Genomic DNA, 57671 nt, shown 5'->3' on the forward strand with positions numbered 1-57671 from the left:
TTTGCTTTAGTGCGGTTGGCGTTACCCGCTTCTATTGTAGCAAAAGGAGGTTCTTTTTTTACCGTTTCAACGCTCGTGCTCTTCTCGTCCACAAGCATAGCTTGTGGTTTTCTAGTTAATGACAAACAGCCCCCACCTGTGCCGCAGCACAAGTGGGGGCTGTATCTATATTACATTAAACTCAATCCAACGCTTCCGCCATAACCCAGTTAATATTCCCTCTGGCGTCCTCTTCCAGTGTGCAGCGCCAGAGGCTATCAGTGCGGACCCGGGCAAAATCGATAGCAGTGCACTTCCGGGGTGCGTAGTGCGCTTTGGCGTTGCGCCAGCAGGCAAGGCGAATCTTCTCGCCGGTGTCCTCATCGGTGAAGTAACAGAACAGGCACATTCGCTTGCCCAGGTGCGGTAATCCAAGCGCAGATGGAAGGCCCCGGCTTTCTCGGGGCGGCTGTACTGCTCCAGATTGGCTTCCATGCGCTCTTCGTAGTTGGTCAGAATTCCGTAGTAGTTCATAGTCTTTTGTCCTTTCTTTTTGGGTTATCGTTCTTCCCGGTAAGCGGCGTGCTGCTGCTCCTGGGCGTTCAACAATTCAATTCTTTCCCGCATCCGGTCTGCCCGGGGCGGGATTTTTTGTGCGGCACGCAGCTCTTTGCGTACCGCACAGATTTTTTCGGTGAGCTGGTCTTTCTCGGCATGTAGGGCGGTGCATTCCGCCGGATCGTGACAGCGGCGCAGCCGGTTGCGACAATGGGTGCGCCGGGCCTCCAGAGTTTGCAGCTCCTCGGTTTTCTGGGTGATGAATTGCTCCACTTCCTCCCGGGTTTGCAGCGAATATCGCTCCAACAGATGCAGCTGGGCTTCGATCTGCTCCCAGTGGCGCAGGTCCTCCCGCATGGCCGGATGGGGCGGGCGATGGTTGGGGATCTTCTCTGGCAATCTGCCCAGCAGGTAGCAATAGTACAGATAGGTGCGGTAGATGCCCAGCGTTTTAAGCAGGGCTTTTTTGAACTCCTCCTGTTTCCACCGGTCGTGGGGATGAACCGGAGGATAGCATCTGCGGTACCGTTCCTGCCGCGTAGAGAGGGAAGAATACACGGTATTTTCGCAGACGCGATCAAAGAGGGCCTCTTCCGTGTACCGTTCGCCCAGAGTTTTGAAGCGGACGGCATGTGCGTCACCGGGCATTTTAATGGTGGCGTACTTGCGGTTCGGGCTGAAATTCACCTCATAGCCCATTTTCCTCAAGCGGGTGGGCAGCTCTTGGAAATGGTCGCATTCAAGGACTGCCCGATCAATGTCCTGCCTCATCACGTTGTAACGTGTGGGTTCGCCCGCCTTTTCCGCCTGAAAAAGATTCCGGGGTGTGCGGTGGCGGGAGGGGTCTTCCACCACCGAAAGCCCATGCTCCCGGCAGAGTGTATCCGACGCCTTTTGCAGCGCCCGATAGGTTTTCCGGCAATCGTTATATCGTTTGCCGTCCACAAAGGAGACGGAGTTCAGCACGAAATGATTGTGGCAGCAATCGGTATTCAGGTGAGTGGCAACCAACACCTGAAACCGGTCGCCCCAGAGCCTGCGGGCCAGCTCCACCCCGATGGCATGGCATTTTTCAGGGGTGACTTCTCCGGGCGGAAAGCTCTGGTAGGCATGGAATGCGACGATGCCTGCTGTGTCCCCAAACTGCCGTTTGGTCAGCTCCATCTGCTGGCGGGCAATCTCGGGCAGGCAGTTCACTCCGCTCACAAACAGCTGGCGATCCTGTGTTGTTTTGGAATGGTTGGCTGCGTACTGGAGCACCTCGACCAGATCGTCCTTTGCCGGAGCCAAGCCCGTCAGGTCCGGCATTCGGGTTTTCTCTTCGTTTTCGGCGTATCGGATGAGGGAATCCAGACGGCCCCTCACCGGCCAGATTTTGGTCACGGCCACGGGTCAGCTCTCCCTTCTGGGCAGGGTAGTGGACTGGATGGCCAGCAGAGTATTCAGCAGTTCTGCCTGCACCTGCGGGGTATTCTCCCGCTGGTAAAGCTCGGTGAGCCGGGTGAGAATCTGCTGGTATTCCAGCGGCGGAGTGGGCTGGGGTACTCGTCCGCTCAACCGCATCCGCACATAGCGGGACAGGGACAATCCGCAGGCTTTGGCGGCTTGCTCAAACCGCTGTTTTTCTTCCTGGGTCACGCGGATATCCAGCTGGATGGTTCGGTTCAGCATGTGTTTTCTCCTTTCTAAGGCGGCACCGCATAATTCCAGGTGGTGGAGCGCGCCGGAAAATTTTTGCGGAATGAACCAAAAAGCACAGGCAAGCCTTGGTGGCTTGGCGAGCATTTTTGGAAAATTCCACGGAAAATTTTAGCGCGATACGCCGCCTGAGCCAGTCGGCGTGAATTGTGCGGTGGTGCCTTCAATAACAAAGGACCGGGCAGTCTGGCCCGATCCTTTTGTGTTGTTGCGTTGTTGGGTTGATCGGGGGTTACAGGGGGATTTCCCCCTGTGCAGAGCAAGGCTCTGCGGCGGCGTATGGCTTCTAAAAAGCTATACAAAGCCAGTGCTCGTTCCCCCTGTGGACAGGCGTTTTTCTGTCCGGTCATTCCAGAGCTTCCGGATAGAGAAACTCCGGCAGAATCGCCTGCTCTGCAGCGTCCCGGATCAGGTTCATCCAGCGCACCCACTCCATGGGATTTGCGCGCTTGAGGGCTTCGTCCACCTGCTGCTGGCGGGCCATCCGGGCCACACATTCCTGCACGGCCTGCCGGGCTTCTTCGTCCACCTGGGACAGGTGACGGTTGAGCCGGTCCTCCAGCAGCAGCCGGTCCAGCAGATCGGGGCGGTGGTTCTCCAGAAACTGACGGCGCATCTCGCCGTAGCGGCCAATGGGGCGGACCGTATCGGTGGACAGCAGATTGAGCAACAGATAGCCGTTGACGTTTGTGTATTGCATGGTAAGACCTCCGTTATCGCTCTGGTTGATTTTTGTTGTAGCCGCGTTTATGCTGCCAGTTACGCAGCAGAAGCATGATGGTATTGTGCATCTGTTCCGGCGTGTAGTTGGGCGGGAAGAACTTCTTCACGTCCTCCTGATTCAGAAAGAACTTCTGCCGCTGATTGGGCTTTTCCTCGGTGAGCAGATGGTGCAGGTATTCTCTCGTCAGGGTTCCGGCCTGACTCATCTGCTTGAGGGTGCGGGACTGGGTGAGGGAGGGCGTAGCCTGGCAGGCATCCATTTCATCTTTCAAAAGCTGCTGATCTTCCTCGGTGAGATAGGAGATCTCCACCGCCGGATTGAAGGCAATTCGGCCTTCGTCCACCATCTGAAGAATAGAGGGAATGAGACAGGTCAGACGGATGTAACGCTGGACAGTTCGACCACTTTCGTTGCTTGTTTGACCAACAATGTCTGAGGCTTCCAACTTCCCGACAAGTTGTCGGGAAGTTGCCTTTCCCTGATGCTTGATCGCCTCCATCTTCATTTTGTACGCAAAGGCTTTTTCGCTGGGCAGGATATGTTCCCGCTGGATGTTGCTGTCCACCAGAAGGATGACCGCTTCATCGTCGGTCATCGGGCGCACCAGCACCGGCAGTCGGGTAATGCCCAGCGCCTCGCAGGCAGCTTTGCGGCGATGGCCGCTCACGATCTCATAGCTTCCGTTCGGCAGCGGGCGGGCCAGCAGGGGAGAGAGCACCCCATATTCCTGAATGCTTTCCTTCAGCTGGTCCATTTCTTCGCCGGTGGCTACCCGGAACGGCTGGTTCTGAAAAGGCACCAGCACCCCGGCATCCAGCATGGTCACTACCTGAGAATCGGAGGTATTTTGTGCGGTTTCGTTCATCTGTAACACGCTCCTTTCTCTGCAAAAATGATGGGTTGCAAAGGGGGAAATGGACCCGAAAATGTACACCGCAAAGTGGGTACATTTTTGAAAATACGGGCCGTGGCCCCTAAGCCTTGTGAAAAATGGGCAGAAAAAATCCCCCTACGCTGTTTGTCAGCGGCAGGGGGATTGGCGTATTACAGGTATACTTCTAGGTCGATGTCATGCCATCGACTGGGCTTTACCACGCAATTTCGCGCTTTCTGGAACACATGGGCGTCCTCAAAGTGCAGCGTCAGCTGCATGAGCCCGATCGGATTACTTCCGGGGGTTCTTGATGGCTGCCTGAGCGGCGGCCAGACGGGCGATGGGTACACGGAAGGGAGAGCAGGACACATAGTCCAGGCCAACCTTGTGGCAGAACTCTACGCTCGTGGGATCGCCGCCGTGCTCGCCGCAGATGCCCAGACCCAGTTCGGGACGGGTCTTGCGGCCCAGGGTTACAGCCATCTCAACCAGCTTGCCTACGCCGTTCTGATCCAGGTGAGCGAACGGATCGTTCTCGTAGATCTTGTTGTCGTAGTAGTAGTTCAGGAACTTGCCAGCGTCGTCACGGCTGAAGCCGAAGGTCATCTGGGTCAGGTCGTTGGTGCCGAAGCTGAAGAACTCGGCTTCCTTGGCGATCTCGTCCGCGGTCAGAGCGGCACGAGGAATCTCGATCATGGTGCCCACTTCATACTTCATGTCCACACCGGCGGCCTTGATCAGCTTATCGGCGGTAGCAACCACAACGTCCTTAACGAACTTCAGCTCCTTGACCTCGCCTACCAGGGGGATCATGATGTGAGGAACGATCTTCAGACCGGTCTCACGGCTCACGTTGATGGCAGCGTTGATCACAGCGGTGGTCTGCATCTCGGCGATCTCGGGGTAAGCAACAGCCAGACGGCAGCCACGATGACCCATCATGGGGTTGAACTCATGCAGGCTGTCGATCACGTTGTGCAGGTGCTCAACGGTGATGCCCAGATCGGAAGCCAGCTCCACGATATCCTCTTCCTTGGTGGGCAGGAACTCGTGCAGGGGCGGGTCCAGATAACGGATGGTCATGGGACGCTCGCCCAGAACCTTGTACATGGCCTCGAAGTCACCCTGCTGATAGGGCATGATCTTGGCCAGAGCCTTCTTGCGGTCCACCACGTTCTCGGCAACGATCATCTCACGAACGGCCTTGATGCGGTCGGCTTCGAAGAACATATGCTCGGTACGGCACAAGCCGATGCCTTCGGCGCCGAACTCCACGGCCTGCTTGGCATCGCGGGGGTTATCGGCGTTGGTGAAGACCTTCAGCTGACGGGCAGCGTCAGCCCAGCTCATGAAGCGGCCGAAGTCGCCGCTGATGGAAGCGTCAACGGTGGGCAGAGCCTTGCCGTAGATGTTACCGGTAGAGCCGTTCAGGCTGATCCAGTCGCCGCGCTTGTAGGTCACGCCGCCCAGGGTGAACTGCTGCTTGTCGTATTCCACAACGATCTCGCCGCAGCCGGATACGCAGCAGGTGCCCATGCCGCGGGCCACAACGGCAGCGTGGCTGGTCATACCGCCGCGCACGGTCAGGATGCCCTGTGCAACGGCCATGCCCTCGATGTCCTCGGGGCTGGTCTCCAGGCGAACCAGGATAACCTTCTTCATCTCGCCGCTCTCAACGGCGTTCTTGGCGTCCTCAGCGGTGAATACCACCTGGCCGCAGGCAGCACCGGGAGAAGCAGCCAGGCCCTTGCCGACTACTTCGGCATTCTTCAGGGCTTCGGGGTCGAACTGGGGATGCAGCAGGCTGTCCAGCTGCTTGGGATCAACGCGCAGAACGGCCTCGTTCTCGTCGATCATGCCCTCGTCCACCAGGTCAACGGCGATCTTCAGAGCGGCAGCAGCGGTGCGCTTGCCGTTACGGGTCTGCAGCATGTAGAGCTTGCCATCCTCGATGGTGAACTCCATGTCCTGCATATCCTTGTAGTGGTTCTCCAGACGGGTAGCGATGTCCACGAACTGAGCATAAACCTCGGGCATCTGCTCCTGCAGGTGCGCGATGGGAGAAGGCGTACGGATACCGGCCACAACGTCCTCGCCCTGAGCATTGATCAGATACTCACCAAACAGAGCCTTTTCGCCGGTGGCGGGGTTACGGGTGAAGGCCACGCCGGTGCCGCTGTTGGGGCCGGTGTTGCCGAATACCATGGCCTGCACGTTAACGGCGGTGCCCCACTCGTAGGGGATCTCGTTCATGCGGCGGTATACGTTGGCGCGGGGGTTATCCCAGCTGCGGAACACGGCCTTGACTGCCTCGATCAGCTGAACGCGGGGATCGGTGGGGAAGTCGGTGCCCATGTGGCTCTTGTACAGGCTCTTGAACTTGAACACCAGAGCCTTCATATCGTTTTCGTCCAGCTCGGTGTCCAGCTTGACGCCCTTCTCGGCCTTCAGCTGGTCGATGATCTCCTCGAACTCAGACTTGGGCAGCTCCATAACAACGTCGCTGAACATCTGAACGAAACGGCGGTAGCTGTCGTAAGCGAAGCGGGGGTTGCCGGTCTTGGCGGCCAGGCCCTCGACCACTTCGTCATTCAGGCCCAGGTTCAGGATGGTATCCATCATGCCGGGCATGGAAGCGCGGGCACCGGAACGGACGGAAACCAGCAGGGGGTTGGCAACGTTGCCGAACTTCTTGCCGGTGATGTCTTCCATCTTGCCGATGTATTCGTAGATGTCGGCCATGATCTCATGATTGATCTGGCGGCCATCTTTGTAGTACTGGGTGCAGGCTTCGGTGGAAATGGTGAAGCCCTGGGGAACAGGCATACCAGCGTTGGTCATTTCGGCCAGGTTGGCGCCTTTGCCGCCGAGGATGTCACGCATATCGCGGTTACCCTCGCTGAACAGATAAAGGTATTTTTTCTTGTTCAAAATCTTCAACCTCCAATGGTAGCACCGGGCGGGGCAGAGCCTCGGGCGATGCCGATATTCCGTTTGTGATGAACACATTATAACAGATTCGAGAAAAAAATACCAGAACTTTTTTCAGAATTTGGAAACTTTTTGTGTCAAATCACTGTAAAATCTGACAAAATGCGGTGAAAAGCGGGTTTGCGGGCATAGTAAGATTCATTCCTGCACTTGAAAATTTTTAAAAAATTGGTATGCTTATAATTGGTGTAATTTTTAGATTTTCCGGCCTCGTCCGTTTACTTGGAGCGTGTTCTATTTTAGGCCGGACCTGCGAGGTCGAACTATGTTTTTCAAAAAGCAGACCGCCGGGGCCGACTGGCTGGTGGCGGGCCTGGGCAATCCGGGCAAAAAATATGAGGGCACCCGCCACAATGTGGGCTTTGACGCCATTGACCATCTGGCCAAAGAGTGGGGCGTGAGTGTGACCAAGGCCAAATTCGAGGGCCTGTACGGGCAGGCGGCGCTGGGCGAGGGCAAGGTGCTGCTGCTCAAGCCCCAGACCTTTATGAATCTTTCCGGCCACAGCGTGCAGGCGGCGGCGGAGTTTTTCAAAATTCCGCCGGAGCATGTGATCATCCTGTGCGACGACGTGACCCAGAAGCCGGGCAAGATCCGCATCCGGCCCAGCGGTTCGGCGGGCGGCCACAACGGCCTGAAGGACATCATCGCCTGCCTGGGCACCGACGGTTTTGCCCGGGTGCGGCTGGGCGTGGGCGAAAAGCCCAGCCCGGACTACGACCTGGCCAACTGGGTGCTGGGCAAACTGGGTGGCGAGGACCGCAAGGCCTTCGAGAGCCGGTTGAACGACGTGGAAGCCGCGGTGCGGCTGATTCTGGCGGGCAAGCTGAGCGAGGCGCAGAATCGATTCAATTGAGCCAGCGGGCCCGGATTTCCGGGCCCGTTTTGTTTTCTCGATACGATAGAGATAAGGAGGGAACGGCATGAAAGCGGTTTGCAGAATGATCGCTGCCGGGCTGCTGCTGGCCTTGCTGGCCGGGTGCGGCGCCGGTCAGAGCAGCTACGAATGGGCGGTGGAACCCCAGCTGCAGGCGGACAAGATCGAACCCCTTGCCGTAAGCGGGGGAGGGATGCTGGAGGGCAGCCTGCCGGAGGGCGAAGCTCTGCTTGCCCTCTGTGCTGCCCAGAAAGGCGGGCTGTGGGGCCTTGTGGACGGACACACCGGCGAATGGGTGGTGGAGCCCCGGTTTTCCCAGCGTCCCACCCTGTGCCCCGACGGGCATCTGCTGGCCGCCGGGCCGGACGGCACACTGCTCTCCGATCCGGAGCTGGACCGCCAGCTGGAGGCGTATGATCCGAATCTTCAGACCGAGCCGGGCCACGGGGGCCTGGGTGTGGAATACGTGTGGGATGAAGAGACCGGTCAGGTACGCCGCCACAGCTGGAACGAAAGCGGGGCAGAGAGCCCCATCCTGGAACCGGATACAACCGGCGAACTGCTCCCGGTGCGGCAGGGTATCTGGGAATACAACCAGCTGGAAGGCGCGCAGGTAATGAAGGCGCAACCCAAAAGTTTTTATGCCGTAGCCACGGCAGACGGAAAACTGCTCTCGGACTTTGTTTACGAGCAGGCCCGGCCCGGCAGCGGCGGACTGATCGCGGTGGAGAAAAAGGGCAAATGGGGCTATCTGAACGGCCAGGGCAAGCTGGCGATCCCCTGCAAATACGACGGCGTCTGGGGTCAGAGCGCCGACCGGGACGTGCAGGGCAACGACAGCGCGGTCTGGCAGCGAATCTGGCCCGCACCCTGCCTTGAAGCAGGCGTGGTGGTGCGCAAGGGCGGGGAATATGCCCTGCTGAGCAGCGAGGGCAAAAAGCTCATTGGCTTCGGAACCTATCAGGCGCTGGCCCCGGCCCCAGACGGCCTGGTCTGGGCCAAACAGAACGGCCTTTGGGGGCTGCTGCGGCCGGTTTCCGGCTCCTGACCCTCTCTTTTTTAAAAACATTTGCGCACACGGCCCGCAAGCCGGTATAATAATCGCTGGTAAGAATTCCACAGTAAGGGAGGAACATGGTTGAAAACCAGACTTTTGTGCGCGGTGATGCTGTTGGCGCTGGCCATCGGACTGGCAACGCCTGCCGCCGCCCAGTGGGACCCGCCCCAGGGCGCGGCGGACAAGGCCCAGGCGGTGTATCTGTATCAGCTGGACACCGAGACCCTGGTCTACGCGAAAAACGAGGAGGAGCAGCGGGCTCCCGCCAGCCTGACCAAGCTGATGACCGCGCTGCTTCTGGTGGAGAGCGGTCAGCCCCTGGACACGGCCTTCACCATTCCCCAGGACCTGCAGCCGGAGTTCAACGAGATCCTGGCGAACTACGGCACCCGGGCGGGCCTTCTCTGCGGCGAGACGGTCACGCTGGAGGACCTGCTCTACGGCTGCCTTCTGCCCAGCGGAAACGACGCGGCCAGCGCCATCGCCTGGTATCTGGGAAATGGGGACGAGGCCGCGTTCCTGGAACAGATGAACCAGCGGGCCGCTGAGCTGGGCTGCACCGGCACCCATTTCAGCTGTCCCCACGGGCTGGACGGCATCGAACAGGGCACTTACAGCACGGCGCAGGACATGTTCCGAATCGCCCGCGCCTGCATGGAGAACGAGACGCTGATGGAGGTCATGTGCTCCACGGATTACTGGATGCCCCTGACCGAGCTGCACACCCAGGCCGACGCCGGTGCGCCGGAAGGTAAAAGCTACCAGATCCGCAGCACCGTGGTGATGCAAAACCCGGACTCTCCCTTGTACCGGGACTACATCCGGGGCATGAAAACCGGCTTTACCGACGAGGCGGGCCGGTGCTTTGTGTCCGGCGCACAGCAGGGCGGGGCCAGCTGGCTGCTGGTGGTGATGGGCGCGCAGGACGGCCTGGCGGAGGACGGCGTGAACTACGCCTTCCACACCACGGCCAACCTGTATGACTGGGCGCTGGAATCCCTGGCTCCCACCGCCGCCGTGAACACCGAGACCCCGGCCGCCCAGCTTCCGCTGCGCTGGTGCGCGGAAAGCGACACCGTGGGTCTGTACGCCAAGGACCCGCTGGTGGTGCTGGCCGAGACCGGCTCCAGCAGTTTGGAAACCCGCGTCGAGACCACTGTGGATTCCCTGGACGCGCCGGTGCAGGCCGGGCAGGTGCTGGGCCGGCTGACTGCTCTGGTGAACGGCGAGACGGTGGGTTCCACCGAGCTGGTGACGCTTGGCAATTACGAGCGCAGCTTCTGGCTGTATGCGGGAGATATCCTTCGCCCCTGGCTGCCGCTTCTGGCGGTGCTGGGCTGTGTTCTGCTGATCGGACTGGCTCTGCTGGTCCGTATGCTTTCCCGCCGGGCCGCAGTACGCCGCAGGCGTAAGGCGATCCGGGTAGCGCCGCCCCGGAACAGCCAGCCGCAAAACAAATAAGTTCTTCCTTTTATAAGAAAAAACAAAACCGCCCGGATTCGATGAATCCGGGCGGTTTGCCGTTTATTTCAAAAAGTCTTTCAGGTATTCCGCGGCGCTGCGGCTCATCTCCCGGGAGAAATCGCTGCCGTATTTACGCTGCTCAAAGGCCTTGACCCACTGATCGAAGTCAAAGGTCTCGTTGCCGCCCCGGGCGGCCCGGTTCTCCAGCGCCTGCCGGTGCTGCTCGCCGGTAAACGTCGGATACTGATTTTCCGCCACAATATAGTTGCGGGCAAAGCGGACGGGCTTTTTGCGCTGCTGCTGTTGGCGGGTGGGCCAACCGATCACCAGCATAGCCGCCGGAACCACCTGGGCAGGCAGGGCCAGCTCCTGGCGCACCTGCTCGCAGTTCTCCAGAATATCACCGATGTAGCAGCTGCCCAGTCCTAAGCTCTGGGCGGCCACCACCACGTTCTGCGCGGCGATGCAGGCATCCGCCACTGCCAAGAACAGATCGCCCGCACCGGCGGGACGAGGCTGGCAGCCTGCTTCCTGATAGACCCGGGGCCAGCGGGCGCAATCCGCCAGGAAGACCAGCACCACCGGGGCAGTGGCGATGAAGGGCTGATGGTCGCACAGGTCAGCCAGCCGAGCCTTGCGCTCCGGGTCGGTGATGTCCAGGATGGTGTACAGCTGCTGGCAGCCTGCGGTGGGCGCCTGGAACGCCGCCTCCAGCAGCTGGTCCTTCATTGCAGGGGTGACGGGCTGATCCAGAAAGACCCGCACGCTCTTGCGGTCCTGAATGCCTTGTTGAGTGGGATTCATGGGGATGCCTCCTTTTTGCGGCGGGCCGGTGCGGCCCTGCTTTTTTCTGATTATAGCACGTTCCTACACAAAAAACACGCCTCACTCAGCCCGATGCAGCCCCATCCGAAAATCCCCCTTGACTTTCTTTGTCTAACCGAATAGACTAAAGTTAGAGAGTCTACAGCATTAGACAAAAGGAGGATTTTCCCATGAACACACCCAAGATTCACGAAAGTGAATATCGCTTCTGCCTGATTTTGTGGGAGCACGAGCCGGTCACCACCGTCGAGCTGGTGAAGTTGTGCCAGCAACAGCTGGAATGGAAGCGCACCACCACCTACACCGTAATCAAGCGGCTGTCGGAACGGGGAATACTGCAAAATGAAAATGGCGTAATCACCTCCCTGGTTTCCAAAGAGGAGGCGCAGGCCTCCGAGATCGACGAGCTGGTGGAAAAGCGCTTCGGCGGCTCGCTGCCCTCCTTTCTTGCCGCATTCACCCGGCACCAGAAGCTTTCCGAAAAGGAGCTGGACGAGGTGCAGCAGATGATCGATCACATCAGAAAGGGAACCACACCATGAACGAGCTGTTTTTGAAGGTTCTGAACACCAGCATCTCGGCAAGCTGGCTGGTTCTGGCCGTGCTGATTCTGCGATTTTTGCTGCGAAGGGTACCCAAATGGATTTCCGTCCTGCTTTGGGGCCTTGTGGCGGTGCGCCTGCTGCTTCCGTTCTCCATCCAAAGCGTGCTGAGCCTGATTCCAAGCGCCGAAACGCTTCCCGGCGAGATTTTGTCCGGCCCCAGCTTTGACATTCACACCGGGATCACGCCGGTGGACCAGCAGGTGAACGGGTATCTGGCAGATCGATATTTTGAGGGCGTCACGGTACCGGCAAGCAGTGGTGCCGAACGGATGACGCTGCTTGCTTTTGTCTGGGCCGCCGGGACCGCCGCCATGCTGCTTTATGCGGCCGTCAGCTGCTGGCGGCTGCGGCGAACCCTGTGCACTGCCATCCCCCTGCGGGACAATCTTTATCAGAGCGAGGGCATCGCATCTCCCTTCGTTCTGGGCATTGTGCGCCCGAAGATCTATCTGCCGTTCCATCTGGCACAAGAGGCCCTGCCTTACGTGACCGCCCACGAGCAGGCCCACATCCAGCGGAAGGACCACTGGTGGAAGCCGCTGGGCTTTCTTTTGCTGGCGGTGCATTGGTTCAACCCGCTGCTTTGGCTTGCCTATACGCTGCTGTGCCGGGACATCGAGCTGGCCTGCGATGAGCGGGTGATCCGTGGACTGTCCCACGCCGGGCGCGCGGCCTATACTCAGGCACTGGTTGCCTGCAGCACCGGCCGCCGGACCTCCATCGCCTGGCCGCTGACCTTCGGCGAGGTGGGCGTGAAGGAGCGGGTGCGCTCGGTGATGTATTACAAAAAGCCGGGCTTCTGGCTGGTCGCGGCCTCTCTCGCCGCCTGCGCTGCCGCCGCGGTCTGTTTTCTGACCGACCCCGTGGACAGCAGCACCGGCCCCGATGCCGCGACCTCCGCCCAGACCATGGCCTCCGGCGCAGAAGTCCCGCAACCGGAAGCCCCGCCCGCGCTGACCCGGCAGAACGCCGAAGAAACCATCGCCCAAATTCTGGCCACCCTGACCATCCACAGCGACCACACCGTTTCCTTCTCTCTGCCCCAGATTCTCCCGGTCGCGGAGGACGGAAAAACCGAACTGGCCATCTCGCTGAACGCCACCTTTTCCGACGCTCCCGGCAGTTTTTCTGTACAGGAGCTGCTGGACAGCGAATCCGGCTGGCAGGGCGGCGAACAGCCCCGGCTTTCGCTGGATACCGGCAAAGGGGAGCTGACCGATGTTTTCCTGGGCGTTTTCTATCTGACGGAAGTGGACACCAACGCCTACGACATCTACGCAAAGGGAAGCGTGGAGCTCCATGCGCCTTTCCCCTGCGATACTCCCGCCGGCTATACCGCGCCTTCGGTACAGCTCAGCCAGACAGCGGAAACCACCCTGCTGCATTACACCCTGCCCGACGGCAGCACCCCGGTTTTGTCGGTACAGCTCCCGCAGTCTGTCACGATTGCGGAAGGAGAGGAGCAGCTTCTGATCACCCGGAACGGAGAAACCGTGGGCACCGTTACCCTCTATCCCTTCGGCACCGCCGATGCGCAAAGTCTGCAGGAAATCGACCCGGCACAAGACGCGCTGCCCATGTCCGTCTTCTCCACCGTGGCGCTCTCCAACCATGTCGGATATGAAGGCTATCGGGTGTGCAGCCACAATGCCACCGGGGCCGTGGCCACAGCAGAATTTGTCTGGCAGGGCCTTTCCTCCGGCGGCTCGGCTGCGTCCGCCGCCTGGCAGACTCAGGACTGCATCCTGGTTTACGACTGGAGCGTCATGCCCTATTTCGTGGAGCTGCAGCTGGACCCGGGGCTTCTCTCCCAGACGGAACTGACTGCGCTTGCCCGAACCATCACCCTTGCATAAACTACGCAAAACAGGAGCGGCATGGCCATAGCCATGCCGCTCCTGTTCTATATATCGTCTTACTCGTAGCGCAGGGCCTCGATGGGGTCCAGCTTGGCGGCCTTGTTGGCCGGGTAATAGCCGAAGAACACGCCGATGGCCATGGAGAAGCCCACCGCCACCAGCACGGTGCCCAGGTCCACCCGGGCGGGCGCGCCGATGAGGGAGGCCCCCAGGCTGCCCAGACCGAAGCCCACCAGAATGCCCAGTGCGCCGCCCACCAGACAGATGACCACCGACTCCACGATGAACTGGGTACGGATGGCCCCGTTGGTGGCGCCCAGTGCCTTGCGCACGCCGATCTCCCGGGTGCGCTCGGTGATGCTCACCAGCATGATGTTCATCACACCGATGCCGCCCACCAGCAGGCTGATGCCCGCGATCACCCCGATGGCCAGAGAGATGGTATCCAGCACGCTGGTGATGGAGCTCATCTCATTCTGCAGGTTGTACACGGTAACCAGAAACTGCTCGTTGTTTTTGTAGTAGCCTTCCTCGAAGAACCGCTCACTGCGCTGCTGGAAGGCATCCGCATCCACTCCGGCGGCGGGCACCACCTCACACCAGAAATAGCTGCCGCCGGCGATGCCGTTCATCTCGTGCAGAGTGGTGAGGGGCAGGTACAGGTCGGTGGTGGTGTTTTTGTTCACGGTGGCACTGCCGCCCAGCAGCGGGCTCATGGTCTGGTAGGCGTACACGCCCACGATGGCGAGCTCATGCACCGCACCGCCGGTTTCCGTTACCTCGATGGTCTGGCCCAGGGCCGCCTGATCGTCGCCGCCGAACAGATTATCCACCAGTACGTCGCTCACCAGCGCCACCTGGCGCACGCCCTCCTGATCCTTTTCGTTCAGGGCCCGGCCTGCCACCAGCTCGCACTTGCCCGCGTCGAGATAGCCCTGGTTCACGCCGGTGATGTTCACTTTTGCAGTCTTCGCGCCCTGCTGAATCTTACCGGAGCCGCCGCTCTCGGTAAGCACCACCGCCTTGATCTGCTGAGCAAACCGTTCCTCGTAGGCCTGCAACATCTCGTCGCTGAGCAGGTCGCTTTCCTGATAGCTGTAGCTGTTCGGGTAGTCGCCGTTTTCGTCCGGCCGGGGGTCTACGCTCAACTGCAGGTTGTTGCCGCCCATGGCTACCAGGCTCTCGCTCACTGAGCTGGTGAGGGAATTGCCCACGGTGACAATGGCGATCACCGAGCCGATGCCGATGATGATGCCCAGCATGGTGAGCAGCGCCCGCATCTTGTTGCTGCGCAGCCCGCCCAGGGCCAGCTTGATGTTTTCCCAGATCACTGTGCCTCACCTACCTTCACTTCGCCGGTGATGCGTCCGTCCCGGATGGTGATGATCCGCTCGCACTCGGCGGCCAGCTCCCGGGAATGGGTGATGAGCAGAATGGTCTTGCCCTGCTCCTTGTGCAGCTTGTGGAACAGGTCCATCACCACCCGGCCGGTGGCGGAGTCCAGCGCGCCGGTGGGTTCGTCCGCCAGCAGCACCGCTGGGTCGTTTGCCATTGCCCGGGCAATGGCCACCCGCTGCTTCTGACCGCCGGAAAGCTCGTTGGGCTGGTGATTCATCCGCTTCTCCATGCCCACCAGCTCCAGCAGCTCCCTGGCCCGGGCGGTGCGCTTCGCCGCACCGATGCCGTTGTACAGCATGGGCAGCTCCACGTTTTTCAAGGCGCTGGTGCGGCCGATCAGGTTGAAGGTCTGGAACACAAAGCCGATCTTGCGGCAGCGCAGGGCGGAAAGCTCGCTGTCCTTCGCGGCGGTCATGTCGATGCCGTCCAGCCAGTAGCTGCCCTGGGTGGGCTTATCCAGCGCGCCCACAATGTTCATCAAGGTGGACTTGCCGCTGCCGGACTCGCCCACAATGGCTACGAACTCGCCCTCGTACACGTCCAGGTCAATGCCGTGCAGGATTTCCAGCTCGTTGGGCTGGCCGATGTAAAAGGTTTTCACGATGCCCCTCAGCTGGATGATGGGCTTCTTTTCTCCGCTCATGCCATCGCCTCCGGGTCGGCCAGGCTGCGCAGCTCCATGCCCTCGGTCAGGCCCTCGCCGCTCACCTCAACGGACAGCTCGGTCTCCATGCCGGTGGTCACCGGGATGGGAGTGAAGGTCACGTTGCCTTCCGCGTCGGTGTCCTTGCGGTAGACCACCGCCTCGCCGTTTTCATCGGTACCCACCGCATCCAGCGGCACGCTGAACACGCCCTTCTTTTCCTCCAGCAGCACCTTGGCCTTGGCGGTCATGCCCAGGCGCAGCGCCTCGGTGGCGTCGTCCACCGAGACCTTCACCGCATAGCTGGCCTCGCCGTTCTCATTCACAGTGGCCTTGGGGGCAATCCAGGTAATGGCGCCGTGGAACACGTCCTTCGCGCCGGAGGTGAGGGTCACGCTCTGGCCCACCGCCAGCTGGTTGATGTCGTACTCCCGCACGCTGAGCAGCGCTTCCAGGGCGCTCTGGTTCTCGATGGTGGCGATGGCGCCCGCCGCGCCGCCCACCACGGCTTTCACCTGGGTAATGGTACCGGAGCAGGGAGCGGTAATGGTGCACTGCTTTTTGGCGTTCTGCAGGGTCTTCAGCTGCTGAGCCGCCGCGCTGGGAGCATCCGCTGCCGTCACCGCGTTCACCAGTACGTCCTGAGCGTCCTCAATGGCCAGGCTGTCCTGCCGGAGCTTGGCATCCTTTTCGGTCTGCTCCCACTCGGCGGTGACCTCCTCATCAATGGCCTTCTGGTTGCGGGCATCCTCCAAACGGCGCTGGGCCTGGGAGATGCTCAGCTCGTTCTGCTGCTTTTCCGCGGCCACCGCCTCTTGCTGGACCTGGATCTGGGCGTCCAGGTCGGTGGTGTCCAGCGTGGCGATCACATCGCCCTCGGCCACCACGTCGCCCTCGCTCACCAGCACCTCAGCCACCGGGTAGGTCTGGGCCGCAGCCACCTCGGTCACCTGGGCGGACTGGATGCTGCCGCTCACGCTCAGGGTCCGGCTCAGATCGCCCTTTTCCAGCGTGAAGGTCTGCACCTGCTGGGCCGCCGCCTTTTGCGCGGCCTCGGCCGCCCGGTTCATCCGCGTCCAGCCGAACGCGCCCACCACGGCCAGCACTGCCAGCGCGATCAGCGCTTTTTTATGACGGCCCAAAAATGATATAATCCTGCTCATCCCTCATCGACTCCTCTTCATTTCATGGTTGGAACGGCCTGTGCAAGACCGTCGATTTTCAAAACGCCGGGCAGAGAAAAGCCCACTCTTTTCCCTTATTCGTCGCCAGAGGGCAAACCGTTCAATTTTTGCCGGACGTTTTCTTTACAAATGTAAAGACGAGTTGTGACCGGGATATTCTTCATTCAAAGGAACATTTTTGCATAAAAAACACAGAGCCCGGAAAACCGGGCCCTGTGTGCGGGGTCTGTTATGCCTGTTCCTTTGTTTGATAGGCGGCGGAAATGGTCTCCAGTGTCTGGCGCAGCTGGTCGCGGGCCGCCGCGGGGGAGACCAGCTCCACCCGGCCGCCGAAGCCGCACAGCCAACCGAAGAAGGGCGGGCTGACCACCACGTCCGCATACAGAGTGAACCAGCCGTCCGGCTGGGTCAGGATGGTCACGCCGGTGCCGAACCGGTCCAGCATGGGGCCGATGACGCTGTTGTCGCACCGCAGCTCCACCCGGCTGACCGGACCGCCGAACATGCCGAACATGGGCTTTGCGTAATCGCGCATCTTCTGGGGGTCAAACTCCTCCCGGCCCAGGCGGGGCTGGTCCAGCGTGGCAATGGAGGTCATTTTATCCACCCGATAGTGGCGCATGCCCTTGCCCTCTTCGAAGGCCACCAGGTAATAGTTCTCCTCCTCCCAGAGCAGCGCCCAGGGGCTTACCTGATAAGCCCCGCCGCCCCGACGGGCCACCTTCTTTTTGTCCAGATTCCACTCCTGGTACACAAAGCGGACCTGCCGGTCCGAGGCGATGGCCCGGTGCAGCGCGTCCACATTGTAATAGATGCTCTCGTTCATGCTCTTCACCCGGCTGGAGGCGAACACCTGCCGCTGTAATTCGCTTGCTTCCCACTGGCTGGCAAACTGGCTCAGCGCGCGGATCAGCTGGTCGCTCTTTTTGCGGGTGATGAAGCGGGAGGCCTGCACCGAGTCGGCCAGCAGCTTGAGCTCGGGAAGCTGAAAGGGCCGGCTGGCCAGATAGTAGCCGCCGCCCCGGCCCCGGTGCTGCACAATGTCGTAGCCCAGAGCCCGCAGGGTGGCGATGTCGTCGTACACGCTCTTGCGCTCGGCGGCCACCCCCTCGGCGGCCAGCAGCTCCAGGATGCGGGGCACGTTGATCAGATGTTCTTCATCGGTGTGGCGGGCAAGAATGCGCAGCAGCCATACCAGCTTGCCCTTCTGACCTTCGCTGCGGGGCATGGCTCACTCCTCCTTTTCCTTCTTGTCAAAGGCGGCCCGCGCCCGGGTGGACTGGCGGAACATCTCCTCCAGCGCAGCCCGGTCGCCCTGCTGCAGATAGCTCTTTAACGCCTGCAACCGGGCGGTGAAGCCGTCGATCTCGTCGATCAGGTTTTCCCGGTTCCACAAAAACAGCTCGGCCCACATGGTCTCGTTGATGCGGGCAATGCGGGTCAGGTCCCGGAAGGAATCGCCGGTGTATTCGGCGAACCGCTCGGCCCCCGGCGCACACATCAGGCTCACCGCGATGGCGTGGGTGAGCTGGCTCACATAACCGATCATCCGGTCGTGCTCGGCGCAGCTGAGCACCCGGATGTGGGCAAAGCCCAGCGCCCGGCCCAGCTGGCGGGCAAATTCCACTCCCTCGGGGGTGTTGCGGTCGGTGGGGGTAATCAGGAAATTGGCGGGGGAGAAGTCCACCAGATGGGCGTTCTCCACGCCGCTGACCTCCTTGCCCGCCATGGGATGGCTGGCGATGAACTCCACCCCGTCGGGCAGAGCCGACTGCACCGTCTCCACCAGGCCCGCCTTCACGCCGGACACATCGGTGCAGATGCAGCCCGGGCGCAGCAGCACCCCATACCGGGCCACCCATTTCTCCAGCGCGGTGGGGTAGAGGGCAAAGATCACCCGGTCCGCCGCCCGCACCAGCTCCTCAAACTCTTCACTTGCGCCATCCGCGATATAGCCCTTTTCTTTGGCAAATCGGATGGCCTCGGGGTTCGTGTCGATGGCATAAACCTCTCCGAACCCCGCGCGGGCCAGGCCCCGGGCGTAGCTGCCGCCCAGCAGGCCCAGGCCCACAATGAGAAAACGGTCGTTTTTATTCATCCCGCACCTCGATCTGCGCGCCCGCGCGCTCCAATACCCGGAAAAAGTCCGGCCAGCTCTTGGCCACCGCACCCGCGTCCCGGATTGTCACCGGCACTCCGGCGCAGAGACCCGCCATAGCAAGGCTCATCACCACCCGGTGGTCGTTGTGACTATCCAGCTCCGCCGGGGCGTGCAGTTCCGCCGGGCGGATGGTCACGGTGTCCTGGGTGCTTTCCATATCGGCGCCGAATTTGCGCAGCTCCTCTTCCATGGCAGCGATACGGTCACTCTCTTTAATGCGCAGCCGCCCGGCGTTGATGATCCTGGTCTCACCCTCGCAGAAAAGGGCCAGCGTCATCAGGATGGGGCCCAGGTCCGGGCAGTCGGCCAGGTCGATGACCGTGCCGGAAAGGGGAGCTTTTTCAAAGGTCACGCTGCTGCCCTGGCGCACAAAGCGGGCGCCGCAGCGCTCCAGAATGGGCAGAATGGCCCCGTCGCCCTGCAAAGAGTCCGGGCGCAGGTCCTGGATGGTGATGCCACCCAGCACCGCACCCAGCACGGCGAAGAAGGCTGCCTGGCTGTAGTCGCCCTCCACCCGGTAGTCCCGGCCGCGGCCGCACTGACCGCCGGGAATCAAAAGCTTCATGCGCGTCTCATCCGCCCAATCCACCTGTACGCCGAAGTCCCGCAGGGCAGCCAGGGTCAGCTCCACATAGCTGCGGCTTTCAAAGGGCGGGGTGATGGTGAGGGTGCTGTCCCCCTGCAGCAGCGGCAGTGCAAAGAGCAGCCCGCTGATGAACTGGCTGGACACATCCCCCGGAATGGTGTAATCGCCAGCGGCGAGGGGCCCGCGGATGGCAAGGCCCCCTTCGCTCTGGTCAAATTCCAGGCCCTGTTCCCGGAACAGCTTCTCGTATACGCCCATGGGCCGCTGCAGCAGCCGCCCCCGGCCGGAAAATTCCACCCGGCGGCCGCACAGGCTGAACACCGGGATCAGAAAGCGCAGGGTGCTGCCGCTCTCGCAGCAGTCCACCGGGCCGTCCGGGCAGGCCACACTGCCGCTGCCGGTGATCTGCGCCCAGCCTTCGCCCCGCTCCACCTGCGCGCCCAGCCGGGCGGCGGCGGTGAGGGTGGCGTCCACGTCCTGGCTGAATTCCAGATTCTCCACCCGGGAGGTTCCCCGGGCCAGCGCGGCGCAGAGCACCGCCCGGTGGGCCATGCTCTTGGAGGGCGGCGCGGTGATCCGGCCGCCGATGGCGGCCGGGGCTTGGATATGGGCGATCATGGGAGTTCCTCCTTTTGGGTCTGCTCAGTCAAGGGGTTGACGCACGCCCCGGCCCAGCACCTGAGCGATCTGACGGCACTGGTCGATGGTCTCGCGGAACTTGTCCGGCTTGAGGGTCTGGGCGCCGTCGCTCCAGGCGTGCTCGGGGTCGGTGTGTACCTCGATGATCAGGCCGTCGGCACCGGCGGCCACGGCGGCCCGGCTCATGCTCTCCACCAGACGCCAGTCGCCGGTGGCGTGGCTGGGGTCGATGATGATGGGCAGATGGGTCTTCTGCTTGATGATGGGCACCACGGAAAGATCCAGCGTATTGCGGGTGTACTTCTCGAAGGTGCGGATGCCGCGCTCGCAGAAGATCACGTTCTCGTTGCCGCCGGCCATAATGTACTCGGCGCTCATGATCCACTCCTCGATGGTGTTGGCAAGGCCGCGCTTGAGCAGCACCGGCTTTTTCATCTTGCCCACCGCCTTCAGCAGCTGGAAGTTCTGCATGTTGCGGGCGCCGATCTGCACCACGTCCACGTATTCCTCGAACTCGTCGATCTTATCCTCGCTCATCAGCTCGCTCACGATAGGCAGGCCGGTGGCCTCGCGGGCCTTCACCATGGCCAGGATACCCTCGGTGCCCAGGCCCTGGAAGGCGTAGGGGGAGGTGCGGGGCTTGTAGGCGCCGCCGCGCAGCATGCAGCCGCCCGCCGCCTTCACGGCCTGGGCGATCTTCATGGTGGACTCGTCGCCCTCCACGCTGCAGGGGCCGCCGATGATGACCAGCGGCTCGTTGCCGCCGATCTTGATGCCGTTCACGTCCACGATGGTGTCGGCCTCGTGGAACAGGCGGTTGGCCTTCTTGTAAGGAGCGGACACGCGGGTCACGCTGTCCACCCAGGGGTTGGCGGCAACGACCTTCTCGTTGATCTTGGTGGTGTCGCCCACCAGGCCGAACACGTTGTAGTCGGTACCACGGATCAGAGTGACCTCCAGGCCCTGGCTCTCGAATTCGGAAATAATCTTTTGCAGCTCCTCCTGAGGAGTGCCGCGTTTGGTGGAAATAATCATACGCTGTTTCTTTCCCTTTCCCTATAATTTATTTTCCTGTGACTGGTTATTCTTTGTTCTTCTGAACGGTCTCGATGAGAAAATCCACCGCGTTCAGGTAGCCCTGCAGGCCCTGGCCGATGAAGTGCCCCTGGCAGGCCATGCCCGCATAGCTGATCTGGCGGAAGGGCTCCCGCTTGGTCACGTCGGTGATGTGCACCTCCGCCGCAGGCAGCGCCACCGCCTTCAGCGCGTCCAGGATGGCCACGCTGGTGTGGGTGTAGGCGCCCGGGTTGATGACGATGCCGTCGCAGTCGAAGCGGGCTTCCTGGATGGCGTCCACCAGATCCCCCTCGTGGTTGGACTGGTAAAAGCGCACCTCCACGCCCCGCTCGTCGCATTTTTTCTGAATCAGCTCCAGCAGGCCCTGGTAGTCCACCGTGCCGTACAGGCCCGGTTCCCGCACGCCCAGAAGGTTAAGATTCGGCCCGTTCAATACCAAAAGCTTCATACAACGCCTCCTGCGCGGCCTTCGTGGCCCTGCTGAAGGGCTCGCCGCTGTTTTTCACGCAAAGGTCCGCCGCCGCCTCATAGAGGGGCCGGCGCTCGGTCTCCATCTGTTTCAGTCCCTCCACGCTGGTGGAGAGGGGGCGGTTTCCGCCCACCTTCAGCAGCTCCACCGGCCGGTCGATGAATACGATCACGCCGTTCTGGTGCAGCGCCCGCACGTTTTCCGGCCGCTTGACCACGCCGCCGCCGCAGCTGATGATCTGGCCGCTGCCCATGCCGAAACGGGCCGCGGTCTCGGTCTCCAGGGCGCGGAAGCCATCCTCGCCCCGCTCCTCAAAGATCTGGGGGATGGTCTTGCCCGCTGCCTTTTCGATCTCGGCGTCCAGGTCCACAAAGGGCCGCCCCAGGGCCTTGGCCAGCTGGCGGCCGATGGTGGTCTTGCCGCAGCTGGGCATGCCCACCAGGCAGACGTTCAGCCGCTGGGCCCGGATGCGGCGCACGATGGGCTGAATCTTGGACGAGGGGATGCGCCGCCCGGTGAACTGCCGGGCCGCGTACAGCGCCTGGGCCACCAGCATTTCCAGGCCGCTGGCACAGGGGATGCCCGCCTCCTCGGCCCGCAGAATCAGCTCGGTATTGAAGGGGTTGTAGACCACATCCAGCACCGCCTCCAGCCGGGGCAGGCCCGCGGGCTGGATGTGGCACTCGCCTGCGTTCGGGTACATGCCCGCCGGACTGGTGTTGATCAGAATCTGCACCTGGCTCTGGGCCTGCGCCTGCTCGTAGGTGAGCGCGCCGTCCCTGCCGGTGCGGCTGGCAAACAGAATTTCCGCCGCGCCCTGATCCTTCGCCACCGCGTGCACCGTGCGGCTGGTGCCGCCGGTGCCCAGAATCAGCACGCTTTTGCCCTTGAAATCCACCCCGTGCTGGTTGGCCAGGTACAAAAAGCCGTCGTAGTCGGTGTTGTAGCCGTGGAGGATGCCGTCCCGGTTCACCACCGTATTCACCGCGCCGATGGCCTTGGCCCGGGGCTCCAGCCAGGCGCAGTAGGGGATGACCAGCTGTTTGTAAGGGATGGTCACATTGATGGCCTTGAAGGCCTTTTTCTGCAAAAATTCCCGGGCCTGCTGCTCGGTGGGCAGGCTGCACAGCTCATAGCGGTAGCCGCACAGCGCCTCGTGGATGGCTTTGGAGTAGCTGTGGCCCAGCTTTGCGCCGATCAGTCCGTATTCCATGGTGCTTCCTCCTCTGCCTGCCACAGCGGGCCCCAGCGCTGGGTGAGCAGATCCGCCAGCCCAAAGGCCACCGCCGCCGTCTGCACAATGGCAGCCCGGTGGGCGATGCAGGGGTCGTGACGGCCCTGAATCTGCAGCTCGGCGGGCTGCAGGGTGCTCATGTCCACCGTCTGCTGGGGCTTGTAGATGCTGGGGGTAGGCTTTACGGCGGTGCGCACCACCAGAGGCATGCCGTTGGTGATGCCGCCGTTGATGCCGCCGTTGTTGTTGGTCGTGGTAATGACCCGGCCGTTCTTCACGGTCATCGGGTCGTTGGCCTGGCTGCCCCGCAGCCCGGCCATGGCAAAGCCCGCGCCGAACTCCACGCCCTTCACCGCAGGAATGCTGAAGAGCAGGTGGGCCAGCTGGCTTTCCACGCTGTCAAAAAACGGTTCGCCCGCGCCCGCGGGCAGGCCGGTGACCGCCGTTTCCAGCACGCCGCCCACGCTGTCACCCTCACTGGCGGCAGCCCGGATGACCTGCTGCATGGCTTCGCCGGCGGCCTCGCTCAGCACCGGCAGGCCGGTGCAGGCGTCCAGGGCCTCCAACTGGGCGTTCAGGGCTTCCGGTTCCAGGGCAAAGGCCTCGTCCTCCACGCCCGCGATGCGCGCCGCGTGGGTGGCCACCCGAATGCCCTTGGCCAGCAGCATGCTCTGGCACAGCGCACCCGCCGCACACAATGCGGCGGTGATGCGGCCGGAAAAATGCCCGCCGCCCCGGAAGTCCTCAAAGCCGCCGTATTTCACATGGGCGGTATAATCCGCATGGCCCGGGCGGCACAGGCCCAGGGTCTTGGCGTAATCGCCCGAGCGGGTATTGGTGTTCTCGATCACCATAGTGATGGCGGTGCCGGTGGTGCGGCCGTTGTACACGCCGCTTAAGAAACGCACCCGGTCCGCCTCGATGCGGCTGGTGGACAGGCCGCCTTTTTTGGCCCGCCGTTTTTCCATCTGGGCGGCGATGAATTCCTCATCCACCGGAACGCCCGCAGCCAGTCCGTCCAGCACCGCGCCGATGGCCGCGCCGTGGCTCTCGCCGAAGATGGTCAGCGCCAGCGCGCTGCCGTATGTGTTTTTCACCCAATCACTTCCCCATCAGGATCGCGTTCAGCCCGGCCGCGTCCAGCTTGTCCAGCCGCCAGCAGCCCAGGCCGGGCACCTTCACCACCGTGATGCGCCCGTCGCGGAATTTTTTGTCGTGGAGCATGTAGGCCCACACCTTTTCCTTGTTGTAAGCAACCCGGGCGGGCAGGCCCAGCTTGCGGTAGACCGCCCGCACCCGCTTGGCCAGCTGACGGTCCTCGATCATGGGCAAAAGGCCCAGCGCCACACACTCGCCATGGTACAGGCCATTGGTCCGGCGGCCGGTGATGCCCTTTACCGCCTCGATGCCGTGGCCCAGGGTGTGGCCCAGGTTCAGGATGGCCCGCATGCCCTTTTCGGTCTCGTCCTTTTCCACCACCTGCTTTTTGATGAGCAGGCTGCGGTAGATGATGGTCTCGATCTCCGCATCCACATCCAGCTTTTCAAACATCTCGAACAGCTCGGCGTCGCTGGTCAGGCTCATTTTCACCGCCTCGGCCAGGCCGTTGATGAAGTGGCGGCGGGGCAGGGTGGACAGGGTATCCGGGTCCACGATCACCAGCCGGGGCTGCCAGAAGGCGCCCACGATGTTCTTCGCCGCGCCCAGGTCCACGGCAACCTTACCGCCGATGGAAGAGTCGATCTGAGAAAGCGTGGTGGTGGGGCAGTTGATGAAATCCACGCCGCGCATGTAGGTGGCGGCCACGAAGCCCGCCAGATCGCCCACAACGCCGCCGCCCACGGCCACCACCAGGTCGCCCCGGTCGAAGCCCAGCTCCAGCATCCGGCACAGCAGTTTCTCGTATACCTTCAGGCACTTGCTGCCCTCGCCCTGGGGCACAGTTTCAATGTGGCCCTCCCGGCACTGGGCGCGCACGGTCTCGGCATATTCGGCGGGCACGCCGCTGTCGGTCACGATGAGCACCCTCCGGTTCAGATTGGCCAGAAGGCCCAGGTTGTGCAGCGCGCCGCGCTTCAGGATAATGTCGTAGCTGCGCTCGCCCAGCCGCATGGTCAGTTTCATTCCGTTGGTACTCCTTGTCTGCTCGTTGCTCATTTTGTGTAGACCCCCAATACCCGCAGTGTGTTGCAAATTTGCCCCAGCGCCTCCAGCAGGGTCTTGCTCGCCTGCTCACCGGGCTGGCCTTCCAATTCCACGTAAAAATAGTATTCAAAGGGTACGCCGGGCATTGGCCGGCTTTTGATGCATTCCATATTGAACCCGGCCGCGCCGATGGCCTGGATCACCCGGGCCAGCTGCCCGGCCTTGTGATCCACCGTAAACAGCAGGCTGAACCGGTCGCCGCCGGTGGGCTTTTCCCGGGTAATCACGATGAACCGGGTGGTGTTGTCGCCGTCCGAGTTGATGCCCGCCGCCAGCACCTGCAGGCCATAAAGCTCCGCGGTCTCGGCGCTGGCAATGGCCGCCAGGGTCAGATCGCCGCTCTCGGCCACCTGCTTGGCCGCCACCGCGGTGTTCAGGCACTCGGAGGAGGAAAGGCCCAGGCTGTTCAAAAACCGGGCGCTCTGGGCAATGGCCTGGGGGTGGCTGACCACCCGGCGGATGTCCGCCAGCTTTGCCCCGGGCAGCGCCAGCAGATTCTGGCGCACCGGCAAATCGTAGACCTTGCACACGTGCAGCTCCGGGTAGGCAAAGCAGAGATCCAGCACGGCGGACACATCCCCCGCGTTGCTGTTTTCAAAGGGCAGCACGCCGTAGGCCGCCTCGCCGCTTTGCACCGCGTCGAACACCGCCGCCCAGGTGGGATAGCTTTTTGCCCCGGCCTGGGGGAACAGCTTGCGCAGCGCGATGTGGGAAAACGCTCCCTCCACGCCCTGGTAGGCCACCAGACTGCGGCCCAGCACCTCCATCTGATATTGCGCGGCCAGCTGACGCCCAGTCTGCCAGAAGGCCCGGTAATACTTCTCCAGCGCCGGGTCCTCTCTGACCGCCTCGGCCAGCAGTTCCGGGTCCGGTGCGCCGCTGGCAAACACCGGCTTTGCCTCGCCCTGCTCCCGGGCCCTTCGGGCCGCCAGTTCCATCCGGCGGCAGAACAGCCGGGCCAGCTGGCGGTCCAGCTCCTCAGCGGATTGTGTAACGCTCTGTTCCGGTTCCATGCAACACCCTCCTGCCACATTAATGTGATAAAGTATACCATAGACCGGGCCATGGTACAACCGCCCCGGGCACTTTTTTCAGTCGGGTTCGGCTTTTTTCGCCGTTGTCTCAGCGCTTGGGCAGGTCCTTCTGCCGCTCCCGGGCCTGACGGGCCAGCTCCTCAAAGCTGCGCTCGCTGGTGTAGAACCGCCGGTAGGGGTTTTCCAGCGGGGGCCGGGGCGGGGGACCGGCTTTCTTTTTGCCCGGCAGCCAGCCGGTCAGCCGGGCCCACAGCCCCTTCATCGGGCGGTGGCTCCGGCGGTGAGGGCATCAAACAGGGCATCGGCGGCATCCAGATTGCCTTCCTCATCCCCGGCATTGCTCCGGTGGCCCACCACAAAGCGGCTCATGTATTCCTGGCCGGTCACAACCTCGCCCGCCATGGTGGTGTATTCGCCCAGGTCCAGCGACGCCAGCACCGGGCAGTCGCTCCAGTTATACCACTCCACGCCGTCCAGCAGATTGTCCTCGTCCGGCATGCTGCCGTCCTCCCGGGCCAGCACGCCGTAAGCATTCTGGAAGGCCTCCGGCTCATCCACCAGGAAGATATAGGCGTCGCCGGAGGCAAGGTCCGCGGTGAGCGCCGTGGACTGGGCCATCTGCATATAGCCGTTGGTCATATCGGTCATGGCATCGCCCACATCCTGGGCGGCGCTGCCGCTGGTATCCGGCTGCTCCAGGCTCACCTGGTAGGAGCGAATCTGAGCCAGCACCTGACCGTCGCCGTTGGAATCCTCCATCACGCCGCCCAGCGCCTGCTCCAGCGCGGTCTGCAGCTCGGTGGGCAGCGGCTGGGCGCTGACCAGAGCGATCTGCTCGTCCGGGTGCACGGTGGTGATGGCCTTCCAGACATAATGCCCCGCAATAGCAACCAGGACAGCTACGACCGCCACGATCTTCCAGTTGTAGTGCCACCAGTTGGCAGCCTTCTGCTTTTTGGTGTATTCAATGGGCTCGTCCGGCTTCAGATCCTCCGGATCGATGTTCAGGGTATAGCGTGCGCTTGCCATGGTCTTATACCTCCTTTTTGTCGTTCAGGGCCGCACCGATCAGGGCGGCGGTCTGCTGGGGCAGCTCCTTCAGCTGCTCCCGGCTCATTGCGCCGGTCTCGATGGGGGGCAGAATCTGGATGGTCACATGGGTGGGCTTCATCCAGCCGCCGTTGTTCTCCATGATGTCCCGGCTGTTGTGGATGGCCAGGGGCACCAGCGGCGCGCCGGTCTTGGTGGCGATGCGGAAGGCGCCGCCCTTGAATTCCAGCAGGCTGCCCTCCTGGCCCTTGTTGCGAGTACCCTCCGGGAAAATAATCACGGAATACCCCTTCTTCACGTTGGCGATGGCTTCATTCAGCGCTTCCATGGCCTTGCGGGGGTCCTCCCGGTCCAGAAAGACGCAGTGCAGAAGGCGCATCCAGCCCCGCACCAGCGGGATCTTGGCCACTTCCTTTTTTGAGACCAGGGCGTGGGGCTTGTCCAGCTGGGTAAGCACCAGGGGGATGTCGTAGTAGCTGCGGTGGTTGCCCACGAACACGCAGGGCCGGCCCTGGGGGATGTTCTCCTTGCCGGTGACAGTCACGGTAACTCCGGCCAGCCGCAGCAGCTTGCCCGCCCAGTCGGGCACCCAGCGGTCGGCCAGCGCGTCGGCGGTGGCCCAGTCGCCCGCATCCAGTGCCTTCAGGCCCCGGCGCAGAAGGGGCAGCTTGATGAGCAGATACAGCCAGAAATAGATAAACCAAACAATGGTGCGCATAGCAGTTCTCCTTGCAGTTTCGGGCAGCCCGGCGGGCTGCGTCGTTATCGCTTATTGTACCATAACTGGCCCAAAAGAAAAAGCGCGCCGCCCCATTCTTTGCCCAAACCTAACAAAAACGCCCTCCCTTTCGGGAAGGCGTTTGGAAGGATATTGGCTGTTTTTCCAGTTTACCGGCCATACAGCTCGGTGAGGGCCGCGATGCGCCCGGCCAGCTGCGGGGTGAAGGCGCTTTGCTCCACCCGCCACTGCCAGTTGCCCCAGGGACGGCTGGGCACGTTCATCCGCGCTTCGCCGCCCAGGCCCAACCAGTCCTGCATGGGCACGATGGCGGTATTGCTCACGCTGGCCATCGCTGCCCGGATGAAGCTTTCCACCAGCGGCTCGTCTGCCGCGTGCAGGTAGGCACGGGCACGCTCCACATCCTCCGGATGGGCTTCGGTCTCCCAGGCGGCGGTGGTGGTATTGTCGTGGGTGCCGGTGTAGACCACCGAATTGTGCAGGTAGTTGTGGGGCAGATAGTCCCCGGCCTCCCGCCGGTCGAAGGCAAACTGCAACACCTTCATGCCTGGGTAGCCGCTGCCCTCCAGCAGTTCCTTCACCTGGGGGGTCAGGTAGCCCAGGTCCTCGGCGATGATCCGCGCACCGGGCATGGCGGCGTGGATGGCTCCGAGGAAATCCATGCCGGGGCCGGGCTGCCAGCTGCCATTCTGGGCGGTGGTGTCCCTGGCCGGGATGGAATAATAGCTCTCGAAGCCCCGGAAATGGTCGATGCGCACCACATCATAGATGGTGAGCGCGTGGCGCAGCCGCCGCAGCCACCAGGCGTAGCCGGTGGCTTTGTGGCGGGGCCAGTCATAGAGCGGATTGCCCCAGAGCTGGCCGTCGGCGGCGAAGGCGTCCGGCGGGCAGCCCGCCACCCGGGTGAGCCGCCGGTCTTCGTCTGTCTGGAACAGTTCCGGCTCAGCCCAGATGTCCGAGGAGTCCGGCGAGACGTAGATGGGAATGTCGCCGATGATCTGCACGCCCTTTTGGTGGGCATAGGCCAGCAGTTCATCCCACTGGCGGTAGAACAGATACTGGATCTTTTGCCAGTAGTCCACCCGTCCCGCCAGCCTCTGCCGGGCCTTTGCCAGCGCATCGGGACGGCGCAGCCGCACCTCGTCCGGCCAGTGGTACCAGCTCTGCTGATCGTTTTCCTCCTTCAGTGCCATGAAGAGGGCGTAGTCCTCCAGCCAGGCGCTCTGCTCCTTTTTCCAGGCGGCAAAATCCTCGTCGCCCTCCGGCAGCCGGTCCGCCGCCTTTTGCAGCAGGGTATGGCGGCTGGCATACAACGCGCCGTAGTCCACCCGGGCCTCGTTCTCGCCCCAGTCCGCTTCGGCCTCCTCTTCGGTGAGCAGACCTTGCCGGATGAGGATGCCCGGGTCGATGAAATAGGGATTCGCCGCAAAGGCGGAAAAGCTCTGGTAAGGGCTGTCGCCGTAGCCGGTGGGACCCACCGGCAGGATCTGCCAGTAGGTCTGGCCCGCGGCGGCAAGAAAATCCACGAACCGCCGGGCCTCTTCGCCCAGTGTGCCGATGCCCCAGGGGCCCGGCAGGCTGGAAACCGGCAGCAGGATACCGCTTGCACGCTTCAACACGATCGCTCCTTTCGCTGTGTCAGCCCTTGACCGCACCGGCTGCCACACCCTTGATGATGTGCTTCTGGCAGGCCAGGTAGAACAGGATGATGGGCACGATGGCCAGCACCAGCATGGCCATCATGGCGCCCCAGTCCACCGAGCCGTAGCCGCCCTTCAGATACTGGATGGCGATGGGGATGGTCTTGTACTTGCGCAGGTCCAGCACCAGGCTGGGCAGCAGGTAGTCGTTCCAGATCCACATGGTCTCCAGAATGCCCACGCTCACCAGAGTGGGCTTGAGCATGGCCAGAACCACACGGAAGAAGGTTTGCAGCGGGTTGCAGCCGTCGATCATGGCGGCCTCCTCCACCTCGATGGGCACGCTGCGCATAAAGCCGGTGAACATGAACACCGCCAGACCCGCGCCGAAGCCCAGATAAATCAGGATGATGCCCACCGGGTTGCCCAGGCGCATGGAGTCGCTGATCTTGGACAGGGGATACATGACCATCTGGAAGGGCACCACCATGGAGATGAGGCAGAGCATGTAGATGGCCTTTGTGTACCAGGTGTGGACCCGGCTGATGTACCAGGCGCACATGGAGGTGCACAGCAGGATGACCACCACACTGGTGATCGTGATGAACAGGCTGTAGCCGAAGGCGCTGAAGAAGCCGGTCTTGCGCAGGCCTTCCACGTAGTTTTCCAGTCCCACGAAGGTTTTTTCATTGGGCAGCGAGAAGGGCATCCGGTTGATGTAGGCCTTTTTCTTGAAGCTGTTCATGAAGATCATCAGGATGGGCGAGATGTACACAATGCTTACAATGGAGAAAATCAGGGTGTAGATCCATCCATGTTTCGGCTTGTCGTTCATTACTGCTGCACCTCCTTTGTACGGGTCAGGCGGTTCTGCGCCAGTGCCAGGACCGCCACCAGAATGGTGAAGACCACAGCCTTGGCCTGGCCGACGCCCTCCCAGCCGTTGCGGCCGTAGAAGGTGTTCACGATGTTCAGCGCCAGCATTTCGGTCATATCCGAAGGCTGGCCGTTGGTGAGGGCCAGGTTCTGGTCATACAGCTTGAAGCCGTTGGTCAAAGTCAGGAAGGTGCAGATGGTGATGGAGGGCATGCTCATGGGCAGGGTGATGCGCCACAGGCACTGACGGGGATTGGCGCCGTCGATGCGGGCCGCCTCGTACAGATCGCCGGGAATGCTCTGCAGGCCGGCGATGTAGATGATCATCATGTAGCCCACCTGCTGCCAGCACATCAGGATGACCAGACCCCAGAAGCCGTAGGACGCGCTGTAGGTAAGGGTGCGGCCGAACAGGCCGAAGATGCCGTTCAGAATCAGCTGCCAGGTATAGCCCAGCACGATGCCGCCGATCAGGTTGGGCATGAAGAACACGCCGCGGAAGATGTTGGTGCCCTTGAAGGTCTTGGTAAGCAGCAGCGCCACCGCGAAGGCCAGCACGTTGATCAGGATCACCGTGACCACCGTGAACAGGGCGGTGAACCACAGCGAATGCAGGAAGGTGGGGTCGGACCAGATGCGGAGGTAGTTTTTCAGGCCAACGAACCGAGCATCCGAGATGGTGGTGAATTCACAGAACGAAAGGTACACGCCCTCGATAAAGGGGGCGATAAAGCCGATGACAAAGGCCAGCAGGGTGGGCAGCGCGAAGATGGGGAAGTATTTTTTGACCGCGCGTTCCATAAACAGTTCCCTCCTTGTTGTGATGGGTGAAGGTCGGATCGGGCCCGCCTGGGGCCGTCATGCCCGCCGGTCCGCCCCCCGCAGGGAGCGGTGCCGCGCCGGCCGGGGGCAGACCGGCAGGTATGCGCAACAAACCGGGAAAGGGGCGGGCAGAACCTGCCCGCCCCTTCGGTTTTACAAATAATATTCAGTGAATGGATGCTCAGCTGTTGGCAGCTGCGTACTCGGTGGCCCAGCCGTCCACAAAGGCGGTCTGTACGCCGCTCCAGTCGCCGGTGCCCTGAGCGTACTCCAGCAGGGCAGCGCCCACGCCGTTCTTCCACTCTTCGGAAGGCATGGTGGTGAAGCACCAGTCTACCGTCTTGTGACCGGCGGCCACGTCCTCGTTGGCAGCCAGAACCAGCGGGTTCTCGGGCAGGTATTCATCGGTGAAGCCGGTGAACGGGCAGACAAAGCCCATGTCCTTCAGACCGGTCTTGCCGGTCTCGCTGGTGATGCACCATTCCACAAAGTCGATGGTGGCCTGGATGTCTTCCTCGCTGGCCTTGGCGTTGATGCACCAGTAGTTCTCAGAACCGGTGCACAGGCCCTGGTTCTCTTCGCCCTCAGCGCCGATGTAAATGGGCATCATACCCATATCCTCGTCGGCCACTTCGTAGCCGGTCACCTGGCCGTAGCCCCAGGTGCCGTTCTGGTAGAACACGGCTTCGCCCATGGCGAACTCGGCAGCTGCGTCGTCACCGGTCTTGGAGCCGATCATGGCAGGCTCGCAGGTGGCGTTGTTGATGTACAGATCCCAGATGTTCTTGTAGTTGTCCAGGTAGGTGCCCTTGATGGCTTCGGTGGAGGTGATGCCGTCGGCCTGGTACTCGTAGTAAACGGGCAGGTTGGCCAGATGAGTCTTGAAGCGCCAGTCGGAAGAGGAATCCATGCCGGCGCTGGTGAAGGCGGCAAAGCCCAGGTCATCCTTATGGGCGGTGATATCCTCGGCCACAGCCTTCAGGGTATCGAAGTTGTTGATCTCGGCAGCGTCCTCGATCACCGCGTAATCCTTGGCGATGTAGTCGTTCAGCAAAGCCTTGTTGTAGATCAGACCGTAGGTCTCGATTACATAGGCCACGCCGGCAACCTTGTCGCCATCCTTCAGGGCGAAGGAGTCGCTGGTCAGCTGTTTGTACAGCTCGGTGTCGGACAGGTCATAGCAGTAGTCCTTCCAGGCAGCCAGGCCAACGGGGCCGTTCACCTGGAACAGGGTGGGAGCGTCGGTCTTGGCCATGTCGGCCTTCAGGGTGGACTCGTAAGTACCGGAGGCGGCGGTGACCACGTCCACGGGAACGCCGGTCTCCTCGGTGTACTTGGCAGCCAGCTCGACCCACTGGTCAGCCTGCTCGGGCTTGAAGTTCAGGTAGTAGACTTTGCCGCCGGATGCGTTGCCGGTGGTGGAGGCTGCGCCGGTGGAGGTGCTGCCGCTGGTTTGGGATGTGGTTGTTCCGGAGCCGCCGCAGGCCACGAAGCTCAGCGCCATGGCCGCTGCAAGCACAAGTGCAAGTGCCTTTTTCATAATGTGTTTCTCCTTTTTTGATGCTTGATGGTTGACGATTGAAGGGCAGGCCATTCCCGCCCGGAATACAAATTCATCTGCGTTCGGCCACCGACTCGCCGAACACCAGCTCCGCCTCCAGCATCCGGGTGCGGGCGGGCTGATTTTTCTCGATGCAGCCCAGCAGCAGCTCCACGCTGGCCTGGGCGATGCACTCGGAGGGCTGCCGCATGGTGCACAGCCGCGGGGTGTAGAAGTTTGCCAGCTCCACGCCGTCGAAGCCGATCACCGACACGTCCTCCGGCACCCGCAGCCCATGGTCGCGCAGCGCCCGGATGGCGCCGATGGCGGTGGTGTCGCTCATGGCGAACACCGCCTGGGGCCGCTGGCTCTCCTTCAGCCAGGCGTCCATGGCCTGGTAGGCGGCTTCAAAGCTGAAGCTGGTCCGCAGATAGCGGCGGGGTGCCAGCTCCATGCCGTGGGCGGTGAAGCTGTCGTTGCAGCCCTGCAAACGTTTGTAGCTTGGGTTGCTGTAGGCCGGGTCCGCCCCCAGGATCAGAATATCCTTGTGGCCGTTGGCCAGCAGATGGTCGATGGCCGCCGCACCTGCCTTGCGGTCATCCACGCCCACCATGGAAAGGTTGGGGAAGGCCAGCTCTTCGCTGACCACCGTGGCCAGCACACAGGGCAGGTGAATGTCTGCAAAGCCCTTGCGGAAGTGCTCGGCGCTGCCGCCCAGAAAGATGATGCCTCTGGGCTTCAGCTCCCGGCTCAGCTGCCTGGCCAGCACCACCTCGTCGCCGTCCTCGTCCAGATACTGGACCACGCCGTCGTACCCGGCCCGGCTTACCAGCTGCTGCAGCTGGACCAGCATGCCCGCGAAGAACATGTTGGCGGTGCTTTTGACCACAAACACGATGCTTTTCGCTTCGGTCTGCTTGAGCTTGCGGGCGTTTGCGTTGGGCACAAAGCCCCGGGCCTCCACCACCTGGCGGATGCGGGCCTTGGCCTCCTCGCTCACGTCCGGGTGGTCGTTCAGCGCGCGGGAAACGGTGCTGATGGCATAGCCGCTCTCCCGGGCAATGTCCTTGATGGTCATGCGCGCCGCCCTCCTCCGCAAGCATTCGAAACGTTGCCGGAAACGTTTCCGACGCTTATATTATATGCTTGATTTTTTGCACTTTCAACCACTTTTCGTTATTTTCATCGATATATGCATCAGTTTGTGGAAAGTTTTGTGCGCATTGCTTGTATTTCACGCAAAATTCCCGGAAACGATTCCGCATCCCCTGTGCGGGCGGGCGAGTCCCTGTTTGTAATCCGGCGGAAAATATGATACAAATAAAAGCAAGAGAATCAGGGCGCGCCGCGCCCGCATGATCAAAAGGAGCGTTGATTCAACATGGGTCTTTTCCACCCCAACTACAACAACCCCGGTCCCGGCGTTCGCAAGGACGAGCCCCGCAAAAAGGGCGCAGCCCGCTTTTTCGAGATCCTCGGCCGCGACATGGGCGATTTGTTCCGGGCCAACCTGCTGTGTGCGATCTGCTTTGTGCCCGCTCTGGCGCTGATCTTCCTGGGCATCCTGGGGCGCGCGATCCTGCTGGCCGTTCTGGGCGGTCTTGTGGGCGGCTTTTTGCTGGGCCCCTGCTATGCCGGCCTGCACGACACCATCCTGCGCACCCTGCGGGATGAGCCGGGCTACTGGTGGCACACCTACAAAAAAGCCTTCCGCCGCAACTGGCGCCAAAGCCTTGTTCCCGGCGCGCTGCTGGGCTTTTTGCTGGCCAGCCAGCTGTTCATGGGCTATTTCCTGTTCACCGGCGGTCAGACCGACGTGGCCAGCACCGCGCTGATCTGCATGAACGTGCTGCTCACCGCCATGATCTTCCCCTTCCTGTTCAGCCAGATGGTGCTGATGGAACTGTCGCTGCCCATGCTGATCAAAAACAGCCTGCTTCTGGCCCTTTCCTTCGCACCCCGCTGCATCGGCGCGGCGCTGGTTCAGGTCCTGTACTGGGTGGTCATGATCCTCTTTTTGCCCTACAGCGCCCTGTGGGTGCTGCTGTTCGGCTTCGCCTTCGTGGAGCTGATCGTGCTTTTGATCCTCTACCCGGTGATGGACAAGTGCTTCGGTCTGGAGGAGCGGTTCCGCGAACAGCAGGCTGCACGCGACGCCAAAAACCGCGAGGAATAACCGTTTGCCTTAAACTCCCCCGATTGGGAACGATCGGGGGAGTTTTCTTTTGCGTCCGAAAGCCTTGCAAACGATTTGCCGCTGTGATACAATAAAGCAAATTTACGGGCCAATTCGCCCCCCATCAGGAGAATTTGTATATGAACCGCCCCATCTAAAAATCCCTCACAGGCGTAGCGGCCGCTTTGCGCAAACGCGCGGGGCGGTGTTTGCCGTGCGGTATTTTTGGACAAAGGACGGTTTTTTGCTGCAATGGAAAACAAACGAAACATCCGGCTGATGTACGCCATCGCCCTGTTGCAGGGCATGGTCTTCTACGGGCCGATCGCCACCCTGTACCGCCAGGCGGCGGGGGTGAGCGTTTTTCAGATCACCCTGATCGAGAGCATCTCGCTGGCGCTGGCCCTGGCGCTGGAGGTGCCCTGGGGCATTCTGGCCGACCGGATCGGCTACCGCCGCTCCATGATCTTATGCTGCGGGCTGTATTTTCTTTCCAAAATCGTGTTCTGGCAGGCAGACGGCTTCGGCGGTTTTCTGGCCGAGCGGCTGATGCTGAGTGTGGTCTGTGCCGGTCTTTCCGGCCTGGACGTGAGCATCCTGTATCTTTCCTGCCCGGAACAGGAGAGTCACCGGGTCTTCGGCGTCTACAACAATCTGGGCATGGCCGGGCTGCTGGCGGCCAGCGCCGTGTATGCGGTGTTCGTGGGCGAAAATTACCGGCTGGCGGGCCTTCTCACCGTGTTCAGCTACGGGGCCGCGGCGGTGCTGGCGCTCTTTCTGCGGGAAGTGCGCTCCAGTCAGCCAAGAACAGCCAGCCATCAACTGGCGGATTTTGCCGCGCTGCTGAAACAGCTGGCCCACAGCCCCCGGCTGCTGCTTCTGGTGCTGGCGGCGGCATTTCTGAACGAGGCACACCAGACCATCACCACCTTCTTGAATCAGGTGCAATATACCCGGGCCGGGCTTTCGGCCAGCGCCATCGCTGTGATCTATGTGGTCATGACGCTGCTGGGGCTGTGCGGCGGGTTTTCCGCCCGGCTCACCGGCTGGCTGGGGGAGCGGCGCACCGGTGCGCTGCTGCTGGGCCTGGCGGCGGCCGCCTGCCTGGCACTGGCGCTGACCCACGGACCGCTGGTTTCGATTGCGGCGATCCTGCTGCTGCGGGTCTGCCACAGCCTGTTCACCCCCTTGCAGACCACCCTGCAGAACCGGCAGGTGACCACCGGCGACCGGGCCACCGCGCTGAGCCTGAATGCCCTGCTCATGGACCTGGTGGCGGTGTTCACCAATCTGGTATTCGGCCGGGCGGCGGATTTTTTCCTGCCGCTGGCCATGGGCTTCGGCTTTGCGCTCTGCTTTGCCGGGCTGGTGCTGTATCTGGCCAGCAGCCGCCCGAAAGCAGGAGATTTGGAATAAGCAGAAAAACAACCGCCCGCGCGGGTCCGGTCCATACCGGAATCCCGCGCGGGCGGTTTTCTTTGGTGTTATGCGAAGGTTGTCTTATTTTTCATTTTTGGCACGGCGGCGGAGGAATTCCAGCGCCGCCAGACCTGCGGCGGCGGTCACTGCCACCGCAGCCACTGCCAGCACTCCGTTGTCACCGGTCTTGGGGCTGGTCCCCTCAGAGATCACCGGCGCCGGAGTGGCTGCCGGCGCATCGGAACCGCTGCCGCTTTCGCCGCTCTCACCGGAGTCTGCCGTCTGCTCGACCCAGCCAAGGCCGATGGGCGAGAGGCTCTTCACCACAAAGCGGATGCCGGTCTCGGTCTCATACACCTGGGGCGTTTCCACATCGCCGGGCTTGGAACCGCCCTGTGCGATGGTAAACATGTGGGTCACCACAAAATCGTGGGTCTTGCTGCCGGTCCCGTCGGGATAGGGCAGCTCCACCACCACGCCGTCGGCGGGGAAATCCTCATCCGAAATGGGAATCCACTGGCCCTGCCCGTCCTGCGTCATCAGGGTGATGTCGTAAACCTCCATATCATCGGACTTCAGGCCGGGCAGCACGCCTGCCGCCACCCGGTAAAGCTCGGCAATGATCTTTTCCGGAGTGTTGAAGGCGGTGTTTTTCAGACCTTCGGGCACGCTGGTGATCCCGGGCCGGATGCTCAGCGCCTGATCACCGGGGTTCGGCGTCGGGGTAGGCTGGGGTTTTTCCGTAGGCTGCGGCTGCGCCTGGTTCACGGTGATGGCCAGCTGCACATTCATGCCCTGCCAGCTCACCGTGATCACGGTGTCATCCGCAGTCAGCGCCCCGCTGGGTGCCCAGGTGTAATCGGTCACCTGCTTGGAGGAGCCGTCGCTGTAGGCGGCAGTGATCTCCATTCCGGCGGGATCAAAGCATTCGCCCTCCTCATACACCGTCTTGGCGGGCTGAGCGGTCACGGTGATGCCGGTGAGGGTGGGCTCCGCGGGCGCGTCGCTCACGTTCACCCAAACCGGGTTGGCGTAGAAGCTCAGGTGGCTGTAGTTGTAATCATTGATGTAGTCAAAGCGGGCGGGTCGGTCATTGGTCACCTCGCGCTCGTGGGTGACCGGGTCGCCGTTGGCATCCACCTCGCTGCTGGACAGGCCGCGCACACGGAAGTACATGTCTGCATCCGCCTGGGTGGTGTAGGTGAGGGTGTAGTAGCCATCCTCGCCCAGCGCCTTGTCCAGCTCGGCCTTGTCAAAGCTCTTTACGATGCTGGCATCGGTGTTGGCGGTGCTGGAGTAATCCTCCTGCGCCACCTTTCCGGTCACATGGCCCATGATCAGGTCCACATGATCCAGGTCAGGGGTGTTGTCTACCTGGATGCCGGTATCGGTGCCGAACAGGCTCTCGTAGTTGTTGTATTCGGGGACCTTGAAACGGATGGTCACGGTCACGTCCTGACCCTCGTATACATCCAGATCCTGGCCCATGGCGGCGCTGCTGCCCGCGCCGGAAACAGTGAAGCTCAGATCCGAAATCAGCTCGCCGCTCACCGCGTAGCTGTTGCCGGAACGCATTCCCTCCACCACGTCGCTGAAGGTGAACTGCTGGTCCTCGCCAGGCTCCACCCAGGTCCAGTTGCGGGAGAACTCGCTGGCCCAGTAGCCGCTGGAATACTTCTCGTTGGAGCTGATCTTGAAGTGGAAGTCGGAGTTGGAGAAGTTGTAGAAGCGGCGGCCCTCAGACAGCAGGGCGTCCCACACGCCGCCGGTCACGGCAATCATCTCGTCCGCACCGGCACGGATATCGTCGGCGGGCAGCTCGCAGGAGGGGTCCAGCTGATTGCCGGGCATACCCTCAAAGCCAAACACCACATCGGGCGAAATGTCGTTCATCACGCGCAGGTTCTCGATGGTCACCTCGCCGTTATCCACCACATCGTTGCCGTTGTTGTGGCGGGAGGGATGGTTGGGCAGAATGAAGCTGTCGGGATAGTTGTCCGCCACCCACTGCACCGCAGCATAGGTGTCGTTCACGTCGCTCTTATCGTTCTGACGGGGACCGTACAGGGCCTCCTCATCACCAAAGAAGCGGTCGGCGCTGGTGTCGTAGCTGAACAGCCACTCAAATTCCCGGATGCCCTGGAAGGGAACGGTGCCGGTTTCATCCAGCAGAGCCACGCTGGCGTGGTCCAGATTCATCATATCCCATTCAAAGCCGGAATAGATCAGCTTATCCTGGTATTTGCCCTGGGCTCGCAGGGATTCGATTTCCCGCTGCTGGGCTCCGATGGCGCTCCAGCGGGCAGTCTCGTTCGCAGTGCCGTCCGGGTTGCGGGGGGAGTTGCGCAGATGGTCGGCCAGCATGAAGTAGTCGAAGGCCTCGCCATATTGGATGTTATCCACCTTGGCCTCGGCAGGCATTTCCTCCAAGTCCTCACGGAACGCCGCATTCAGGGCATTTTCCACCGTGATGTAGGGCTCGGAGGCATCGCTGGACTGGATGCTGTGGCTATGGTATTCGCCGGTCATCCATTTGCCCTCGGTCTGGGCCTCGGGCTCCTCCTTGGCCATACCGGCAAAGCGGGTCTCAAAATCAATGGAGACTTCGCCCTCGTTGCCGGGGCCGGTGAGGAAGTTCACATCAAAGAAGCTCTTTTCGCTCTCGTCCAGGCTGGCGGCATAGGGGGAGTAGATGGAATAGTAGATCTTGTCCGCATCCTCGTCAAACTCCAGATAGCGCAGCCAGCCGTTGCCGCCGTTGTAGGCAAACTGCAGGTCGGTGAGGATGGAGATCACATCCTGGCCCGCGTCGTTCTGCAGCACCTCCACGCCGGAGCCGTGGCTGTGGCCGCCGACCATCATAAAGACCTGGGGATACTTCTTTACAATATCCCACAGCTTTTCGCCCTCGCTGCTCAGCTTGATGGCGCTGGGCTGGGTGTCGGAACAGTTCTGAATGTCGTGCCGGGTCACGATGGTGGGGCAGTTGGGATACTGCTGCAGCATGGATTCAAACCATTCCAGCTCGCCGCTGGTGGGATTCCAGCTGGTTTTGCCGCCCTCGCAGGCCAGCGAGATGATCATATAGGTATAGCTGCCCGCATCCACGAACATGGCCCCGCTCCAGGCCTTGGGGGTCAGATAGGAGCTGGTGAGCGCCATGTATTCCTTGCTGTCCTGGCCGAAGTAATGCCAGTAGCTGGAACCGTTGCCCGCCCAGTTGTCGTGGTTGCCGGGCTGCACCAGGAACTTCATGCCCGCCTCGGGCAGCTGATAGAAGATGTCCTTGGCGTTGTTGTACTGTACGGCATCGCCGGAATCATCCACCACGTCGCCCAGGTGGACCACTGCCTCGATGTTCAGCTCGTCCGCGCTTGCGATCAGCTCATCCACCGTTGCATCCATCACGTCCGGGCGGTACTCCACGGTGTTCTGGGTGTCCGGCATCAGCACGATGTTGTAGTTGTCCTCATCGCGCAGCTGGTAGGCAGCATTGCTGCCGAACTCGCCCACATAATCCTCGGGATTGGGCACCAGCCAGTCGCTCTTGTTCAGAGCGGCGCCGGTGATGCGGATCTCCTGCAGGCTGCCCTGGAGGAATTTATCCAGACCGTCCCACCAGCTGGAGCCGATGCGGAACCGGCCGTCGGCGGGATCGGCGTACATGCCGTCCATCGCGTCGTTCTCATAGTCACGGAAGGCCTCGCAGCCGTTCACGTAGGTGGCGATCTCGCTGCCGTCGGACACAATGGCGATGTGGTACCACACGCCGCCCTCGTCCATGCTCACGGACCAGGCCGCGCTGGACATGGAATGGTCGCCGTTTGCATTGCCGGTGATGAACTGGATCTCCTTGCAGTTGGAGATGGAGGCATACATGGTGCCCTGCTCACCCTCCGGGTTGCCGCCGTTCTGGCCCTGGCGGGCGATCAGGCTCATCCAGGAATCCGCAGCGGTCCAGTCCTCGGGGAAGTAGTAGAGGAACTCCATGGTATAGCCCTGCTCGAACTCCTGGCTGTTGATGGGCGCGCCGTCCACCGTGATAAAGTCCACGCCGGTCTTTGCCGCGCTGTCGCCATTGAAGACCATGCTTCCGCCCTGGCCGGTCATGCTGTCGCCGGAGAAGCTCAGGTACTGGGTCCAGTCCGCGGAACCGTAGGTTTCCATCTGCAGGTCGTTGCCGTTGCCGCTCTGGTCCTTCAGCACCAGGTCGCCGCCCGCAATGCTGCCGGAGGCTACGCTGCTCTCGTCAAACTTCCAGTCCGCCGCCACCGGCAGGCCGTTCTCCTTGGCCTCAACCGACAGCGCGGTGGGCTCGGGAGTTCCGGTGGGAGCCGGGGTTTCGGTGGGCGCGGGGGTGGCAGTCGCCGCGGGAGTTTCGGTGGGCACCGGGGTCTCGGTCACGGCGGGAGCCTCTGTGGGTGCAGGCGTTTCGGTCGCTGCGGGCTCTTCCGTGGGCGCCGGGGTCTCCTCGACAGGGGCTTCGGTGGCCGCCGGAATCTCGGTGGCCAGGGGAGCCTGGGTGCTCTCCGGAGCCGGAGTGCTCACCGCCGGGGTGCCGGGAGCTGTGCTGGAAACCGGCTCCTGTGCGGATGCGCCGGGCAATACGCTCAGCAGCATCAGGCCCGCCAGAACAGCCGCGCTGCAGCGGCGGGCAAGGTTTTTGATCCATCTGTGATGCATCATGTTCCTCCTTATGATCGGTATGCTTCGATTCGCTGTTTTGTCATGTTTTTATCGGGGGCAGATATAGTTTATCTTTCCTGCGGTTTTCGCTCTATCATATTTCCAGCAAATTTCTGTAAAGAAAACCGAACACAGTTTTGGTCAAATCGCTTTATCCTGCATGTGCTTTCCCGCTCTTGCTTGTGCATTCTCGCTTTTTCATTGCTGTTCCGCCGCTTTTTCGGTACGAACGCCGCCAGTTTTTATGCATATTTTTTCAATTGATGTAAAAAAATCGGGAGAGGCCGGCGGCCTCTCCCGATTTTGATTTGTTGTGCTTATGCCCGGTGCACGCATTTGCCGCCCACATAGACGGCCTTCACCGGAATGTTCTGGATGGCGGCGGGGTCGGCGGCGAAGGGGTCCTGCCCCAGCACCACGAAGTCCGCCAGATAGCCCGGAGCGATGCGGCCCTTCTCGTTCTCCTCAAAGGATGCGTGGGCCGAGTGGATGGTGTAGCTGTCGATGGCCTGCTGCACCGTGAAGGCCTCCTCCGGACGGTAGGAGCCCGCGTCGCCCTTCAGGGTGCTGCGGGTTACGGCGCACTGGATGCACGCCAGCGCCCGGGGCAGCTCCACCGGGCAGTCGGTGCCGCTGGACACCCAGACTCCCGCATCCATCAGGGTACGGAAGGCATAACTGGTGGAGGCCAGCTCCTCGCCCACCCGATCGGTGACCATGTGAATGTCGTAGTCCAGGAAGATGGGCTGGGCATATACGTGCAGGCCCATCTCCTCGATCTTCTTCAGCTGGTCGGGGCGGGTGATCTGGCAGTGTACCACGCCGTGGCGGTGGTCCGCCCGGGGATGCTCCGCCAGCGCCTTCTCGTAGGATTCCAGCACCCGGTCCAGGATGCCGTCGCCGATGGTATGCACGGCCACCTGCATGCCGTGTTCGTTGGCACAGCCCACCAGGTCATCGAACTGCTGCTGGGTGTAGATGGCGATGCCCCGGTAGCCGGGCTTGTCGGCGTAATCCCGGCTCAGGTAGGCGCTGCGGGCGCCCAGGGAACCGTCGCCCAGAATCTTCAGCGGGCCGACCTTGACCCACTCGTCGCCCCAGCCGGTGTTGTAGCCCTCGGCAAAGAACTCCTCCAGCGCCTTCACGCTGGTGAGCTGGGCCTGCTGGTACATGCGCACGGTCATTTTGCCCTCGGCCTCCAGCTGGGCGTAGGCCTCCATCACCTCCCGCCAGTCCACGGTGGCGAAGGCGTCAAAGTCGTCGGTCTGGCAGGAGGTCACGCCGTAGGCATTCAGATGCTTCTGGGCGTCCAGCAGCATGGTCTTCAGATCCTCCACGCTGGGTTTGGGCAGCTTGGAATACACCAGCTCCATGCCGTTTTCCCGGAACACGCCGTTGGGCTGGCCGTCCGGCCCGATCTCAAAGCAGCCGCCTTCCGGCTGCGGGGTGGCGGCGGTGACGCCGATCATCTCCAGCGCCCTGGTGTTCACCACGCAGGTGTGGCCGCAGGTGCGCACGATGCACACCGGATGCTCCCGGCTCACCTGGTCCAGGTCCTGCCGGGTGGGGAAGCGCTGCTCGTCGGTGAAGTAGTCGTGGTTCCAGCCGCGGCCCCGCACCCACTGGCCGGGAGCGAAGTTCTTTTCCTTCAAAAAGGCGCGCATGGTGTCCAGCACTTCGGCCAGCGAGCCGGTGTGGCTGGACAGGTCCGCCACCTGCAGCGCATAGCCGTAGTTGAGCAGGTGCATGTGGGAATCGTTGAAGCCCGCGCAAACAAAGGCCCCCTCCAGATCCACCACCTGAGCCTCCGGTCCAGCCGCCAGCCGGGCCTGCTCCGCGCCGCCCGCAAAGACAAAGCGGCCGTCCTCCACCACAAAGGCCTCGGTCAGGGGCAGCTGGCCAGTGTAGACCCGTCCGTTTTCATAAAGAGTACGCATAATAAGTTCCTCCGTCCGGGAAAGGCCGGGGCGCTTTTCGCCGCCCCGGCCTGAATCCGTTTTGCTTTTTTACTTCTGGGCGGCCTTTTCCTTTTCCAGAGCCGCCTTCACTTCGGGCTTATCTTCATAGAAGATGGCCATCTTCGGGTCCACCTGGCCGATGTTCATGTAGCGGGCCTTGTAGTCCTTGAGCAGCTTGAAATACTGGCCGGACAGAATCAGGATCACCGCCACGTTCACGAAGGTGGGGATGCCGCTGGTGATGTCCACCAGGGTCCAGATGCTCAGATCGCCCACATAGATCAGGTACAAAGTCAGCAGGAAGGGGGGCACCGCATAGAAGTATTTGAACATGAGCAGCAGATACTTCTTGACCTTCGGGTGGTTCTTGGCCAGATGGCGCAGCACCACTTCGTAGTAGGCATACCAGCCGCCGGAGGTGGTGATCGAGAACACCACCATGATGAGGGTCAGGATCACGGTGCCGAACACGCCGAAGTTATGGGTGAACACATTCAGCGCCAGGGTGGCATTGGTGGCGCCGCTGGTCCACTCGCCGGAAACCAGCACGGTGAGAGCGGTGATGGTGCAGACCACAAAGGTGTCTACAAATACCTCAAAGGAGCCCCACAGACCCTGCTCCACCGGGTGGCGGGTCTGGCTGGAGGCGTGGATCATGGGGCTGCTGCCCCAGCCGGCCTCATTGGAATAGACGCTGCGGGCCATACCGGTGGAGATCACCTTGGAAACGCTGGCGCCCGCAAAACCGCCCAGCGCGGCAGAGCCGGTGAAGGCCTCGCCGAAGATGGCGCCCAGGGTGGGCAGCAGGTTGTCCAGATTCATGAGGATGACTGCGATGCCCAGGACCAGATAGGTCAGGCTCATGATGGGCACCAGCTTGGTGAGGATCTGGCCCAGCTTTTTCACGCCGCCCCAGATCATGAAGTACAGAAGCGTTACGATGATCAGCGCCGCGATGGCCTGGGGAATGCCCAGGGACTGGGCCACCACCTCGGAGGTGGTGAAGGTGGAGGCGCTGATGAAGAAGGTGGAGAAGATGCCGATGCCGAACACGAAGGCCAGCGGCAGCCACAGCTTGCCCCAGTGGCGCTCCTCGCCCAGGCCGCGCTCCATATAATAGGTGGGGCCGCCGTAGGGCACGCCGTTTTCATCGGTGCGGCGGTAGTACACCGCCAGGGTCACCTCCACCTGCTTGATGAGCATGCCCAGGAAGGCGGTGAGCCACATCCAGAACACCGCGCCGGGGCCGCCGGTGGTGACCGCAGTGGCCACGCCCGCGATGTTGCCGAAGCCCACCGAGCCGCCCACGGCGGTGGCAATGGCTTCGTAGGGGGTGAGCAGGCCTTTTTCATCGGCGCTCTCATCGGTGCGGTGGAACAGCCGGCCCAGGGTACGGCTGAAAATGTAGCCCAGGTGCCGCATCTGGAAGAACTTGGTACGCAGGGTGAAGTACACGCCGGTGACGATCATCAGGATAATCAACGGCGGGCCCCAGATGATGTTGTTCAGGGCGTTCAGAACGTTCGACATGATGTTGTGATTTCTCCTTTGTATTCCATCGGATACCATCACAACCACCCGTCACGCCCCACCGACGCCGCAAACAAATAAAAAAGAGGGGCCGCGACGCCGGAATTTGCATCGCCGCCCCCCTGTGAAAGAACGGAACAAAACCCCAATAGCGCCACCACTTTGTTCAAGTGAGAGTGCGCCGCCTGCTGGACGGCACCCCAACAAACACCCCGCTGCCGCGCGGGAATCTGTTTCGGCAAACTGTCTCTTCCCGCAAAGATCCTCGGCCGGCAGACCTCCCTTTGCGGTACCATACGGTTTGCGCCTCTATTGTGTGGTATTCAATTTACTTCCCTATCATAAAACGGCGCCGCCGGGTTGTCAACGGCTTTTTCTTATTTTTATACGTTTTCTGTGCATTTTCAGCCGTTTTGCTCAGCGGGAGACCGGGTCCGGCTGTTTGGCCTGATAGGTCCAAGGGCCTTCCGGCGTCTGGGCGGTGAAAACGGCGCACCAGTCGTACCCGTTCACGCCGGTGGGTTCCTGGGTCAGGCAAAGCTGCCAGGAGCCGTCCTCCTGCTGCCGCAGCCAGGAAACCCGGTACAAAAAGCCCACGCCGTCCAGCTGTGCGTCCTCCCAGGGCAGTGCCAGCGCCTGCCAGCTTTGCCCCTGGTCCATGCTGTAATAAAGATCCGGCCAGTTGTTTTCGCCGGAGGTCTCCACCGAGATCACCAGTGTGCCCTCGGCCCCGGCCGCCACACCGCAGATGGGGTAGTGGCCATCCACTTCGGCAGGCAATGTAAGCGCTTCAAAGCGCTCGCCGCCGGGCACGCACCGGAACAGCTCTGTTTTGCCGCCGGTGCCCATGCTCCAATCACAGCCCGCCGCCGCATAGAGGATGCCATCCGGCGCACCGCACAGCATCCGCCGGTCCGGCTTGTGGGGATAACTGCCCATGGCCTGCTCCTGCCAGGTGATCCCGCCGTCCGGACTGTAGACGATCACAGGCAAATTCCCGCCCAGCACAAAGCCCACCGGGCCATTCTCCTGTGGGGAGATGTACCAGCTGCTTCGGGTCACAGCGGTGCAGGTCTCAATGCATTCCGCCAGCAGGCCCTCGAACCGGCTTGGCAGGGCGTTCCAGTGCTCGCCCCAGTCCCGGGTGTAGAACAGGTGGCCCTCGTTTGTGACCCGGATGTCAGTCTGTTCGTACAACTGGGGGTTGCCCAGCCAGCGCGTCTCGTCGGCCGGAGCAAAGCAGAAGCGGGCGGTGCGGGTACCTGCCCGGTCCTCATCCTCGGCCTGGCGCACGGTGAGCATCCAGGCGGGGGAGCCGTCCGCCTTGCCGTATTGCCCCGCCTGGTACATGGCCAGATCAAAGCCCTCCGGGGCTGTTGCCATGTCCACCACAGTCTGGCCGCCCTCCGGGCGGGAAAAAGCGGTGAATTCCACCAGGAGGGGGGTTCCCAGCGCCATTTGCAGATCGTCTTGCGGCAGGGCGCGCAGCCGTTCCTCCACCAGCTCCAAACGCAGGTTGGGGTTTTCTGAGGTGTCCGCGCTGGTTCCGGCATCGCTTTCCATCAGGGTGCCCACATTGTTCACATCCTGATGAAGGCGGCCGGTGACCGCGTTCCATTCCATCCGGTACCCCTGGAGGAACTGTCCGTCCCGGTAGGCGTACAGATCCGTCTCCATGGAAAGGGGAAGGCCATCCGTGCCCAGAGTCAGGGACAGGGAATGCAGGTTCCAGCTCAGATTCTCCGTGTCCTCCAAGCCCTGGCGCAGCCATTCCTCCAGCGCAGCGGTGAAAGGGCCGAAACCCTGCTCCATCAGATCGTAGGTCTCCAGCTCCACCCAGCGGGGCTCCGGCGTGGGGGCAGGCTGGAACTCCGGCTGGGGCGGGGCGGAAAACAGCTGTTCGATCCGCCACAGCGCCTCGCTGACCTGACCGGCAGCCCGTTCCAGCAGGGTACAGCCGGTGAGGCTGACCGCCAGCAGAAGGCAAAGTGCCGCCATCATCCATCGTTTCATCCCTTGTATCCCTCCTATTGCCGTAATTGTTCGCCTTTATGATACCGCGCAGCTGCCCGCCCCGGCAAGCCCCGGGCAAGTTAGCGAAACAAAAAGCCGGATGCACGCTTTACGGCGTGCATCCGGCCTGATTATTTTTTGTATGCCGTATCCAGTTTCCGGTCGAGTCCGTTAAATGGGTGCTGGCGTACCTCGCTGAGGAAAGCCCGGTGCATACCCGTTTGCGTACCGCCCCCGGCTGACGGTCGAGTCGTTAAAAACCGCCGGCGGTGCGGGGGAAGGGCAGAACGTCGCGGATGTTGGGGATACCGGTCAAGTACATGATCAGGCGCTCGAAGCCCAGACCGTAACCGGCATGCTTGGCGCTGCCGAAACGGCGCAGATCCATGTACCAGGTGTAATCGGTGCAATCCATGCCCAGCTCTTCCATGCGGGCCTTCAGCAGCTCGTAGCGCTCCTCACGCTGGCTGCCGCCGATCAGCTCGCCCACACCGGGCACCAGCATATCGGCCGCAGCAACGGTCTTGCCGTCCTCGTTCTGGCGCATGTAGAAGCTCTTGATCTCCTTGGGATAATCGGTCACGAACACCGGCTTCTTGAAGATCTGCTCGGTGAGGTACCGCTCGTGCTCGGTCTGCAGGTCCACGCCCCATTCCACCTTGTACTGGAACTGGTCGTTGTGCTCCTTGAGCAGCTCCACCGCGTCGGTGTAGCTGACCCGGGCAAACTCAGCGTTCACCAGAGCGTTCAGGCGCTCCAGCAGACCTTTGTCGAAGAACTGGTTGAAGAATGCCATCTCGTCCGGGCAGTGCTCCAGCACATAGCCGATCACATACTTCACCATGGCCTCGGCGTTGTCCATGTAATCGGTCAGGTCCGCGAAGGCCAGCTCCGGCTCGATCATCCAGAACTCGGCGGCGTGACGGGGAGTGTTGGAATTCTCGGCGCGGAAGGTGGGGCCGAAGGTGTAGATCTTACCGAAAGCCAGCGCCATGGCCTCGCCCTCCAGCTGACCGGACACGGTCAGGTTGGTGCTGCGGCCGAAGAAATCCTGGCTGAAATCCACATTGCCGTCCTCGGTGCGGGGCAGGTTGTTCAGGTCCAGGGTGGTCACGCGGAACATCTCGCCCGCGCCCTCACAGTCGGAACCGGTGATCAGCGGGGTGTGCACATACACAAAGCCGTTCTCCTGGAAGAACTTGTGGATGGCGTAGGCTGCGGTGCTGCGCACACGGAAGGCCGCCGCGAAGGTGTTGGTGCGGGGGCGCAGATGAGGCATGGTGCGCAGGAACTCCACGCTGTGGCGCTTTTTCTGCAGGGGATAATCGGAGGGGCATACGTCCAGCAGCTCCACGCTGTCGGCGTTGATCTCCAGGGGCTGCTTGGCGCCGGGGGTCAGAACCACACGGCCCACGATCTGCATGCTGGTACCCACGCCGGCCTTGGCCACGTCCTTGTAGTTTTCCAGCTTGGCAGCCTCGAACACGATCTGCAGGTTCTTGAAGCAGGTACCGTCGCTCAGCTCGATGAAGCCGATGTTCTTGGAATCCCGCACGGTCTTGGCCCAGCCGCACACGGTCACGGTGGTGCCGTCCGCCGGGGGCGCGCTGAACAGCGCCTTGATGTCGATGCGTTTCATGTTTTCTCTCCTTTAACAATGAAAAATCCGGCAGCGATCCCGTCCTTTTCTTAGGACGAATCGCTGCCGGATCCGCGGTGCCACCTAACTTGCCGCCCTGTGCGGCCACTTTTCACGCTCAAAGATAAGCGCTGCGGCTTAACGCGCCGCCCACGGCTCACCCTACTGACCGTTGCCCGGCCAAAATCCGGCGGGCAGGCGTTGGGGCTGCAGCTCCAAAGGGTTCGTTCGGCGGGTCTTGTGCGCGCGGCTTGCACCATCCCGCGCTCGCTGGGGCCAAGGCTCCCGCTTACTTTTCTTTTTCTCAGCCATTGTACTTGGTATTTTACCCCCGCCGGGCGGGTTTGTCAACGGCCAAACGCGCCTATTGCCCGCCGAACAGCGCCGCCAGCGCCTGCCCCACCAGTCGGCCGGAATATTTGGCCTGCTCCAGGGTGTTGCCGTGGCTGCCGATTTCAATGAGCAGGCTGCCGGTGGTCAGGTCCTGGTTGTAATACCGGTAATCAAACAGCACCGGGCGGGTCAGGCCCGGGTACCGGCTCTCCATGGCGTTTTCCCAGGCGGCGGCAAAGGCCAGATTCTGCCGGAAGTTGGGCAGGTTTCCGCCGTTGTCCGCCCCGCAGATGATCATGACCTGGGCGGCGGTCTGGCCGTCGATCTCGGCCACTGCGCTCACCCGCTGGCCGCTGGCAGGCTCGATGGCATCCCGGTGCACATCCAGCACCACCTTGATGCTGGGATACTGTTCCAGATAAGCCCGCACCGTCTCGTTGCTGCGCTCGTAGCTGCCGTTGTAGCTGGGATAATCGTGAAGGGTAGTGTCGTGCAGGGTCACGATGCCCGCCGCGTTCAGTTGATTCGCGATCTCCTCGCCCACCGCCGTCATATTCACCGACAGGTCGGTGCTTCGGCAGGTGAAGCTCGGGTCGTACCAGTCCTTTTCCTCCAGCTCGTAGGTCTCGGTGGCGTGGGTGTGCATGATCAGCACCTGAGGCTCGCTGCTGCCCGGCTCGATGGAGAAGGGCAGCCCCTGGGACGCGGCCTGAGCCACCTGAGAAGCGGAAAGACTGGTACAGTTTTTAATGGTGCCCGCCCCGCAGGGGATGTAGAGCCCACCCTCGCCCTGTTCGTAGTGCTCGGTCACGATCTGCCCGGCGTTTTCCGGCCGGGGCTGGGGCTGCGCGGTGGGCTCCGGCACCGGTTCCTCGCTGACAGCGGGCGGCGGCTCGGATGCTGCGGCCTGTTCCGGCGCGGCACTCGCAGCCGCCGGGGCAGGGGTGGGCTGCGGGGATGGCGCGGCCTCGGCAGCGGCAGGCTGGGCGGGCGGATCCTCCTGAGCCAGCTGACGCACCGCCTCCAGTGCCGCCGCCGGGTCCGCCAGGGCAGCGCCCGCCACCGTAAGGCTTGCGGTCACGCTGGGCGGGCCCAGCTGTTCCGCGGCGTTCCAGGCCAGCATTCCCACGCCTGCCGCCAGTGCTCCCGCGCCCAACCGGCGCAGCCAGCTTGATCGGCCCATTCCGCCGCCCCCTTTCCTTTTTGAGTCCTGCTCAAAGCATATGCGCCCGGGCGGGCGGGTTATTCCTTTCGCTTAATTGGCAAGATAGCACAGCTCGGCAATGCTCATCGAAGGCTGCAAAGCCTTGTTGATGGCGGCGCTGAGCAGCTCGGAGCCGCTGCGGATGACCCCATCCAGCTGGCGGCAGGTGAGGATGAGCCCTTTGCCCTCCTCCATGCACTCGTCCGCCTCCATTAAGGTGGGCACCCCCACTGCCAGCACCGGCACTCCCAGCATGGCCCGGGTGATGCAGCGGCCGGAATCCGGCCGGGTAGGGGAAAGGCCGGTGTCGCTGATCTGGATGGTACGCCCCAGCCGGGCCGGGTCGGAGGTGCACAGGCTGTCCACACAGAGGATGGCGGCGGGCTTCAGGGTGCGCACCAGCCCCGCCAGCAGCTGGGCCAGTGGAATGCCGGTGGCGCCGGAGGCCCCCGGGCTTACGCAGACAACCTCCCGCAAGCCCAGGCCGTCCGCTCTTGCGTCCGCGGCCAGGCCTCGGGTCACCAGAACGCCCGCGGCGGTGCGGGGGCCCAGCGCGTCCACCGTGACCCGGCGGTTGCCCACTCCCACCACCAGCACCAGCCCTGTGGCGGGCAGCATGGCTCGCAGCTCGGTTGCCGCCGCGCTGATCAATCGCTCGTCCCGCTTGTCCAGTGCGGCCAGGCTGGGGGTCTCCAGGGTGGAATACCGCCCCGCCGGGCGGGCCAGCCCCTGCCGGGTGATCTGCACCCGGGTCAGCCGGATGGGCCCGCTGCTGGCGGTGCGCACCTGCACCCCGGGGGGCACCGTGCCCTTGCCTGGACGAAACAGCTCGTCGGCCATGTCGGTGTATATGTTCATGCTCTTTCCTCCTTTTTTCGGCCGCGGAGGGAAAATTATGCCCGCGGCGGGTCTTTTTTCAGTGTTGGCCGCCGGATTTCAAAAAATTCTCCGAAAAAAGTATGAAAAAAGGCTTGCAACACCCGCTCAAATGTGATATTATAAATTGCACTGTTATGGGTGACAAGGAGGTGGTACGAATGCCTAACATTAAATCGCAGAAGGATCGTGTCGTTCAGTCCAAGAAGGAAGCCCTTCACAACAAGGCGATTAAGTCCAACCTGAAAACAGTCGTGAAGAAGGCAGACGCTGCCATCGCTGCGAATGCAGCTGATAAGGAAGCCGTCGTTGTTGCTGCTATCTCCGCTATTGATAAGGCTAAGAGCAAGGGTGTACTGCACAAGAACACCGCTTCCCGCAAGATCAGCCGTATGGCGAAGCGCGCTAACAAGGCGAATGCTTGATTTTCGACAAAACAGAAGGGCCAGCTCATTTTGAGCGGGCCTTTTGTTTTTGCCTTTTTGCAAATAACACGCCCGCAGGATTCCCTGCGGGCGTGTTTTGTTGTTACAGAGGTTCAGCGGTCAGTTCCGGGGGCCGCTCTCTTCCTGATTTTCCTCCTGTTCCTGCGCCAGTGCACGGCGTATGGCGAACACAGCGGCCATGATCAGAAGGATCAGCAGCACGAGCAGCAGCCACCAGGTCCAGCCTTTTTCCTGCTTTTCCGTGTCCGGCACAGGTTCCGGTGTGGCGGTCGGGTTTTGCTCCGGCGCCGGCGATGCGGTTGGCTGTGCGGTAGGCTGCGCGGTGGGGGATGCCGTGGGCGACGGGGAGGGAGATGTTCCGCCTCCATTCGACGGGGTGGACGGCGGCTGCGCCGTGGGCGGAAGAACCGGCACCGCAGTGGGGTTTAATGGCACTGCAGGCTTTGGTGCGGCCGTGGGTTCCGGCGTAGCTGCAGGCATCGGTGTAGCCGTGGGCTTCGGCGTAGCCGTGGGTTCCGGCGTAGCCGTAGGTTTTGGCGTAGCTGTGGGCGTCGGGGTGGCCGTGGGCTTTGGCGTAGCCGTGGGTTCCGGCGTGGCTGTAGGCATCGGCGTGGCTGTGGGCTTCGGTGTAGCCGTGGGCTTCGGCGTAGCCGTAGGTTCCGGTGTGGCCGTGGGCGTCGGCGTAGCCGTGGGTTCCGGCGTGGCTGTGGGCATCGGCGTGGCTGTGGGTTCCGGTGTAGCTGTAGGCAGGGGCGCTCCGGTCCAGTCGAATTGCAGGTGAGCGGTCAGTGTGATCCCTTCCTCGGTGTACACATAGTCCACCGTGCCTCCGGACGTGATCTCGTACAGTTCGCCGTCCTCCAGCCGGGCGCCGGTCATCCCGCTGATCTCCTCCGGCTGCAGGGGGATCCCCAGTCCGGCAAGGGCGTAATGGTCGGCCCCTGCGGGCAGGTGGACCGCCACCGGCCGCTGTCCGCTCAGGTCTGTTGTGGGCGAAGCTTTGCCCATCTCAATGCCCAGCAGCCGGTTTTCTCCGGCCAGCAGGTCAATGACCTGTGGATTTCCGCTCAGGTCCAGAAAGGTGAACTCATTGTGCTCCAGGCCCACTGTTTGCAGGTTGGGCAGGCCGCTCAGGTCGATCTCGGTCATGGGGGTGTAGCCCACCCACAGGTAGATCATGGCCTCATTCTCCCCCAGCTCCAGACGGGTCAGCGGCCCGCCCAGATAGGTGAAATATTCCAGGTTTTGGTTGCCGCTCAGGTCCAGCTCCTGAATAAGATTGTCTCCGCAGGCAAGGTCGCTCAGCGCCGGGTTCGCGCTCACGTCCAGGCTTGTCAAACGGTTGGCATGGCAGTGCAGAATCCGAAGCTCCGGCGCGCCGGACGTATCCAGCTCGCTCAGGCTGTTATCGTTGCAGAAGAGCGTTTGCAGCTTGGGGGCCAGCGCCAGATCCAGGGACGTGAGCGCGTTGTTGTTGCAGTTCAGATATTCCAGGTTCGGAAACTGTTCCAGCCCCTGCAGGGACGCGATGCCCCGGTTGCGAATGTCCATACGAACCACCTGCTCCCGCTCCGCAACGGACAGACTTCCGCTGGCATCGGCATCCAGGCCGCTCACGTAATTCAAAAATGCCGGGTCCGGGAAAACCGAAGCCTCCAGCGGCACCTCGCCCGACACTGCGGGAAGAGACGATGCGCTGGCGGCCGGCGGCGCTTCACCGTCCGCCGCTCCGGCGGGGACGGCCAGCATTGCCGCCGCCAGGACCAGTGCCGCGATTTGGCGGTAAATTTTGGTTGTTGGAAAACCCTTCATAGAGTACCTCGCTTCCAGAATCAGAACAGGATGGTTTACATCTTTCATCCTACGCTCTTTTCCCTCTGAAAGCGGTTGTCTGCCCAACCGTGGCAGCAAAAAGGGCCATCCCCGAAAATACCGGGGATGGCCCTTTTGTTGTTGTCTTGTTTATGCCAGGACCTGAGAGGTACGGCTCAGCTTCTGGGCGATGTTCAGCACATGGTCGCCCACGCGCTCGAAGTCGGTGAGGATCTCGGAATAGAGGATGCAGCCCTCGTCGGTGCACTCGCCGTTCTTCATGCGGCGCATGTGGTTTTCCCGGAAACGACCTGTCATGTCGTCGATGGTCTGCTCCAGTTTGGCCGCATTGTCCAGCCGGGACTCACCGTGCAGGTAACGCAGCGCCTTGGCGCAGACGGTGCGCATCTCCATCAGCTCCTTGAGCGCCTCGTCCGACAGCTGGATGTTTTCCTTTTCCAGCCGCTGGCCATAGCCCAGGATGTTCATGGCATGGTCGCTGATGCGCTCGATGTTGCCCGCGATGCGGAAGCCGGAGGCCACAGCCGCCGAGTCCTCGGCGTTGGTCTCGCGCACCATGGCCTTGGCCACGTACTGGCTGATCTCCTTGTTGAGCAGGTCCACCAGTTCCTCGGTGCGGATGGCCTTTTCGGTCTTTTCATCCAGCCCGCTGATAACGGACTGGAAGGCGGCGTCCACGTTTTCGCTGGCCAGATCCAGCATGCGGCCCAGCTCCTGCTGCAGCTTGCCCAGCCATACAGCGGAGGAACCCAGGGTGGTCTTGTCCAGATAGGCAAGGCCCATCATCTCGCGCTTCTCCTCCTCGCTCTTCTCGGCAGGCTCCGGCAGGATGCGCTCGGTCAGCGTGGCCATCTGGGTGCCCAGAGGCAGCAGCAGCAGGGTGGTCACGATGTTGAACAGGGTGTGCATGTTGGCGATCTGGCCGGGGATGTTCTCCGGAGTGAACGACGCCACCAGAGCGGGCAGCGGGAACAGCACGCACACGATGGTGAAGATGATGGTACCGATGATGTTGAACATCAGGTGGATCAGGGTGGTGCGCTTGGCATTGCGGCTGGTGCCGATGCTGGCCAGCACCGCGGTGATGCAGGTACCGATGTTCTGACCGAACAGCACGAACACCGCGCTGGAGAAGCTGATCGCGCCGCTGGCGGCCAGCGCCTGCAGAATGCCCACGCTGGCGGAAGAGGACTGAATCAGAGCGGTGAATACCGCGCCCGCCAGGATGCCCAGGATCGGGTTCTCAAAGCGGGTCATCAGGGAAACGAAGGCGGGCTCATCGGCCAGAGGCTTCATGGCGGCGCTCATCATGTCCATACCGATGAACAGCACACCCAGACCGGCCACGATGCTGCCGTAGTTGTGCAGCTTGGGGTTTTTGAAGAACACCACCAGCGCCACGCCCGCAAAGGCCATGAGCGGCGCCAGCGCGCCCACATCCAGGGCGATCAGCTGGCCGGTGATGGTAGTACCGATGTTGGCGCCCATGATGATCCACACCGCCTGGCGCAGGCTCATCAGACCACTGTTTACGAAACCAACCACCATGACCGTGGTTGCGCTGGACGACTGGATCACCGCGGTGATGCCCGCACCCACCGCAACGCCCAGAAAACGGTTGGCGGTGAGCTTTTCCAGAATGCTCTTCATCCGGTTGCCGGCCGCGGCCTCCAGGCCGCTGCTCATCATGTGCATGCCGTAAAGGAAGAGCGCAAGGCCTCCCAGAAGGCTTAGAACATTTGCAAGCTGCATGATTTTTCCTCCTGCTTTTCGGGCCGGTATCCTTCCGCGCCCGTTTCGCTGTTTCTCAAATTTTACTTAGATTTTATGGGTCCATAATATTAATACCGTAAATGAAAAGCCCCGGTCAACAGACCGGGGCAAAACTTTACATAGATTTTTCATTCCAGTGCAAAAAACCGGATTTTCTTTGCACAATTGTCAGTTCTGGTCCCTTGGGTGCCCCAGCGCCGCTGCCGCCACGCCGCAGATCAGACTGGCTGTGACTCCGGCTCCCGCAGCGGCAAAGCCCCCGGCAAGAATTCCCAGCAGGCCCATCCGGTCCACCGCGTCGATCACGCCCTGGGCCAGCAGATGCCCGAAGCCGGTGAGCGGCACCGTTGCCCCGGCCCCCGCCAGCTCCACCAGCGGTCCGTACAGTCCCAGGGCGGACAGCACCACCCCGCTCACCACGTAGGTCACCAGAATCCGGGCCGGAGTCAGGCTGGTCAGGTCGATGAGCACCTGACCGATAACGCACAGCGCGCCGCCCACCAGAAACGCCCACAGATAACTCATACGCTTTCCTCCCTTTGGGCGCTCAGCTCCACCAGATGGGCCACGCCCGGAATGCTCTCGCCCTGCAAAAAGGTGATCTGGCTCATCAGCGCTCCGGTGGACAAAAACAGCACCCGGTTCAGCTCCCCCTTTTGCAGGGCAGGCAGCACGCTGGCGCACAGCACACTGGCCGAGCAGCCTGCACCGCTGCCCCCGGCCTGCACGTCCTGATGCTGCACATCATATAAAGTAAGGCCGCAGTCCCGGTGATTTTTCAGGTCCACATCCTCCTTTTCCAGCAGTTCCTTCAAAAGGCGGGTGCCCACGATACCCAAATCGCCTGTATATACCGCGTCGAACTGACAGGGAGTTCGGCCGGTGTCCTCACAGTAGCGCAGGATGGTCTCGGCGGCGGCGGGGGCCATGGCCGCGCCCATGTTGTTGATGTCGCAGATCTCATAGTCCCGCACCCGGCCGAAGGTGACCGCCCGCACATAGGGCCCCGGGCCCTGGGGCTCCACCAGGCAGCAGCCCGCGGCGGTGGCGGTCCACTGGGCGGTGGGGGTTCGCTTGCCCCCGTAGGTGAGGGGAGTGCGGAACTGCCGCTCGGCCGCGCAGAAGTGGCTGCTGGCCAGTGCCGCCGCCCGCGAAACACAGCCGCCCGCCGCCAGGCAGGCAGCCAGGCCCACTGCCTCGGCCATGGTGCTGCATGCGCCGTACAATCCTGCAAAGGGCGCGTCCAGCGCCCGCATGGTGTAGCCGGTGGCGGTGCACTGGTTCTGCAAATCGCCCCCCAGCACCAGATCCAGCATCTGGGGAGTGCAGCGGCCCTTTTTCAGCGCCAGGTCCAGGCAATAGCGCTGCAGGCGGCTCTCGGCCTTTTCCCAGGTGAGCTCCCCCAGCGTATTCTCCTCAAACAGCAGGTCGAACTTTGCCGCCAGGGGGCCCTCGCTCTCCCGCTTGCCGCCCACGGCGGCAAAGGCCGAGATGCAGGGCGGGTCCTGAAAGCGGATGGTATCGCCGGTACGCACGGCGCTCGTCATGGTTCTCATTCCTTCCCCTTATTTATTCCTTATATGAACGGCCGCAGCAGGTGGTAGATCAGCCCCCACACCGCGCTGGCGGCCAGGCCGTAAACCACCACCGGCCCGGCGATCAGGAACATCTTTGCCCCCACGCCGGGCACAAAGCCCTCCGACCGGTATTCAATGGCGCTGCTCACCACCGAGTTGGCGAAACCGGTGATGGGCACCAGCGTGCCCGCCCCGGCTTTTGTGGCCATCTTCTGGTACCAGCCCAGCGAGGTGAGCACCGCGCTGAACAGGATCAATGTCACACTGGTCATGGCCGAAGCGTCGCTGAGCACGAAGCCCTTGGCCAGATACGCCCGCCGCAGCACCTCGCCCACCAGGCAGATGCCGCCGCCCACAAAAAACGACCACAGGCAGTCCTTTCCCAACTTGGAGTGTGGGCTGGCCCGCCGGTTCATTTCGTCGTATTCCCGGGGCGTGATCTTCATGGCAAACTTCTCCTTTTTCAAATGGTCTTGCCGGTAGTATTTCCGCCGCCGGGGGACCGTATGCGCCAAAGGGCGGCAAAAATGAGGATTGACTATTGTCAGGGCCCGTCGGCTGGTGTAGAATAGGAACGATAATAACAAAGGGGGACTACCTTGTGAAGAAACTGATCAGTCCGTTGGATCTTTCCACCGCCGAGATCGACCAGCTGCTTGCTCTGGCCGATCGTATTATCGACGACCCCGCCGCCTATGCACACAAATGCGACGGCAAGATCCTTGCCACCCTGTTTTTTGAACCCAGCACCCGCACCCGCCTGAGCTTTGAATCCGCGATGCTCCGGCTGGGCGGCAAGGTGTTGGGTTTTTCTTCGGCCAATTCCTCCAGCGCCGCCAAGGGCGAGACGGTGGCCGACACCGCCCGCATGGCCCAGTGCTATGCGGACATCATCGCCATGCGCCATCCCAAGGAGGGCGCGGCCACTGCGGCGGCTGCCAAGGTCAAATGCCCGCTGATCAACGCGGGTGACGGCGGCCACCAGCATCCCACCCAGACCCTCACCGACCTGCTCACCATTCACCGGCTGAAGGGCCGTCTGGATCATCTGACCATCGGTCTGTGCGGCGATCTGAAGTTCGGCCGCACGGTGCACAGCCTGATCCGGGCCATGATGCGCTACGAGGGCATCCGGTTCGTGCTGGTGAGCCCGAAAGAGCTGATGATCCCGGACTACATCCGGGACGACATGACTGCCGCCGGCTTCCCCATCCGGGAGGTGGAGAACCTGGAGGACGCCATCGGCGAGATGGACATTCTCTACATGACCCGCGTGCAGGGCGAGCGCTTCGCGGACCAGGAGGAATTTTTGCGCCTGCGGGACCATTACATCCTGGACGCCGCCAAGATGGCGCTGGCAAAGCCGGACATGATCGTGATGCATCCGCTGCCCCGTGTGA

49 protein-coding genes and 1 riboswitch (1 of these 50 running past the window's edge) are annotated in these 57671 nt (G+C 62.1%); of the genes, 9 read left to right on the plus strand and 40 right to left on the minus strand.

Annotation, left to right across the window (positions count from 1 at the left end; all coding sequences use genetic code 11):
• Positions 1-181 precede the first annotated feature (181 nt).
• The 7 genes from B5G03_RS17050 to ppdK all read right to left on the minus strand — a co-directional run bounded on the left by B5G03_RS17050 (position 182) and on the right by ppdK (position 6767).
• A complete protein-coding gene (locus B5G03_RS17050) occupies positions 182-388 on the minus strand; it encodes a hypothetical protein (protein WP_140401664.1) in 207 nt (68 codons plus the stop codon).
• 149 nt (positions 389-537) lie between these two features.
• Complete coding sequence (locus B5G03_RS08420) at positions 538-1926, minus strand: relaxase/mobilization nuclease domain-containing protein (protein WP_087181276.1); 1389 nt, start codon at positions 1924-1926, stop codon at positions 538-540.
• Between the two features lie 3 nt (positions 1927-1929).
• Positions 1930-2208, minus strand: coding sequence for a plasmid mobilization protein (locus B5G03_RS08425; protein WP_087181277.1), 279 nt, complete (start codon positions 2206-2208; stop codon positions 1930-1932).
• Between the two features lie 14 nt (positions 2209-2222).
• Positions 2223-2585 carry a hypothetical protein gene (locus tag B5G03_RS17055; protein WP_140401665.1) on the minus strand — a complete coding sequence of 121 codons (363 nt, stop codon included), beginning with the start codon at positions 2583-2585 and terminating at the stop codon, positions 2223-2225.
• Positions 2582-2935 (minus strand): TnpV protein, encoded by a 354-nt coding sequence (locus B5G03_RS08430; protein ID WP_087181278.1) that lies wholly within the window; start codon positions 2933-2935, stop codon positions 2582-2584. The genes B5G03_RS17055 and B5G03_RS08430 overlap by 4 nt, the downstream gene beginning before the upstream one ends.
• A 13-nt stretch (positions 2936-2948) precedes the next feature.
• A complete protein-coding gene (locus tag B5G03_RS08435; RefSeq protein ID WP_087181279.1) occupies positions 2949-3824 on the minus strand; it encodes a ParB/RepB/Spo0J family partition protein in 876 nt (291 codons plus the stop codon).
• Positions 3825-4124: 300 nt separating this feature from the next.
• Positions 4125-6767 (minus strand): pyruvate, phosphate dikinase, encoded by a 2643-nt coding sequence (gene ppdK, locus B5G03_RS08440; protein ID WP_275539302.1) that lies wholly within the window; start codon positions 6765-6767, stop codon positions 4125-4127.
• Between the two features lie 322 nt (positions 6768-7089).
• On the opposite strand from ppdK, the gene pth reads away from it, so the two are divergent.
• From pth to B5G03_RS08455, 3 genes are all read left to right on the plus strand, one after another.
• Positions 7090-7680 carry an aminoacyl-tRNA hydrolase gene (gene pth / locus B5G03_RS08445; protein WP_087181281.1) on the plus strand — a complete coding sequence of 197 codons (591 nt, stop codon included), beginning with the start codon at positions 7090-7092 and terminating at the stop codon, positions 7678-7680.
• Positions 7681-7747: 67 nt separating this feature from the next.
• A complete protein-coding gene (locus B5G03_RS08450) occupies positions 7748-8749 on the plus strand; it encodes a WG repeat-containing protein (protein ID WP_087181282.1) in 1002 nt (333 codons plus the stop codon).
• A 90-nt stretch (positions 8750-8839) separates the two neighbouring features.
• Positions 8840-10219 carry a D-alanyl-D-alanine carboxypeptidase family protein gene (locus B5G03_RS08455; protein WP_087181283.1) on the plus strand — a complete coding sequence of 460 codons (1380 nt, stop codon included), beginning with the start codon at positions 8840-8842 and terminating at the stop codon, positions 10217-10219.
• Positions 10220-10282: 63 nt separating this feature from the next.
• On the opposite strand, the gene B5G03_RS08460 is transcribed toward B5G03_RS08455, so the two are convergent.
• Complete coding sequence (locus tag B5G03_RS08460; RefSeq protein WP_087181284.1) at positions 10283-11026, minus strand: nitroreductase family protein; 744 nt, start codon at positions 11024-11026, stop codon at positions 10283-10285.
• Positions 11027-11217: 191 nt separating this feature from the next.
• Between B5G03_RS08460 and B5G03_RS08465 the strand changes: the two genes are divergently transcribed.
• Positions 11218-11589, plus strand: a complete 372-nt coding sequence (locus B5G03_RS08465) for a BlaI/MecI/CopY family transcriptional regulator (protein ID WP_087181285.1) — start codon at positions 11218-11220, stop codon at positions 11587-11589.
• Complete coding sequence (locus tag B5G03_RS08470) at positions 11586-13508, plus strand: M56 family metallopeptidase (RefSeq protein WP_087181286.1); 1923 nt, start codon at positions 11586-11588, stop codon at positions 13506-13508. Before B5G03_RS08465 ends, B5G03_RS08470 begins: the two co-directional genes overlap by 4 nt.
• A 59-nt stretch (positions 13509-13567) precedes the next feature.
• On the opposite strand, the gene B5G03_RS08475 is transcribed toward B5G03_RS08470, so the two are convergent.
• The 20 genes from B5G03_RS08475 to B5G03_RS08565 form a co-directional block, all read right to left on the minus strand.
• A complete protein-coding gene (locus B5G03_RS08475) occupies positions 13568-14842 on the minus strand; it encodes an ABC transporter permease (protein ID WP_242962363.1) in 1275 nt (424 codons plus the stop codon).
• Positions 14839-15552, minus strand: a complete 714-nt coding sequence (locus B5G03_RS08480; protein WP_087181287.1) for an ABC transporter ATP-binding protein — start codon at positions 15550-15552, stop codon at positions 14839-14841. Before B5G03_RS08480 ends, B5G03_RS08475 begins: the two co-directional genes overlap by 4 nt.
• Entirely contained in the window at positions 15549-16715 is a 1167-nt protein-coding gene (locus B5G03_RS08485) for an efflux RND transporter periplasmic adaptor subunit (protein ID WP_087181288.1), read from the minus strand. Before B5G03_RS08485 ends, B5G03_RS08480 begins: the two co-directional genes overlap by 4 nt.
• A 250-nt stretch (positions 16716-16965) precedes the next feature.
• Positions 16966-17964: a helix-turn-helix transcriptional regulator gene (locus B5G03_RS08490; RefSeq protein WP_087181289.1), complete on the minus strand. Its 999-nt coding sequence runs from the start codon at positions 17962-17964 to the stop codon at positions 16966-16968.
• A 3-nt stretch (positions 17965-17967) separates the two neighbouring features.
• Positions 17968-18834, minus strand: a complete 867-nt coding sequence (locus tag B5G03_RS08495) for a prephenate dehydrogenase (RefSeq protein ID WP_087181290.1) — start codon at positions 18832-18834, stop codon at positions 17968-17970.
• Positions 18827-20101 carry a 3-phosphoshikimate 1-carboxyvinyltransferase gene (aroA, locus tag B5G03_RS08500; RefSeq protein ID WP_087181291.1) on the minus strand — a complete coding sequence of 425 codons (1275 nt, stop codon included), beginning with the start codon at positions 20099-20101 and terminating at the stop codon, positions 18827-18829. Before aroA ends, B5G03_RS08495 begins: the two co-directional genes overlap by 8 nt.
• Positions 20102-20125: 24 nt before the next feature.
• Positions 20126-21157 (minus strand): 3-deoxy-7-phosphoheptulonate synthase, encoded by a 1032-nt coding sequence (aroF, locus tag B5G03_RS08505; protein WP_087181292.1) that lies wholly within the window; start codon positions 21155-21157, stop codon positions 20126-20128.
• 46 nt (positions 21158-21203) lie between these two features.
• Positions 21204-21647, minus strand: a complete 444-nt coding sequence (gene aroQ, locus B5G03_RS08510; protein ID WP_087181293.1) for a type II 3-dehydroquinate dehydratase — start codon at positions 21645-21647, stop codon at positions 21204-21206.
• Positions 21613-22881 carry a shikimate kinase gene (locus B5G03_RS08515; RefSeq protein WP_087181294.1) on the minus strand — a complete coding sequence of 423 codons (1269 nt, stop codon included), beginning with the start codon at positions 22879-22881 and terminating at the stop codon, positions 21613-21615. Before B5G03_RS08515 ends, aroQ begins: the two co-directional genes overlap by 35 nt.
• The gene (aroC, locus tag B5G03_RS08520; RefSeq protein ID WP_087181295.1) at positions 22866-23999 is read right to left on the minus strand and encodes a chorismate synthase; all 1134 of its coding nucleotides are present in this window, start codon (positions 23997-23999) and stop codon (positions 22866-22868) included. The genes B5G03_RS08515 and aroC overlap by 16 nt, the downstream gene beginning before the upstream one ends.
• Before the next feature lie 4 nt (positions 24000-24003).
• Positions 24004-25026, minus strand: coding sequence for a 3-dehydroquinate synthase (locus B5G03_RS08525; protein WP_087181296.1), 1023 nt, complete (start codon positions 25024-25026; stop codon positions 24004-24006).
• A gap of 29 nt (positions 25027-25055) precedes the next feature.
• Entirely contained in the window at positions 25056-26120 is a 1065-nt protein-coding gene (locus B5G03_RS08530; protein WP_087181297.1) for a prephenate dehydratase domain-containing protein, read from the minus strand.
• Positions 26121-26229: 109 nt separating this feature from the next.
• Positions 26230-26403, minus strand: a complete 174-nt coding sequence (locus B5G03_RS17415) for a hypothetical protein (RefSeq protein ID WP_162613372.1) — start codon at positions 26401-26403, stop codon at positions 26230-26232.
• Positions 26400-27170, minus strand: a complete 771-nt coding sequence (locus B5G03_RS08535; protein ID WP_087181298.1) for a hypothetical protein — start codon at positions 27168-27170, stop codon at positions 26400-26402. Before B5G03_RS08535 ends, B5G03_RS17415 begins: the two co-directional genes overlap by 4 nt.
• A gap of 4 nt (positions 27171-27174) precedes the next feature.
• The gene (locus B5G03_RS08540) at positions 27175-27909 is read right to left on the minus strand and encodes a lysophospholipid acyltransferase family protein (RefSeq protein WP_087181299.1); all 735 of its coding nucleotides are present in this window, start codon (positions 27907-27909) and stop codon (positions 27175-27177) included.
• Positions 27910-28079: 170 nt separating this feature from the next.
• Positions 28080-29549: a 4-alpha-glucanotransferase gene (gene malQ / locus B5G03_RS08545; protein ID WP_242962365.1), complete on the minus strand. Its 1470-nt coding sequence runs from the start codon at positions 29547-29549 to the stop codon at positions 28080-28082.
• 19 nt (positions 29550-29568) lie between these two features.
• Positions 29569-30405: a carbohydrate ABC transporter permease gene (locus tag B5G03_RS08550; RefSeq protein ID WP_087181301.1), complete on the minus strand. Its 837-nt coding sequence runs from the start codon at positions 30403-30405 to the stop codon at positions 29569-29571.
• Complete coding sequence (locus B5G03_RS08555; RefSeq protein WP_087181302.1) at positions 30405-31247, minus strand: carbohydrate ABC transporter permease; 843 nt, start codon at positions 31245-31247, stop codon at positions 30405-30407. Before B5G03_RS08555 ends, B5G03_RS08550 begins: the two co-directional genes overlap by 1 nt.
• 202 nt (positions 31248-31449) lie before the next feature.
• Entirely contained in the window at positions 31450-32808 is a 1359-nt protein-coding gene (locus B5G03_RS08560; protein WP_087181303.1) for an ABC transporter substrate-binding protein, read from the minus strand.
• 73 nt (positions 32809-32881) lie between these two features.
• Entirely contained in the window at positions 32882-33907 is a 1026-nt protein-coding gene (locus B5G03_RS08565; RefSeq protein WP_343286895.1) for a LacI family DNA-binding transcriptional regulator, read from the minus strand.
• A gap of 282 nt (positions 33908-34189) precedes the next feature.
• On the opposite strand from B5G03_RS08565, the gene B5G03_RS08570 reads away from it, so the two are divergent.
• Complete coding sequence (locus B5G03_RS08570) at positions 34190-34984, plus strand: YesL family protein (RefSeq protein WP_087181305.1); 795 nt, start codon at positions 34190-34192, stop codon at positions 34982-34984.
• A 252-nt stretch (positions 34985-35236) separates the two neighbouring features.
• Positions 35237-36400, plus strand: a complete 1164-nt coding sequence (locus B5G03_RS08575) for an MFS transporter (protein ID WP_087181306.1) — start codon at positions 35237-35239, stop codon at positions 36398-36400.
• Positions 36401-36484: 84 nt separating this feature from the next.
• On the opposite strand, the gene B5G03_RS08580 is transcribed toward B5G03_RS08575, so the two are convergent.
• The 7 genes from B5G03_RS08580 to gpr form a co-directional block, all read right to left on the minus strand.
• Complete coding sequence (locus B5G03_RS08580) at positions 36485-41089, minus strand: LamG-like jellyroll fold domain-containing protein (protein ID WP_162613373.1); 4605 nt, start codon at positions 41087-41089, stop codon at positions 36485-36487.
• Between the two features lie 317 nt (positions 41090-41406).
• Positions 41407-43026 (minus strand): amidohydrolase, encoded by a 1620-nt coding sequence (locus tag B5G03_RS08590; RefSeq protein WP_087181309.1) that lies wholly within the window; start codon positions 43024-43026, stop codon positions 41407-41409.
• 69 nt (positions 43027-43095) lie between these two features.
• Complete coding sequence (locus B5G03_RS08595) at positions 43096-44577, minus strand: alanine/glycine:cation symporter family protein (protein ID WP_087181310.1); 1482 nt, start codon at positions 44575-44577, stop codon at positions 43096-43098.
• A gap of 141 nt (positions 44578-44718) precedes the next feature.
• Positions 44719-44897: riboswitch (Lysine riboswitch) on the minus strand.
• Between the two features lie 97 nt (positions 44898-44994).
• Positions 44995-46590, minus strand: a complete 1596-nt coding sequence (locus B5G03_RS08605; RefSeq protein ID WP_140401667.1) for a hypothetical protein — start codon at positions 46588-46590, stop codon at positions 44995-44997.
• Positions 46591-46843: 253 nt separating this feature from the next.
• Positions 46844-48229 (minus strand): asparagine--tRNA ligase, encoded by a 1386-nt coding sequence (gene asnS / locus B5G03_RS08610; RefSeq protein WP_087181313.1) that lies wholly within the window; start codon positions 48227-48229, stop codon positions 46844-46846.
• A 364-nt stretch (positions 48230-48593) separates the two neighbouring features.
• Positions 48594-49745, minus strand: coding sequence for a stage II sporulation protein P (gene spoIIP / locus B5G03_RS08615; RefSeq protein WP_242962366.1), 1152 nt, complete (start codon positions 49743-49745; stop codon positions 48594-48596).
• A gap of 72 nt (positions 49746-49817) precedes the next feature.
• Entirely contained in the window at positions 49818-50624 is an 807-nt protein-coding gene (gene gpr, locus B5G03_RS08620; RefSeq protein ID WP_087181314.1) for a GPR endopeptidase, read from the minus strand.
• Between the two features lie 179 nt (positions 50625-50803).
• Between gpr and rpsT the strand changes: the two genes are divergently transcribed.
• Positions 50804-51067, plus strand: a complete 264-nt coding sequence (gene rpsT, locus B5G03_RS08625; RefSeq protein ID WP_058963370.1) for a 30S ribosomal protein S20 — start codon at positions 50804-50806, stop codon at positions 51065-51067.
• 120 nt (positions 51068-51187) lie between these two features.
• Here rpsT and B5G03_RS17060 read toward each other — a convergent pair whose 3' ends face one another.
• The 5 genes from B5G03_RS17060 to spoVAC all read right to left on the minus strand — a co-directional run bounded on the left by B5G03_RS17060 (position 51188) and on the right by spoVAC (position 56717).
• Positions 51188-52948 (minus strand): leucine-rich repeat domain-containing protein, encoded by a 1761-nt coding sequence (locus B5G03_RS17060; RefSeq protein WP_140401668.1) that lies wholly within the window; start codon positions 52946-52948, stop codon positions 51188-51190.
• 102 nt (positions 52949-53050) lie between these two features.
• On the minus strand, positions 53051-54673 hold the full coding sequence (locus B5G03_RS08640; protein WP_087181317.1) for a Na/Pi cotransporter family protein: 1623 nt from the start codon (positions 54671-54673) through the stop codon (positions 53051-53053).
• A gap of 189 nt (positions 54674-54862) precedes the next feature.
• Complete coding sequence (gene spoVAE, locus B5G03_RS08645; RefSeq protein ID WP_087181318.1) at positions 54863-55219, minus strand: stage V sporulation protein AE; 357 nt, start codon at positions 55217-55219, stop codon at positions 54863-54865.
• Positions 55216-56250 (minus strand): stage V sporulation protein AD, encoded by a 1035-nt coding sequence (locus B5G03_RS08650; protein WP_481808411.1) that lies wholly within the window; start codon positions 56248-56250, stop codon positions 55216-55218. The genes spoVAE and B5G03_RS08650 overlap by 4 nt, the downstream gene beginning before the upstream one ends.
• A gap of 20 nt (positions 56251-56270) precedes the next feature.
• Positions 56271-56717: a stage V sporulation protein AC gene (gene spoVAC / locus B5G03_RS08655; protein ID WP_087181320.1), complete on the minus strand. Its 447-nt coding sequence runs from the start codon at positions 56715-56717 to the stop codon at positions 56271-56273.
• A gap of 155 nt (positions 56718-56872) precedes the next feature.
• On the opposite strand from spoVAC, the gene pyrB reads away from it, so the two are divergent.
• Positions 56873-57671, plus strand: the 5' portion of a protein-coding gene (gene pyrB, locus B5G03_RS08660) for an aspartate carbamoyltransferase (RefSeq protein WP_087181321.1). The gene runs 272 nt beyond the window's last position; 799 of the gene's 1071 nt are visible here — the first part of the coding sequence; its start codon is at positions 56873-56875; its stop codon lies off the right edge, out of view.

Origin of the sequence: Gemmiger sp. An50 (genome assembly GCF_002161595.1) — a bacterium.
GTDB lineage: Bacteria > Bacillota > Clostridia > Oscillospirales > Ruminococcaceae > Allofournierella.

Coding starts and splice junctions, on each gene's coding strand:
- B5G03_RS08535 (WP_087181298.1), bottom strand. CDS start 27,170: ATGGCAAGCGCACGCTATACCCTGAACATCGATCCGGAGGATCTGAAG.
- rpsT (WP_058963370.1), top strand. CDS start 50,804: ATGCCTAACATTAAATCGCAGAAGGATCGTGTCGTTCAGTCCAAGAAG.
- B5G03_RS08480 (WP_087181287.1), bottom strand. CDS start 15,552: ATGAGCGGAGAAAAGAAGCCCATCATCCAGCTGAGGGGCATCGTGAAA.
- B5G03_RS08470 (WP_087181286.1), top strand. CDS start 11,586: ATGAACGAGCTGTTTTTGAAGGTTCTGAACACCAGCATCTCGGCAAGC.
- B5G03_RS08530 (WP_087181297.1), bottom strand. CDS start 26,120: ATGGAACCGGAACAGAGCGTTACACAATCCGCTGAGGAGCTGGACCGC.
- B5G03_RS08490 (WP_087181289.1), bottom strand. CDS start 17,964: ATGCCCCGCAGCGAAGGTCAGAAGGGCAAGCTGGTATGGCTGCTGCGC.
- B5G03_RS08570 (WP_087181305.1), top strand. CDS start 34,190: ATGGGTCTTTTCCACCCCAACTACAACAACCCCGGTCCCGGCGTTCGC.
- aroQ (WP_087181293.1), bottom strand. CDS start 21,647: ATGAAGCTTTTGGTATTGAACGGGCCGAATCTTAACCTTCTGGGCGTG.
- B5G03_RS08590 (WP_087181309.1), bottom strand. CDS start 43,026: ATGCGTACTCTTTATGAAAACGGACGGGTCTACACTGGCCAGCTGCCC.
- B5G03_RS08495 (WP_087181290.1), bottom strand. CDS start 18,834: ATGAATAAAAACGACCGTTTTCTCATTGTGGGCCTGGGCCTGCTGGGC.
- aroA (WP_087181291.1), bottom strand. CDS start 20,101: ATGATCGCCCATATCCAAGCCCCGGCCGCCATCGGCGGCCGGATCACC.
- B5G03_RS17055 (WP_140401665.1), bottom strand. CDS start 2,585: ATGACCGGACAGAAAAACGCCTGTCCACAGGGGGAACGAGCACTGGCT.
- spoIIP (WP_242962366.1), bottom strand. CDS start 49,745: ATGGGCCGATCAAGCTGGCTGCGCCGGTTGGGCGCGGGAGCACTGGCG.
- B5G03_RS17050 (WP_140401664.1), bottom strand. CDS start 388: ATGTGCCTGTTCTGTTACTTCACCGATGAGGACACCGGCGAGAAGATT.
- B5G03_RS08540 (WP_087181299.1), bottom strand. CDS start 27,909: ATGCGCACCATTGTTTGGTTTATCTATTTCTGGCTGTATCTGCTCATC.
- gpr (WP_087181314.1), bottom strand. CDS start 50,624: ATGAACATATACACCGACATGGCCGACGAGCTGTTTCGTCCAGGCAAG.
- B5G03_RS08425 (WP_087181277.1), bottom strand. CDS start 2,208: ATGCTGAACCGAACCATCCAGCTGGATATCCGCGTGACCCAGGAAGAA.
- spoVAE (WP_087181318.1), bottom strand. CDS start 55,219: ATGAGTTATCTGTGGGCGTTTCTGGTGGGCGGCGCGCTGTGCGTTATC.
- B5G03_RS08560 (WP_087181303.1), bottom strand. CDS start 32,808: ATGAAAAAGGCACTTGCACTTGTGCTTGCAGCGGCCATGGCGCTGAGC.
- B5G03_RS08435 (WP_087181279.1), bottom strand. CDS start 3,824: ATGAACGAAACCGCACAAAATACCTCCGATTCTCAGGTAGTGACCATG.
- B5G03_RS08595 (WP_087181310.1), bottom strand. CDS start 44,577: ATGTCGAACGTTCTGAACGCCCTGAACAACATCATCTGGGGCCCGCCG.
- B5G03_RS08515 (WP_087181294.1), bottom strand. CDS start 22,881: ATGGAATACGGACTGATCGGCGCAAAGCTGGGCCACAGCTACTCCAAA.
- B5G03_RS08650 (WP_481808411.1), bottom strand. CDS start 56,250: ATGAGAACCATGACGAGCGCCGTGCGTACCGGCGATACCATCCGCTTT.
- B5G03_RS08555 (WP_087181302.1), bottom strand. CDS start 31,247: ATGGAACGCGCGGTCAAAAAATACTTCCCCATCTTCGCGCTGCCCACC.
- B5G03_RS08605 (WP_140401667.1), bottom strand. CDS start 46,590: ATGAAACGATGGATGATGGCGGCACTTTGCCTTCTGCTGGCGGTCAGC.
- B5G03_RS17060 (WP_140401668.1), bottom strand. CDS start 52,948: ATGAAAGATGTAAACCATCCTGTTCTGATTCTGGAAGCGAGGTACTCT.
- B5G03_RS08485 (WP_087181288.1), bottom strand. CDS start 16,715: ATGAGCAGGATTATATCATTTTTGGGCCGTCATAAAAAAGCGCTGATC.
- asnS (WP_087181313.1), bottom strand. CDS start 48,229: ATGAAACGCATCGACATCAAGGCGCTGTTCAGCGCGCCCCCGGCGGAC.
- B5G03_RS08640 (WP_087181317.1), bottom strand. CDS start 54,673: ATGCAGCTTGCAAATGTTCTAAGCCTTCTGGGAGGCCTTGCGCTCTTC.
- B5G03_RS17415 (WP_162613372.1), bottom strand. CDS start 26,403: ATGAAGGGGCTGTGGGCCCGGCTGACCGGCTGGCTGCCGGGCAAAAAG.
- B5G03_RS08525 (WP_087181296.1), bottom strand. CDS start 25,026: ATGAAACTGACCATGCGGCTGGGCGAGCGCAGCTACGACATTATCCTG.
- B5G03_RS08580 (WP_162613373.1), bottom strand. CDS start 41,089: ATGATGCATCACAGATGGATCAAAAACCTTGCCCGCCGCTGCAGCGCG.
- B5G03_RS08575 (WP_087181306.1), top strand. CDS start 35,237: ATGGAAAACAAACGAAACATCCGGCTGATGTACGCCATCGCCCTGTTG.
- spoVAC (WP_087181320.1), bottom strand. CDS start 56,717: ATGAAGATCACGCCCCGGGAATACGACGAAATGAACCGGCGGGCCAGC.
- B5G03_RS08465 (WP_087181285.1), top strand. CDS start 11,218: ATGAACACACCCAAGATTCACGAAAGTGAATATCGCTTCTGCCTGATT.
- B5G03_RS08460 (WP_087181284.1), bottom strand. CDS start 11,026: ATGAATCCCACTCAACAAGGCATTCAGGACCGCAAGAGCGTGCGGGTC.
- B5G03_RS08550 (WP_087181301.1), bottom strand. CDS start 30,405: ATGAACGACAAGCCGAAACATGGATGGATCTACACCCTGATTTTCTCC.
- aroF (WP_087181292.1), bottom strand. CDS start 21,157: ATGATTATTTCCACCAAACGCGGCACTCCTCAGGAGGAGCTGCAAAAG.
- B5G03_RS08430 (WP_087181278.1), bottom strand. CDS start 2,935: ATGCAATACACAAACGTCAACGGCTATCTGTTGCTCAATCTGCTGTCC.
- pth (WP_087181281.1), top strand. CDS start 7,090: ATGTTTTTCAAAAAGCAGACCGCCGGGGCCGACTGGCTGGTGGCGGGC.
- B5G03_RS08450 (WP_087181282.1), top strand. CDS start 7,748: ATGAAAGCGGTTTGCAGAATGATCGCTGCCGGGCTGCTGCTGGCCTTG.